Here is a 57,671-nt window from a genome sequence, read left to right on the forward strand (position 1 = left end):
GATTAATATTAGTACTTAGGCTTTCAGAAACTTCCTTCTTCCAGCATCCATCTTCCGGCAATAAAAACCGCCCTTCGAAAATATTCGAAGGGCGGTTTTTATCAATTCATTCTTTCCGACCATTGCAGAACTTCCGGAAGTTCCATATCAGAAAATTCGATGTGGATCACTCTCCTTTTCTTTCCGTTGGTTGTTCGGTTGGAACCATGAAGTGTTAAAGGTTTCATGATCATAATTCCTCCTTTTTCAACGTTGCAGATTTCTTCTGTTTCAATGGTCCAGTCGATGGTTTCCGGTCTGTAAATACCTTTTGCATGAGATTTTGGAACTACTTTCAGCGCTCCGTTATTTTCATCGGTATCATCCAGATGGATTCTGATGGTATAAATATTTTCCAACACAGCCAGTGGAGGCTGTACCGCAAACTGATTTTGTTTGGTTGTCCATGGACCGAAGTTAGCTAACTCTAGCTTTTTATCTACAGAAATAGTCAGATCCTGATGATAGGCTACATACCAGTTGGAGGTTTCAGGTTTATCAAAATAAATACTTTTTACCACAAAATATTTTTCTCCGAAGATCTTCTTCACCACTTTCTGAATATTGTCATTCAAAACAAGGTCTTTGATTTCCGGAACTTCTTTTAAAAACTGTCTTATGGCAAAGAGGTCTTCAGACTTTCTGAAATTTTCCTTGGAAGTGTCTATATTTTTCAGAACAAGATTGATATCCTCTAACTCTTTCTGTGAAAACACGTTATTGATAACAGCAAAGCCATATTCTTCAATATGGCTTTTATGATTTTCTAAGTTATTTAAACTCATTGATATTTAAATTTTGTCTAACGGCTCAGTCAATTGCCCTTCCCATTTAGAAACTGCTGTAGTTGCCAGTGTATTTCCTAATACGTTGGTCATACTTCTACCCATATCACAGAAATGGTCAATTGGTAGAATTAAAGCAATTCCTTCCGGCGGGATACCGAACATTGAACATGTTGCCACAATAATTACAAGAGACGCTCTCGGAACCCCAGCGATTCCTTTTGACGTAAGCATTAATACCAAAAGCATCGTGATCTGCTGTCCAAGAGTCATTTCAATTCCGTAGATCTGTGCAATAAAGATTGAAGCAAATGTCATATACATCATACTTCCATCCAGGTTGAATGAATATCCTAATGGCAAAATAAAAGACACTACTCTGCTGTTACACCCGAATTTTTCAAGTTCTTCAACCAATTTCGGGAATACAGCTTCTGAACTTGTAGTAGAGAAAGCAATCAGCAATGGCTCCTTAATTCTTTTTAAAAGATCAAAAAGACGGTTTCCTAAGATGAAATATCCCACTAACAAAAGTACCAGCCAAAGAACGGCTATGGCAAAGAAGAAGTCTCTTAAATAAATAGCATATACTTTAAAGATTTCAAAACCATTGGTGGCCACTACCGCAGCAATAGCTCCCAGTACTCCAAGCGGAGCAAACCACATGATATATCCCACCATTTTAAGAATAGCATGAGCAATGATATCAAAAAGCTTTACTACAGGTTTAGCATATTCTTCTCCTAAATTAGCAAGGGCAACTCCAAACATCACAGCAAATACAACGATCTGCAGTACTTCATTGGTAGCAAAGGCTTCAAATAAACTTTTAGGAATCATATGCTTTACAAAGTCTTCCATAGAAAAACTTTTGCTGCTTTTAAGAAGTTCATCCGCAGAAGCAACATCCTGAATTGGCAATTTTGTAACATGCCCAGGTTCAAGCCAGTTAACAAGAATCAACCCAATGAAAAGGGAAATCAGAGAAGCGGAAATAAACCAAAGCATTGCTTTTGTTCCTACTCTTCCGATCATTTTGATATCACTCATTTTGGCAATTCCCACTACTAATGTCGTAAAAACCAATGGAGCAATAATCATCTGTACCAATCTGATAAAAACCGTTCCCAACAGTTTTATATTCTTGGAAAAAGGTTCTGCACTATCCGGATAGCTTACGTGTACAATACCTCCAATTCCTACTCCCAGAAGAAGAGCAATGATAATTGCTATAAAAAGTTTATTCTGTCCTTTCATATATATAGTTCAATTTGCGCAAATATAATGGTTTTTCAATTGACAGTAGATTTTCTTCTATCAGGATGAATTTTAGATTAAGTTTTTAATCCCTGAAAATTAAATCCCTGGTTTAGAAAATATTGTAAAAAAATTAAGAAACATTTATTGAATTTTTATTCTTTTGGTACAAATTTTATTATTACATTTGAGTGTATAACAACATTAATAAATATACAATATGAAAAAAACTATTGCAATGGCTGCATTAGCTGTAGCTGTATCTTTCGGTGCTATTTCTTGTAAAAAGAAAGTTTCTGATGCCGACCTTCAGACTCAGGCTACAACTATAGTAACTTCTAATCCCAATGCTTCTGTTGAAGTAAAAGAAGGTGTAGCTCACTTAAGCGGTACTTTCGCAGATCAACAGTCTAAAGACGCAATGATTGCAAAATTAAAAGCGATCAGCGGAGTTAAAGATGTAATGGATATGTCTACTATAGCAGCGGCTCCTACCCCTGCAGCACCTGTTGAAACAGCATCTGCTGTAGATCCTGCTGTTCAGAAAAAAGTTCAGGATGCGGTGAAGGATTTCCCTTCTGTAAAAGTAGAAGTTGTAAACGGGCAGCTTACTCTTACAGGAAATGTTTCCGGCTTACAGGCTAGAAAAATCAAAGAATCTGTAGATGCTTTGAAAATCGGAAAGTATAACAACAACCTAATCGTAAAATAATTTAAAATGGGCGAATTACAAGATAAATATTCAAGCGTAGTTTCAGCGGCACAGTCTGCAGGGATCTCAAATCTTCAGGTTCAGGAGCAGGACGGAATTCTTTATGTTTCCGGAAATGCTTCCAATACTGCGGCTAAAGATGCTGTATGGAATGCTCTGGGAGCTATTGATTCTACTTATTCTGCTTCAGATATCAATATTGATGTACAGGTTGCAGGTCTTTCTTCAGGAGCTTCTTTAACGGTAGCAACGGAAGAATCTAATCTTAACATCAGACAGGAGCCTTCTACTGAAGCTGCCGTTGTAGGTAAAGCTGCAAAAGGTTCTTCTGTGACTCTTATTGAGCAGACTTCTGATGACTGGTGGAAAGTAAAAACTGCTGACGGTCAGGAAGGGTATGCTTATTCAAGATATTTAAGAGCATAATTTTTATTAAAAAGTAATAAATTTTTATAAAAAAAGCATAGAGACATCCCAACTTTGGGATGTTTTTATATTTTTACGGCTCTGAAAAGAACTAATGAAGAAAACTCTGTTGCTATTGACTTTGATGTTCACAGTCATTATCCTGCACGGTCAAAAACTACACATTGACGGAAAAATATTCGATTCTGAAAAGAAGCCGATAGAAAACTCCACCGTCTATCTTTTGAAAGAAAAAGATTCATCCATCATCAATTATACGGCAACCAATAAAGAAGGGAAATTCTCTCTGAAAATTGATGAAATAAAAGAACCTTCCATTCTTAAAATTGATGCCGATAAATTATCTTCTTACTCCAAAAAATTTGAGAAAATAGATCGGGCATTGTCTCTGGGAGAAATTCAGCTTGAAAAACAAGGCATCATTACTGACATTGATGAGGTGAAAATTACAGTATCTCCTGTAAAAATTAAGAAAGACACCATTGAATTCAATGCAGCCGCTATCAAAGTAAGGCCTGACAGTAAAATTGAAGAACTTCTGAAGCAGATTCCCGGTGTGGAGGTCAGCAATGAGGGAAAAATTACAGTCAATGGAAAAGAGGTGGATCAGATCATGATTAATGGAAAACCTTTCTTTGATAAAGATGGTAAAATTGCCCTCCAGAACTTACCTGCAGATATCATTAAGAATATTCAGTTTACCACCACCAAGACAAAAGAGGAAGAACTTAGCGGAAAAACAGCCAAATCACGGAATACCACAATCAACTTTAATATTGACGAAAAGAAAAATAAAGGATTACTGACGAGACTTACCGTAGGATATGGATCAGACAAGCGGTATGAAGCAAGCGGATTGGCCAGTTATTTCAAAGGAGATATGAAAGTGAGTATTCTTGGCTCTTCCAATAATATCAATTCACAGGGATTTTCCAAAGATGATGTCTTTGACAGTATGGGTGACGGGAGGAATTCCTGGACGGGAGGAGGATCTGTTTCTTCATCAGGAAATAATCAGGGAGGTGGTGCAAAAGGAATTCAAAGGTCTACCACCATAGGCTTAAATTACAGTGATAAACTGGGAAAAGATGCTGATCTGGATTCTTTCAGCCTGATGCACACCGATTCTAATACAGAAACAAAATCCAAAGTTTCAAGATCTACTCTTCTGCCCACTTATACTCTTCAGACCAATTCTGAAAGTAATGGAGAAAATGAATCCAAACAATATAGTTTTGATACCTCAGCCAAAATTACACTGGATTCCCTGACAAGTATCTATCTTTCTCCAAGATTTTCCAGGAACAGCAGCTTTAGTTCTAATAATTCACGGTCATCTACTTTAAATAACGGCAGCCTTCTGAATGAAAGTAATGCTTATTCAAACAATAATTCAGAAAATAATTCATTTAATCCTTACCTTTATTTCTCAAGAAAGTTCAAGAAAAAAGGACGTGTGATTTCTGCCAATATAAACAGTTCCATCTCCGAATCTAAAAGAGATAACCTGAACCAGTCTCAGAATACCTTCTATCAACCCAATGGAACAACAGTGGACAACAGGGACCAGTTGGCTAACAACAAAAATCAGAACAGCAGTTTTAATTTCACTGCCGGATATACAGAACCTGTTTCTGATTCAGCAAGGGTAAGTTTTGAAGTAAAATATGAAAACAGATCTGTCAGAGATTTGAGAAATGTAAACGATTTTGATAATACTACAGGAGATTATACTAAATTCAATCAGCTTTTATCCAACAATATGAAACAGAGAATCAATCAGATCTCTCCTGAATTCACTTACCAGCTGAGTAAAAAGAAACTGAATTTCTGGGCTTCCATGAACCTTGACATCTCTGATATGAAAGTAAATTCTATCTACAACGGACAGCAATATGATCTGCAGAAAAATTTTGTTTTACCTGGATATAATGTCAATCTTTACTATCAGTTGAGTGAAGGGAAAACCTTGAACATTTACAACTATTCCAACTTCACCATCCCCACCGCAGAACAGCTGACTCCGTATAAAGATGAATCAAACCCCTTGATTACCTATCAGGGAAACCCTAACTTAAAAAATACCTGGACCAACAATCTTTATCTGTATTTCAATAATTATAATAAAGTGAAAGAGTTAAGCTACTATTTCAATATTGGTTTTACATACAGAAATAATGATATCATCAATTTTTCCAAGTATGATAATGCAGGAAAACAGGTGATCACTTATGACAACATAAGCGGAAATAAAAGCATCAATGCCGGCGGAGGTTTCAGTAAAGTATTGAAATGGAAGAATAATAAACTTATTATCAATCCAAGATTTACCATGAATTATGCTTACAATAACGGTTTTATTGATGGACAATCTTTCACCAGCAATTCTTATAATCTAAACCCAGGCCTTAATCTTACCTATGAAATTAAAGATAAAATGACCATCAAACCTTCTTACAGACTTGGATACAGCTTCTCAAATTATACCAATTATGATATTAATACAGTAAATACAGCCAATCAGTCATTAAAACTGGAACTTACCAATTATATGCTTCAGGGCAGATTTGTATTTGGAAATGATTTTGAATACAATACCAATTCCAATATTGCTCCGGGCTTTAAAAAAGATTTCTATTTCTGGAATACCAGTCTTGGATATTCATTCTATAAGAAGCAGTTTACAGCGAAAGTGAAGATCTATGATGTTTTAAATCAGAATCAAAGTGTGAGAAGAACAATCACAGACTCTTACTTCGAAGACCGTGAAGACCTTATCCTGAAACGATACATCATGTTTTCCATCAGCATGAAACTGAATAAGTTTGCAGGTAAAAAAATGCAATAAAGCAACACCATACTTTTATATATATTTTCGATAATGGCCGGATCTTTCCGGCTATTTTGATGAATAACCTAACATTCAACCCCGAACACCATTACAAATGAAGACGTAATATTCCCATCCTCAGGAGGGGTGGCGAAAATTCAAAGAATTTTTGACGGGGTGGTTTACCATAATACTCATTCCAATAAATACCCATAACCTTTTAAACAAGATATACGGATAAACCTATTTTTATTTTTAAATTAGCAGCAAATTTTTTTTATGAAAATCCATATTTCAGTATTATGTATTCTTTTTTTCATTCTTGGAAAAGCTCAGAAAACGGAACAGAAAGATACTTTCGTTAAAGACAATTTCACCAAGAAAGAATTTTATATTCCAATGCGTGACGGAGTGAAACTTTTCACAGCAGTGTATATCCCGAAAGATATAACAAACAAAAATAAATATCCGTTTCTGATGCAGAGAACCTGCTACAGCATCGCCCCATACGGAGAGAGTGAATATAAAACAAAGGTGGGCCCTAACACTTACCTTATGAAAGACAAGTATATTTTCGTGTATCAGGATGTACGCGGAAGATATATGAGTGAAGGTACTTTTACCAATATGACTCCACAGGTAGAGCGTAAAACCAAAAAAGATGTTGACGAAAGTACAGATACATATGATACCATCGAATGGCTTTTGAAAAATGTTAAAGATAACAATGGTAAAGTAGGCCAGTTTGGAACATCATATCCTGGATTCTATACTGCTGTAGGAACCCTATCACAGCATCCTGCTTTAGTAGCTTCTTCACCACAGGCACCTATTTCAGATTTCTGGAATGATGATTTTCTTCACAACGGAAGATTTATGCTGGGGTACTTCAGAACATTCCCGGTTTTTGGTGTACAGAAAACACAGCCGGAAAAACAGGCATGGTATATGGATTCTTTCATCAAGCAGACTTCTGAAGACGGTCTGAAATTCTACAGAGATATGGGCACACTGAAAGATGCTTATGAAAAATATTACAAAAATAATTTCTTCATGACAGAAATTATGAACCATCCCAACTACGATGAATTCTGGCAGAAAAGAGGTCTTCTTCCTCATCTGAAGAATATCAGCCATGCTGTAATGACCGTTGGCGGATGGTTTGATGCAGAAGATCTTTCCGGTCCTCTGAATATTTATAAGACGATTGAAAAAACAAGTCCTAAAGCCAAAAATACAATTATAATGGGACCTTTCTCACATGGCGGATGGTCTCAGGAACAGGGAAAACATTTCCACAGTGAAACGTATTTTGGTGACAGCATTGCTACTTATTACCAGAAAAATATTGAAACAAAATTCTTCAACCATTATCTGAAAGGCAACACCAAAGAAGATGCGGGACTTCCTGAAGCACTCATGTATGACACCGGTGCTAAAGAATGGAAAGAATTTGCTTCTTATCCCCCTAAAAATGCACAGAAAGTGAATTTCTATCTGGCAGATAAAACCTTGAAAAAAGCTTCAGGGCAAGGCTATTCTGAATATTACAGTGATCCAAACAATCCTGTTTTAAGCTCAGATCATTTAAAAGATTTCAACGGCTTCACTCCTAAAAATTATATGTCGGAAGATCAGAGGTTTGCAGTAGGAAGACCTGATGTATTAACATTCACAACAGATGTTCTTACTGACGACATTACATTTGCCGGAGAGATCATGGCTAAACTGAATATTGCTTCTACGTCCACAGATGCAGATTTTGCTGTAAAACTGATTGACGTTTACCCTGAAGATTTCAAACCTGCAGAGAAGAAAGAAGGTGTTATCTATGGGAACTATCACCAGATGGTAAGAAGTGAGATTATGCCTGCAAGATTCAGAAATACAAAAGAAAAGGGAGAAGCGTTGATTCCTAATCAGAAAACAGCTGTTAATTTCAGGCTTCAGGATGTGGTTCATACTTTCAAAAAAGGACATAAAATCCAGATTCAGATCAGCAGTACATGGTTCCCGCTTTTCGCTATCAATCCGCAGAAATTTATGGATAATCCGAATTTTGCCAACAAAGAAGATTATACAAAATCATTTATTAAAGTATATGACGACAGCTCCATTGAAGCTGAAGTTTTAAAATAAATTGAAAAAGCTGTTCGTTTGAACAGCTTTTTTTTGTTTTTATGGCCAGTCGCAATCTGATTTAATTTTACGGATGATTAAGTTGTTCATCTCCCATCTGATCACACAGATTTTCACAGATGACAGGAGTAAAGGCAGTATGAATGACTATTCCAGATTTTTTTATTCCTCAATCGTTCTGAAAGTCAGATTTACTCTTGGCGTTTTCACTTTTGTGGTTGGAGGAAGCCTGTGCAGCCAGATGTCCTGAGTAGTTCCTTTCATAATTAATAAACTTCCGTTTTCCAGGAATATCTCTGCCTTTTCTTGGGTTGTTTTATGTTTGAATAAAAATTTTCTTTCCGCTCCAAAGGTGAGAGAGGCAATTGCTCCATGTTTTTTCAGATCCGTTTCACCATCGCTGTGATAAGCCATCCCTTCACTTCCGTCATGGTATAAATTGAGCAGACATGAATTGTAGGTTTCCCCTGAAACTTCTTCACACTTCTTTTTTAATTCTAATAATTCAGGAGTCCAGAATTTGGCATATTTTGTTCTTTTCGAATAGGTATATTCAAAAGCTTTTTCTCCAAACCAGGCTACTTTTCTTTTGGTTAAAATCAATTTTCCAAAGATTAATGCCTCATCGTTTTCCCATGGAATCTGATTGAGCAGATAATCATAATAAAAGGCAGATTGTTCTGTTGAAAAAATTTTTCCATAATAATGAACAGTGCCACCATGTGGAAGTATATTAAGTGGATAATCTGATATTTCTTCGAAGAGACTCATCATAGTTTTAGAATTAAATGCTTTATGTTGTAAAATGTACAATGTAAAATGTATTGATGTCTTTTATATTTAAACACAAATGGCACCAATGTTTTTCACAAATGACACGAGTTTTATATCAATAGGAACGGACTTTAGTCCGTTTAATAAAAAATGTTTCAACAAACCACTGGCTTTAGCCAAAACTTAAGGATCAATATTTTTCAACCGTAAAAGTCACAAAAGTTGTAATACAGTAAACCATTTAAGTAACAAGATTCATACATAAAAGTACACTAAAGTCTTCGAAAATCTTTGATTCTCTTTTTGTGAACTTTATAACAGATAATTTTTAATCTTATTACCCATCTCTCAAAATTCTTTTGTGCCTTTTGTCGTAAAAATATGTTACGAGTACATCTGTGAACCTTCCCAACCTACAATCAGCTGCTTCCTTTCACTTCCCCATCGGTAGCCGCCAAGATGCCCGGTAGACTGAATAACACGGTGACATGGAATAAGAAATGCAACAGGGTTACTTCCAATAGCTGTTCCCACCGCCCTGGAAGCTTTAGGGTTTCCAATTTTTTCAGCCAGGCTGCCATAAGTAGACAGTTTTCCCATCGGAATTGTCAACAGGCTTTCCCATACTTTAAGCTGAAAATCGGTGCCTTTTAAGTGTAATTTTATCGTATTGAGTTTTGTCCAGTCTTTATCGAATATGGACAATGCATTCATTTGAAAAGCATCCTGTTTTTCAATAAAAGAAGCATTGGGGAACTTCTGTTTCAGCTCCCCTAATGCTGTTTCTTTATCGTTTTCAAAAGCCATGTAGCAGATTCCTTTTTCTGTAGAAGCTACCAGTATATTTCCGAAAGGACTTTCAGAAAAACTGTAATGAATACTGAGGCTTTTTCCTCCGTTTTTATATTCTGCCGGAGACATTCCTTCTATTTTTACAAACAGGTCATGAAGCCTGCTGGTACTGGAGAATCCCGTCTCGTAAGCGGTATCAAATAAGCTTGCTTTTTCTTCCTTCAATAAGTTTTTAGCATGTTCAAGACTGATGAACTGTAAAAACTTTTTTGGACTTGTTCCTGCCCAATCAGTAAATATCTTCTGAAAATGAGCCGGACTCAGGTGAATATTCTCTGCCACTTCCTCCAAACTTGGCTGAAGCCTGAAATTGCTCTGGATATATTCTATCGCCTTGGCAATTCTGTTATAATCTATCTGACTTTGTGTGGACATTGTATTATTATTTTACCTCACAAATTTCCAAAGAATATACGGCAGAAAAAATCCGATTCTTGCGGAATATTAGTTGTTGTTATAAATATCGTAGTAAGCAAGCATTTTGTAATATAGCTTCGCAGATAAGAAAGCCGTTGGCTTAGCCATTGGAGAATCCATTAATTCTACAATATCAAATGCTACGACGTTACATTTTTCAAATACTTTTCTCAATAATTCCAGCGTTGGATACCATTGTAACCCACCTGGCTCCGGAGTTCCTGTAGAAGGAGCAATAGAAGGATCAAAAGCATCTAAATCAATTGTGATATAAACATTTCCTGATACTTTTTCCAATACATCGTTGATCCAGTTTTCATTGTTCGCAATTTCGTGAGCAAAGAATACTCTTCCTTCCGGTAAATATTCAACTTCTTCAACATCCATAGAACGGATTCCCACCTGTACTAAGTTATGCTTCTGATTCGCTTCAAAAACAGCACAAGCATGGTTTGATGTAGAACCATGGAAATCAGGACGTAAATCTGTGTGAGCATCAAGCTGAAGAACGGTAAGGTTTTCAAACTTCTCTCCTACTGCACGGATAGAACCAATAGAAACAGAGTGTTCGCCCCCAAAAAGAGTGAATAATTTACCCTCATTGTTCAAAAGTTCTTTTGTTTTCTGATAAACCGCTTCTGTCATTGCTTCCGGACTGGATTTCTCAGAAACTTCTCCTGCCAAATAAACTCCCTGTAGGTAAGGTTCTGTTTGAGTTTCAATATCATAAAGCTCCATGTTTTCAGAAGCGTTTAAGAATAATTCCGGACCTTTATCAGCTCCTTTACCCCATGTTGAAGTTCCATCATAAGGAACAGTTACCAACATTACTTTCGAATTCTCTAACGTTGCGTTTTCTTCGGGAATTCCTGCGTATGTTTTCATATATAATTATTAATTAAAAAATTAAATGATTGAAAGATTAAATGATTTCACAAAGATACAAAATAGTCCTTGAGTTATAAGTGATGAACGGTGTGTTATGAATTTTTAACCTTCATGCTATTTTTTAAATTTTTAAATATTTTAATGTTTAAATTTTAAAAGTTATTTTTGTACAAAACTCATAATATGCCTTTAAAAGCTGTTCTTTTCGATATGGATGGTGTGATTGTAGATACAGAGCCATTGCATAGAAAAGCTTATTTCAAAACGTTTGATGAACTGGAAATTGCGGTTTCCGAAGATTTATACACCTCTTTTACCGGAGCTTCCACCAAAAGGGTTTCTGAAACACTGATTAAGGAATTCAATTTAAATCAGACTTATGAATCCATTGCAGGGATTAAAAGATCTCATTTCAAAGATTATTTTTATAATGATGATGAATTTGATTTGATTCCCGGAGTAAGGAAACTGATTGAACATTATCACGAAAATGGCCTCAAGCTTATTCTGGCTTCTTCTGCTACCATGGTAACCATCAATATGGTTTTTGAAAAATTCGGGTTAGAGCAATATTTCAGCGGAAAGATCAGCGGTGCTGATTTAAAAGAATCAAAACCTCATCCTGAAGTTTTCTTACTGGCAGCAGAAATGGCAGGAGAATCTGTTGAAAACTGTATGGTGATTGAAGATTCTACCAACGGAATCCTGGCAGCCCACAGAGCGCAAATTTTCTGTGCCGCATACAGAAGTCCACATTCGAAAAATCAGGATTACACCTTAGCGGATACTGTAGTCTCGGATTATGAAGATCTCGAACTTGATAAAATTTCAAAATATTTTTAAATAAAAAAGCTCTCAGAAAAATCTGAGAGCTTTTGTTTTGTATGTACTTTGCCATCTGAACGAAGTGAAGATCCTTAACTTTCCTTAATTCTTAATAAAAAACTTAATGGTTAAATTTTAAAACATTAAGATGAGATTGCTTCGTCACTTTCGTTCTTCACAATGACAGATTAAAGTCTTATTTATAACCAAGCAGTTTCAATATATCTTCCGGTTCCTGTTTTTCACGGAAAATTTCGTATTGCAGTTCGCCGTTTTCATCTTTCTGAATCAGGACGTGTCTAGGCTGAGGCATCAGACAGTGGTGTACTCCGCCATATCCACCGATGGTTTCCTGATAAGCTCCCGTGTGGAAGAATCCGATATACAAAGGTTTTGTATCACTGAAAACAGGTAAATAAATTGCGTTGGTATGCTGTTCTGAGTTATAATAATCATCCGAATCACAAGTCAGTCCTCCCAGGAATACTCTTTCATAAGTATCTTCCCAACGGTTAAGCGGAAGCATGATAAAGTGTCTTGAAATGGCCCATGTATCAGGAAGAGTGGTCATGAAAGAAGAGTCAATCATATTCCATTTTTCTCTGTCATTCTGACGTTTCTGAGAGATAATTTTGTAAAGGTTCGCTCCACTTTCCCCTACGGTAAAGCTTCCGAATTCCGTGTAGATGTTAGGTTCTTCCACTCCTTCTTCTTCACAGAATTTTTTGATCTGAGAAACAATCTCTTCTACCATATACTGGTAGTCATAATCAAAGTTCAAAGAAGTTTTGATTGGGAAACCACCTCCGATGTTCAGTGAATCTACTTCAGGAGCAATTTTCTTCAAACGGGCATATACACGAAGACATTTGTACAATTCATTCCAGTAGTAAGAAGTATCCTTAATCCCGGTATTGATGAAGAAGTGAAGCATTTTCAATCTTGCATTCGGGTGTTCTGCGATCTTCTGGCTGTAGTAAGGGATGATATCTTTATATCCGATTCCTAATCTTGAGGTATAGAATTCGAACTTCGGTTCTTCCTCTGATGCAATTCTGATTCCGATATTAAAGGTAGAATCAATGCTTTCCGTAAGTTTATCCAATTCTCTGTAATTATCAAGAATCGGAGTAATATTTTCAAAACCGCTGTTGATCATATCTGAAATCTTTGCCAGATAATCATCAGTTTTGAAACCATTACAGATGACTTCAATATTTTTATCTACTTTCTCTTTTTCATAAAGAGACTTTACAATATCCATGTCATAAGCAGAAGAAGTTTCTATTGAAATATCATTTTTCAATGCTTCTTCCAATACAAAATTAAAATGACTGGATTTTGTGCAGTAGCAGTAGGTATAATTCTTTCTATATTCGGTTTTTTCAAAAGCTTCTTTAAACCAGCTTTTTGCTTTCTGAATATTTTGAGAAATTCTCGGCAGATAGCTAATCTTTAGCGGAGTGCCAAATTGTTCAACTACGTCCATCAGTGGAACGTCGTGAAACAACAAATTGTTCTCAGAAACATTAAATTCCTCTGTAGGAAAATATAATGTCTGATCAATAAGTTCCGAGTACTTTATTTTCATTTCTAAACAAGTGAATTAAGAAATGCAAAATTGCTAAAAAAGTTTCATTTTTAGGTGTTAAAATTATTATAATTTTAAATAAACACCCAATATTAAATCTTATAGAAATTTATCTCTGATAATCAATACGTAAACTTTTGAATATATTCCCTCCTTTTAGCATCTGAAATCCCTAATGCCTGCTGAATATAAGCATCCGTAGAACCATACTTTTTATTGATCTCCCCAAAAGCAGCATCAAGATATCTTTTTTCAACCCAGCTCAGTTTTTCCAGTACCTGTAAATCCATTTTCGGATAGAGAAAATGTAAAGTATTGGCAAGACGAAGCCTCTTCTGAACAAGATCTTTCCTATAATTATTAGAGAGAAGATATTCGTTGTAAATAGTCTCTTTATCAAATTTCAGAATCGTAAGAAGTAATGCCGTGATAATTCCCGTTCTGTCTTTTCCCGCTGTACAGTGATAAAGAATCGGGTCTTTAGATTCCAGAATTTCTGTAATAATCCTTTTTATGGTTTCGGGGTTTTCCGTCACATACTCACGGTAAAAATCAATCATTCTTTTATCGGCATCGGAAGCATTCACTTTACCTTTTAGAACCAGTTTTTTCGCCTGAGCCAACTGATCTCCTTCATCTTCGAACGCTGAATATTTTTTGTATGCAGTTTCTGCCGGCAGCTGATCCGGCTTCTGAGTAATTTCTTTTGAATTCCTAAGGTCAATAATTTCTTTGATCCCCAGTTTTTCAACATCATCAAAAGATTTCTTTTTAAGCTGATGAAGATGGGCACTTCGGTATAACTTTCCTTCTCTTAAAGTTCTTCCTTCTGTGTTTTTAATATTTCCTACCGTACGGAAATTCGTTACTTTCTTAATATGAATTACTTTTTCAGTTTCATTTTTTCCATATTCGGGTGTTTCAAAATGCTGGGTCTTACATGAGACTATGCAGCATAATGAAATGGTGAACACTGATATTTTGATTAGTTTATTCAATATTTTTAATAAGTTTTGGCTAAAGCCAATGGATGTATTTATTTTTATTAAACGGGCTAAAGCCCGTTTCTATTGATGTAAAAATTCGTGCCATTTGTGAAAAACATTGGTGTAATTGGTGTTTAATGACAGTCTTTTTTTAAATGGGTTAAACCCGTTTCTATTGATAATTGATTCTTTAGTAGATTGTTGGATATTCTATTTCGCTGACTCCTACGAATAACAAAACATCACCTGATTCATATTCTACAGAAATCTCATCTTCAACAGCAAAATTTCGGGTTCCTATTCTTGATGTGATGCTTAGATTTTCGTTGGTTAAAGGCCAATTAAGTCCTTTTGTTGTTATATTGTTCACCGATGGAAAAGGGTAAAGAGAGATCATTCTTTTTTTCGCTCCTTTCAATGTAAAATGATTGGGAATAAAATAATACTCTGAAAATTCATCATAAAATTTAATGTTCATCTGATCTTTGAATGCATAGGCAACGGTAAGGTTTCCCAAAAAATGATCCTGCTCGCCTCCACTTCCTCCAAAAACATCAGTTTCTGAAAACCCTTTTTCCTGAATAATTTCCAGTGCTTTATGAAAATCTGTTTTTTCCTGATCTAAGGTAAGGATAAATTTTCCTTCATACATATCTTCATCTGATCCGGAGTGTGAATCAAAGTCACCGGATATAAAATCCAGTTTATCCAGAGGAAAACCCATTCTTTTTAAATAATGAAAAGCACCGTCTGTGCAGGCAACTAAACCATAATTATCAGGATTGGGTAATGATTTTGGAGCCTCTCCGTTGATGAAAAGTAATGCTTTATCTCTCATTCGGGTTCCAGTATTCTTCCGGTTCGTTGTTCAGTTTTGAAATGTATCTTGCCAACACAAAAAGATAATCTGAAAGTCTGTTTAAATATTTAATCAATTCAGGGCGTACTTCTTCTGATTCATTCAGAAATACCAATGAGCGCTCTGCTCTTCTGCAGATGGTTCTTGCTGCATGTAAAAAAGTTGCAGATTTTCCACCACCTGGCAAGATAAAGTACTGAAGAGGTTCCAGCTTTTCATCGAAGGCATCCATCCATTGTTCCAGCTCTTCAATTTCAGTTTCTGAAATAATAATCGGAAGGCGTGATTTTCCGTTGGCAAGCATCAGCTTATCTACAGGTGTTGCAGCTTCTGAACCTACCGTGAATAAATCAAACTGGATTTTCTTCAGCTGTCTCAACACTTCTTCATCTTCAATATGACTTTTTGAAATCCCAATGAATGAATTCAATTCGTCTATATTTCCGTAGCTGTCTACTCTTGCGCTGGCTTTGGAAACCCTTGTTCCGCCATACAATGCAGTCTGGCCTTTATCTCCTGTCTTTGTATAAATTTTCATAGTACTAAAATACTTTTTTTTGTACAATGTAAAAAGTAAAATGTAGGAATTAGTTCCTATCCTATCTGAAAAAAAAATTGCCTGACATTAATTAATACCAGGCAATTTTACATAGATGTTTGTATATCTTTTGAAATTGCTTTCTCATTGTTAAGCATGACAAGCAAATTTCAATTCCTTATTGATGAGTTAAAAAGTATAATTGACATTGAGCTGAAAAATAGTTCCGTTAAATCCAAACTGATTGACCTCCCAAGGGTATTTGAACCTTCCTCCAAGATCTGTTACTACATCTCCTTTGCTGTCTATTATATCCGGATAAATATTAAATAAGTTATTGACAACTCCGGAAACTTTAAGATCATTCGTGATTTTATAGGTTAAAACGATGTCTGTAATTACCTTACCGGAAAATGTCTGATCTTTGGCAGGATCAGTAGCGTGCTGCCATGTAACCGAACCAAAATACGTATTATTAAGGTTAAAATTAAACTTTGAAATATCATACGAAAGGCTAAGAATAGTTTTTGTTTTTGGTCTTGCAGAGATAATTCTGGATTGTTCCTTTCTATCAAAAAAGTTTTCTGAATAGCCGTTTTCAGCCAAAATAGGCGGAACGGCAATATTATCTACTATTTTAGTTTCGTTATAATTGAAAGCAGCAATAATTCCCAATTTTCCTTTGCCAATAGCAGAAGTATAATAATTAGCGACAAAATCAACCCCTTCAGTCACTGTATTTACAGCATTGGTAAAAAACTTCAGGGAGGTTATTTTGTTATTGTTTAATATGATTTCCACAGGATTTGTCAGATCCGGACTTCCCGGATCACCGGTTTTGTACCCAATATCTCCTGAGAAAAGAACCCGGTCTTTAATTTTTATTCTGTAATAATCCGCTGTAATAGTAAGGTTTTTAAAAGGCTTTACGGCAAATCCTCCCGTAATATTAAAGGCTTTTTCAGCATTTAATTTAGGTACCCCAAGATCAGATCTTATAATTTGAGAGTCATTATTAAAAGTACCCTGATTAGCTACTGTATTCCCTGTAATTTTGGTTTGAACATTAGAGTAATAAATCTGGTGTAATGAAGGCGCACGGAATCCTGTAGAAACCGACCCACGGAAAACCAATTTATCATCCAGTACTTTATACCTTGCATTTCCTTTCCATGAAACATTATTTCCGAAATCACTGAAATTTTCATACCTCACCGTTCCTCCAATTAACAGGTTTTTCGTAACATCCCATTCAGCATTCATGTAAGCTCCGATATTCTGACGATTTTTGTTAACTTCATTTTGAGGCTGCAGTCCTGGAAATGATTCTGCTCCACTTCCTTTATAAGATGCTTCTTCTCCTGCCCTTGCCTGATAATTTTCATTACGTACTTCAGCTCCGGCTCCTAAAACAAGGGCACCAAAATCCCTGCTGATATCTACGTTTCCAATAATATTACTGAACTGGTGGCCACCTGCTTTAAAATAGGTTGGTGAATTTGCCCCCAAAGATGTATTAATAGTATTTCCTACAGCATAATCTACGGCATTAGAGCCAAAGGTTGCACTGCCATCAAAACTCCATTTTCCAAACATTCCTTTCCATCCGGAGGTTAAATTATAATCGTAAACATCTGTTTTAAATTGTGGTTGAAATCCATTGTAAGGTTGTCCTTGTGGAGTTAATAAACCAAAATCTGAAGTTACCCAATAGGGCGTTCTGTACAAAGCAAAGCTAGTCCCACTTCTGTAAGTGGTACCCCCAAAAGCATAAAATTTACCTGTTTCACCTGTTGGCAATTCAAAATTGACAAACATATTGCCCACTTTTGTTTCCGGCTGCCCTATAATCATTCCCAGACCAGGATTAGCTTGTGTCCAGGCATTATCGACACCAAAAAGTTCGTCTTTTGTAACAGAGCCTGCGCGGTTCGTTTTATTTTGAGAGGAAAATCCAAATGTAAGATTCAGGCTTCCTGTTTTTGCTACTCTGATTCCCGTATTAAAATCTGCTCCGATATTAAAACCGTCTCCTTTTGATGTAATACCTGAAAAAAGATTGACCGTGCTTTTTCCCACACTGTTTTTAAGAATTATATTAATTACTCCTGCAATAGCATCCGAGCCGTATTGTGCAGATGCTCCATCTCTCAATACTTCTACATTTTGTAAGGCTGCTGAAGGAATACTTTTCAAATCTGTACCTACTTCACCTTTTCCCGGTGTATCATTTACATAAATTAAAGCACTTTGATTTTTTCTTTTACCGTTCACTAAAACCAATGTTCTGGAAGGCCCTAATCCTCTTAAATCTGCAGGATCAAAGTGAGCCGTTGCATCAGAAACAGTTTGCTGTGATGAATTAAAAGAGGGTACAGCATACGTCAAAGCTTTATCAAAAGTAACCTGCCCCGTGGATTTTAGCTGTACTGCCGAAATATTGTCAATAGGAATGGCAGAGGTAATGATGGTTCTGGGCTTGGTTCTACCTGTGGTAACCACCACTTCATCTATTTTATTTTGTTTTATGCTGTCCTGAGCATATCCCATAGCACCTGCTCCGCTTAATACTAATGCATAGATTTTTCCATTAAATAAATTATTTTTCATGTCAATTGTTAATTATTCAATAAATCTAATGAAAAAATCAATATTAAACACAAAAACAAAACATATAATAATAATTCTTTTTCATATTTGCGAAAATTATACCATTTCATTAAAATGAGAATTAACCCACAAAACATAAAGTAATTTATTAATAACATGAAAAAAAATAAATCAATAACATCATATTTGTATAAAAAAATTAATTACTCAACATCGGAAATAAACATGATTTCATTCGTTCTGATGAGTAGTTTTCAACGGGTTGATATTGCTTCGCCTATGGCTCGCAATGAGTGGGAATAAAAAATGGCCGGGAGAAACCGGCCATATCCAAATTATTTATTTACCTCTACGTATTGTATGATGGTCTGATTTTTTGGGTTGTAGATGATTGTACTACTGTTGGGAAATCTTTTCAGCTTATAATACTGAATGTTTTTATCGGATTTAATATCTTCAAGAATACTTGCATCAAATGTATTGTCAGGAAGAAATTTCGATAGGAAACTTATTTTATCAATAATATTCTGTCCATCAATCTTTCGGGCAGTTTTATCAGATTTACTTTCGTCAGAAGCAGGCTGTCCTTCCAGAAACGGAAGCAGTACTGCAATATCTGCTTTGTATTTGAAAATATACCCTTCAGATCTTCCCGGAATTTTAATTTTCTTACCCCTTTCTTCAGAAACTATAGAAGCTCCTGTACCAGGAAAAACAGTATTAAACTTAACGTCTTCGGAATTGGTTAAAGAATTTATAGATTCATTGACTGTTTTCTTTACCGTCTCTTCCACCACTTCCTGTGTTTTTTGCTGCACGGTTTCGGTAGTTTTTTGAACAGTCTGGTCAATTTTTTCCTCTATCTTATTGCATGATACTACTAAAAAAGCAGTGACAACAGGCAAAATATACTTCTTCATAATTCTATTAATTGCGATTTTTTTTAGTAATACACTACTCTTCTAACGCAAAATTAGAGCCAATATTTGAAGATTAAAAAAATATTTTTTCAATATCAAAAATCCTACTGACAAACTGTTGTCATAGCCCTCTCTTACCTTTGTATCAACAACAAACAAAACAAATACATTATGACAACTACAGCCACAGCCACAAAACAATTCATGACTTCTGAACAATTATTAAACGATTGGCAGGGACACAGAAATCTGACGAGAAGAGTCATTGAATCTTTTCCTGAGAAAGAACTATTTGAATTTTCAGTAGGCGGAATGAGACCATTTGCAAAGCTTGCAGTAGAACTGATCGGAATTGCCGGACCTGCTTTAAAAGGAATTGTGGAAGGGACTACAGAAGCTTACAACGAAGAAGCTTTCAATCCGAAAACAAAAGAAGAAATCTTAAAGAAGTGGGATGAAGAAACAGAAGTGATTAATCATTATTTCAATCTGATTTCTGAGGATCGTTTCCAGGAAACTTTCAATTTATTTGGAGAGTATGAGTTTCCGGTATATCAAAACATTCTTTATTTTGTAGATAATGAGGTTCACCACCGTGGACAAGGATATGTGTATCTGAGAGCTTTGGGAATTGAACCTCCTTTCTTCTGGGAAAGATTCTAATAAAAACGGAAGGATAAAATCGCAAAAAGGTGGAAATCCTGAAAAAAATCACCTCTGCAATGTCATTTTTTCAACAGTGATTTTTCTTCAATTCACCAACAACTTATATCATTTTTTTGCGACTCAACACCACTGCTTTTTTGTGATTTTGCTCTTCGCTTATTAACCATTTCATTTATTTGCCTCAATTAAGTCTTTAAACCTCAACAGATGTTCTGTTGGGGTTTTATTGATGTCTTTCTGTCATTTTCAGAAGCAGTTCTTTCAATCGTGTGCGAAGACTTTCGGGTTCCAGAACTGTGGCATAGTCTGCAAAAGTGATGAGCCAGCGGGGAAACCCGTCATTGATCCATTCTGTTTCAAAAGTCAGTTCTACTCCATTTTCGGTTTCTACTTCTTCTATAAGTCCATAATATTTTTTAGAATTTACCAGGTGATTCATGATCTTTTTGTCAACCAGAAGTTTAGCTTTAACCTTATTTCCATTTGATTTTTTGCGATAATCATTCACCTGTCCGTATTCCTGCACAAAAGGATTCGGTGTTTTTGAAATTTCCAGAATCCTGTCAATACGAAATTGTCTGAAATCTTTTCTCAACATACAGAATGCCATGATGTACCAAAAATTAAACTCAAAAAACATCCCCACTGTTTCAATTGTTCTGTTATTCACTCTCCCGTCTACCGTCTGATATTTTATATTCAACTGGCTTTTCTCTGCAATACTTTCGAGAATAATAGGAATCACATTTTTCAGCGAGTCCCCGGAATCTGTATGAAAGCTGAAAACATCAATCTGTTTTTCAATATTTTTAATCAGATTTTTATCCGAATATTTCAGCACTGAACGCACTTTTTCCATGGCAGCCTGATAATGGTTCCCTAAGCTTTGATGGGAAAATTTCTGCATCAGTTTTTCCGCGGTAATGAAACTTAACACCTCTTCTTTGGTAAACATGATTGGAGGAAGTTTATAGCCGTCCATTAATGAATATCCGTTACCCGCTTCTCCCACAATGGGAATCCCGGCATTTTCCAGCGTTTTCACATCACGATAAATGGTTCTGATACTGACATCGAATTTTTCAGCCAGATCCTGAGCCCTCACAATAGGTTTAGACTGCAGCTGGGTAAGGATGGCCGTTACCCGGTCTAGTTTTTTAAGATAGTGGTCGTTCATTATATAACAAAGCTAAAAATTCTTTTTCGAAGTATGGCTTATAAATAGGACCGCTTTTTTTATTAATTTTATTTTCACAAAACAGTTTCCTATTTATGCTTCACACTCATTTCGTTCAATCTATTGAAAAAATCTTAAAACCAGAACAGGCAGTAATAGACGGACTTGTTTCCAATCTGGAATCCAAAACTTACAGAAAAGGAGATTTTCTGTTAAAAGCTGATGAAACCTGCAGGTATTTTTATTTCATTGAAAAAGGGCTTGTAAAACTGTTTTTTGACAATGGAGATAAAGATTTTATCATGACATTTTTTGCTGAGAATGCTTTTTTTGCAGAATTGAGTGGTTTTCTTACCGGAAATCCATCAAAATATATGATTGTTGCCCTGGAACCTACAGAAGTTCTTCGGATACACAGAGATGTTGTTGAAGGATTATGCAAAAAATATCATACGGCAGAAACACTTTTCAGTAAGTTGTATTCAAAAGCTCCGGTAAATATGATGGGAAGGATCAGTGAAATGCTGGAAGATGATGGAAAAAAACGGTATCATAATTTTCTGAAACAAAGACCTGATCTTATTCAACGCATCAGTCTTGGGGATCTTGCTGATTATATTGGCATCACTCAGGTTTCCCTGAGCAGAATCAGAGCACAGAAATTATGAGAAGAAGGGGTGATGGAAGCTGGAAGAGGGAAGTTATTGCAGACTGAGTATATATCCTCTACCTAATAGTAACTTCTAGCTTCTAGCTTCTAAAATCTTTCCTTTTAAAATTTATCATTTGTAAAAAAATTCAGGGAAATTCCACTCTACATTTGTCACATAATTAATCACAAAAACAAATATTATGTCACAAAGAATCAACGCATTTGCGATCGGAAATAAGGCTATAAATGCACTTCACAACATGGGATTTCAGATACAGCATTCTTCACTGGACAATTCATTTCTGGAACTGATGTATTTCAGAGTTTCACAAATGAATGGCTGTGCTTTTTGTCTGGATATGCATTCCAAAGAATTAAGAGCGAAAGGGGAATCTGAGCAGAGAATATTTCTGGTAAGTGCCTGGAGAGAATGCTCATTTTACACCGATAAAGAAAAGGCAGGGTTTTTATGGGCGGAGACTTTAACTGCTTTAAACGGTAAAGAAGTGAATGATGAGATTTATTCAAAGGTAAGTCATCATTTTTCTGAAACTGAAATGGTAGATTTAACCATGGCTGTTATTGCCATCAACAGTTATAACAGAATTAATATTGCTTTCGGAGCTGATGTGGGTACTTATCAGGTTCCTGAAAAAGCACTTTAAGCAATGCTGTAGAAATGTAAAAACTCAGCCTGACCGCTGAGTTTTTTGTTTAATTTTCTTTAAAAGTATTCACCAGTTTATCGAGGTTCAGACTCCTTGCCGATGCATCGAAAATTTCACGATAAGTTCCTTCTTTATTGTAAAGTTCATCATGAGTTCCGTTCTCTACCACTTGTCCTTTCTTCATCACATAAATGGTATCTGAATCCAGAATCTGTGACAGGGAATGAGAAATGATAATTACCGTTCTTCCTTCTTTTATAGCATCCAGGGAATTTTTGATCTGTTCAGTAGCGATAGCATCCAGGCTGGCTGTGGGTTCATCCAAAAAGATAATCGGAGGATTTTTAAGAAATAATCTTGCAATAGCAATTCTCTGCTGCTGCCCTCCGGAAAGCTGAGTGGCATCATGCAGGTATTTGTCGGGAAGATCCATAATCTGCTCATGCAGATAAGCTTTTTTTGCGGCTTCCTGAATTTCTTCAAAACTTGCATTCATATCTCCGTAACGGATATTATCTTCTATGCTTCCCTGAAAGATATGATTTTTCTGAAGGACCAGCCCAAGGTCGCTTCTTAGAAAGGTATTGTCGTATTCATTAAGGTTAACTCCATCCAAAAGAATTTCTCCGGAATCCGGAAGATAAAATTTGCATAAAAGATTAATAACTGTAGACTTTCCTGCACCACTTAATCCTACCAAAGCCGTAGTTTTCCCATTTTCAATTTTCATAGAAATACCATGTAAAGCTTTGGTTCCGTTGGGATACGTAAAATCTACATTTTTCAGTTCAAAAGTTCCTTTGATTTGTTTTTCCACAAAGTTTCCATTCGATTCCATCTCGTTATCTGCATTGAGAATATCGAAATAACCTTCGGCATAAATCATGGCGTCGTTCATATCATCATAAATTCTGTGAAGCTGACGAATGGGCGCTGAAACATTGTTAAAAAGCATGATATGAAGCATGATAGCACCAATAGTCATTTGCTGATCGAGAACCAGATAAACGGTTAAAAGAATAATCAGAACCACTCCGAATTGTTCTATAAAAGTTTTTAATCCATCATAGATAAAATTGGTTCTTCTCGTGATCATCTGGCTTTCCATCAACTCCATCTGAAGATCATATTGTTTTTTTCCTTCAAATTTTTCACGGACAAAACTTTTAATGACCATAATAGAATTAATCAGATTTAAAAGTCCGGATGTCTTTCTTTCCCTTTGATTTCTGAGCTGGCGGCGGACTCCTCCCAATTTTTTGGCCTGCAGAGAACTTATGTAAAAATAAATCGGAACAATAATCGTTGAAACAAGCCCCACATACACATTCTGCATGTACATAATGATCAGCGCAATAATTGCATTGGAAAAAAGAGGAAGGATATCAATGAAAAAATTCTGAACCAGCCTTGTCAGACTTTCTATTCCACGGTCTATTCTGATCTGGAGTTTTCCGGACTCATGGTTTTCATCATTAAAATAAGCAACCCTGTAGGTTAAAATCTTATCAATCGCCGATTGTGCCAATACCGAGCTTACGTTAATTCTAATCTTCTCCCCATAAAATTTCTGTCCGAAATTGATAAAGATATTCAGCAATTCCTTTCCCAGTAAAATAATGGAAATGATGATAAGAATATGAATTCCCTCTGACATGGGATGTGGAAGATGGGTAAGCTTAGTCACCTCATCTACTGTATATTTCAAAACAATTGGGTTCACCTGCGCTGCCAAAGCTCCGAGAAAAGTAAGAAACAGGGTTCCGTAAATCATTAATCGGTAAGGTCTGATGAATGGGACAAGCTGTTTATAAATTCCGAATAAAGTAACGGTTCTGTTAAAAGGTTTAGCCATAGAAATCATTTTAAATGAAAAACGTACCGCTTTCAAAAGAAAAAGGTACGTTTTATTATCATATTCAGCAAATAAATGCTTTATATTTTATCCCTCATACATATAAGTCGTAAGGTAGTGCAGCTCTTTTCTGCTTGCTTCTTTAGACTCTGCTTCCGCCTGTTCCAGAGAATATTGAGAATTAATTTCCTTTTTCTGAAAAACAAATGAGTTGTTGGCATTCTTATCCACAATATCATTAAAGATATGCTCAATTTCAGAGTTGGCTAATGAGGCAAAACTGATATCTTCAAAACCATACATCAGTCTCAGGTCATCAAACTGTTTGAAATTATCATTGACAAATCCCTGAAACTGTGCTTTTGAATCAAAATTACCTGCCCAGATATTGTAAGCGTATTTCTTCTTTTTAGGCTTATCCAAAATACTCTGATAAACAAAGTTTTCACCCAGATACGCTTCTCTTACCTGCGGATCATTTGCCAGGTCTTCCGGAAGTCCTTCTTTAAGGATCTTTCCTTCAAACATGATATAGGTTTTGTTGGTAATGGCTAAAGTCTGCTGTACGTTGTGGTCGGTAATTAAAATTCCGATGTTTTTATCCACAAGGCTTCTTACAATTTTCTGGATATCTTCTACGGCAATCGGGTCTACCCCTGCGAAAGGTTCATCCAGAAGGATAAAGTTCGGGCTTGTAGCAAGACAACGAGCAATTTCGGTTCTACGTCTTTCTCCTCCGGAAAGAAGATCTCCTCTGTTTTTACGGACATGCTGTAAAGAAAATTCTTCAATCAGTTCATCACATTTGATCTGCTGCTCACGCTTTGAAAGCTTAGTCAGCTGCAAAACTCCCATAATGTTTTCCTCTACGGAAAGTTTTCTGAAAACAGAAGCCTCCTGAGCCAGATACCCGATTCCTTTTTGAGCTCTTCGGTACATAGCATCAGTAGTAATCTCCTGTTTATCCAGGAAAATTTTTCCTGAAGTGGGCTTAACCAACCCTACGATCATATAAAACGATGTGGTTTTTCCGGCTCCATTCGGACCCAGCAAACCAACAATTTCTCCCTGTTGAACCTGTACAGAAACGCCTTTTACAACTTTTTTAGGACCGTATTCCTTGATTAAGTTTTCTCCTCGTAAAATCATAGGGCAAATATATCAAAAATATAAACTTCACTTATAGGTTAAATGCAAACTTGTTTAGGTTAAATGCAAACTTGTTCATTTACAAACCATTGTAACTTTTTATCATTTTAATCTACTCATCATAAAACATATCAATCAATTACAAATAATAAGAAATGGAAAATTACGGGTACACAAAAACAGAGAATGTACAAAACCAGCAAAGCAATGTTCCTTACCGTTCGGAAAAGAAAATCCCAGCTGCCATATTGGGAATTCTTGTGGGATGGCTGGCTTTAAATAAGTTTTATTTGGGTTATACCAAAGAGGGAATCATTCAGTTGGTTCTGAATGTCGTTACTTTTGGTGCAGCTTCAATTATTCCTTTTATTGAGGGTATTTTATATCTCTTTATGAGTGACAAACAGTTTGATGACACTTATGTTTATGGAAAAAAAGGGTGGTTATAAGAAATTATCATCAACCTATTATAAATAAAAAAGAGACTGCCTGTTTGGGTAATCTCTTTTTTTATTGGGATGAATTTAATTATTATTTATTTAATAAGATAGCCGCTTCTTTTGCAAAGTAGGTAAAGATCATATCTGCTCCTGCTCTTTTGAAACACGTCAAACTTTCAATGATTGTTTTGTCATTATCCAGCCAGCCGTTTTGGGCAGCAGCTTTTACCATGGCATATTCTCCACTTACATTGTATACTGCAATCGGAAGATCGATAGCTTCACGTACTTTGGAAACGATATCCAGATAAGGAAGTCCCGGTTTGATCATGATCACATCTGCTCCTTCGTGGATATCTTTAAATACCTCGTTCAATGCTTCACGGGTATTGTGAAAATCCATCTGATAAGTTTTTTTATCTTTCGGAATTTCCATATCATCTTTCGGTGCACTGTCTAAGGCACTTCTGAAAGGTCCATAGAAAGAGCTTGCATATTTGGCTGCATAACTTACAATTCCTACATCTGTAAATCCGCTTTCTTCCAATGCTTCACGAATGATCTTTACTCTTCCGTCCATCATATCACTTGGTGCCACAAGATCAGCTCCTGCTTCTGCATGAGAAACTGACATTCTTGCCAGTGCATCATTGGTAGCATCATTTAAAACTTTGCCGTTTTCAATGATTCCGTCGTGTCCATAGATTGAATAAGGATCCAGGGCTACATCAGGCATCACAACCATTCCCGGAACGGCGTCTTTAATAGCTTTGATGGTGTTCTGCATTAATCCGTCTTTGTTCCAGGCTTCTTTTCCTGTATTGTCTTTCAGGTGTTCTGACACTTTCATGTACAAATTGACAGCTTTTACCCCCAAAGAAAATAATTCCTTACATTCCTTCACTGTTAAATCTATACTCCGCCTAAAAATTCCCGGCATAGACGGGATTGCCTCCTGCTTGTTTTCGCCCTCCATTACGAAGATCGGCATTACAAAATCATCAGTTGTAAGCACATTTTCTCTTACCAAACTTCTGATAGATTCATTAACTCTAAGTCTTCTATTTCTTGAATGTATCATTTTGGAATACTTTTTGAATAAGTTTCTACAAATTTAATATAAGTTCTGCAAAAAACTATTGTACGAAATTGTAGAATTTATTACATTTGTTATATATATTCGAGAAATTATAAATTTGATGAAAAAACTTTTACTTTTATTTCTATTTGTAGGCACTTTTGTTGGATTTTCCAACAATTTAAAAGCTCAGCTTAGAGAGCCGGGTTCCATCACTCAAAAGGCGGATGATGGTGTATTGCTTGCCTATCCAAATCCTGCAAAGGATTTCCTTATTATTAAGGCAAAAGATTCTTCTTTAAGAATCAAAAGTGTGACTTTTTATTCAATTTTGGGTATGCAGGTTGCTAGTTATACGGTGAATATGAATTCCGGAGAGATTAATATTGAAAAATTAAAGCCCGGAAAATATATGATCCGATATATTTTAAGTGACAACACGCAGAAAGTTACTCAAATCGTGAAACAATAAATTAAAATCCTGATAATCATCAGGATTTTTTCTTTTACATTAATTCTGTTTTAATATTTCCGTAACTTTCGGGACTTTTTCATACTAATAGTAAAAAGAACAATTTAATGCTAAAAGCTGAACATATTAAAAAGACCTATAATGCCGGAAAAAAGGTCGCCCTGGATGATTTTAGCATCCATGTTCCAAAAGGCAGTATTTATGGCCTTTTAGGCCCCAACGGAGCCGGAAAAACTTCTTTTATCCGTATCATTAACCAAATTACACAGGCCGACTCTGGAGAAATCCTTATCAATGGACAAAAACTGAACCCTGCCCATATCAAAGACATTGGCTATATGCCTGAAGAAAGAGGACTGTACAAAAACATGACTGTTGGTGATCAAATTCTATATTTCGGGGAACTGAAAGGAATGACCAAAAGTGATGCTTTGAATGAAGCCAAAAAATGGTTTGAAAAACTGAACATTGATCAATGGTGGAAGAAAAAGCTTTCTGAACTTTCTAAAGGGATGGCACAAAAAATTCAGTTTGTAGTTACCGTTCTTCACAGGCCGCATCTTTTGATTCTTGATGAACCTTTTTCGGGTTTTGATCCTGTGAATGCCAACTTAATCAAAGATCAGATCATTGATCTTAAAAATAACGGAACAACCATTATTCTTTCTACCCACAGAATGGAAAGTGTAGAGGAAATGTGTGATTATGTTGCTTTGATTAATAATTCCAAGAAAATTATTGACGGAAGGGTTTTTGACGTAAGAGAAAAATTCAAGAAAAATATTTTTGGGATTACGCTTTCTGAAGTAAGCAGTGATCATTTTGAAAATTTCAAAAATAAATATGAGATCTTCAATTTATCTAATGAAAACAATCTTGTTTCTTTTGATCTGAAAAATGAGGAGAGCCAAAACAATGTGCTTCTTGATCTGGTACAGGTAGGTAAAGTAAGATCTTTCGACGAAAGAATTCCTAGTATGAATGAAGTGTTTATTAACGCTGTCAGTAACCATTCTTAATTTATGAATAATATTTTTTTAATTACCAAGAGAGAATTTCTTACCCAGGTTAAGAAAAAATCTTTCATTATATTGACTTTGCTTGCTCCTGTAATGATTATTGCTTTCGGAGCAGTGGTGGGTTTAATGTTTAAAGCAAATGAGTCACATAGCATTATTGAGGTGGTGGATAAGAGCGGTCTGTTTACCAACCATCTTAAATCTAATGATAAATTAAACTACGTTTTTGTTTCCGCAGCCGATGAAAAGTCTAAGATTAACAATTTAAAAGGAAATGAATCTCTGGACGGCATTCTGATCCTTCCTGAATTGAAAAATCAGAATTTCGATGCGCTTGAAAAAGAGGCAAGACTGGTCATCAACAGTAAAATAGGATTTGACACCAAGCAGCAAATTGTATCTGACATCAGCAATGTGGTCAGAAAAGAAAAAATCAAGCAATTGGGTATTCAGGAAACTCAATTGAATGATCTTGACAAAAACTTTACTTTAAAAACCATTAATGTAACGGATAATAATAAAGAGGATTCTGATCTTGCTTTTGGCGTTAAATCCGGATTGAGCATGGTTCTGATGTATGTTACCTTTATGTTCATCATTATTTATGGGGTGAGGGTAATGAGAAGTGTTCTTGAAGAGAAAAATAACCGTGTTGTAGAGATTATTATTTCTTCTGTAAAACCGTTTGAACTGATGATGGGTAAGATTCTGGGAGTAACAATGGTTGCACTGACCCAGTTTTTGATCTGGATTACCATGTCTGTCATCGGAGCATTGGTATTAAATACAGGCTTTTCTCCGCTTCAGAAAAATATTCCAGGGGCCAATGAAGAGATTGCAAGTAAACTGGACATTGGGCAGCTTGCTACCCAGATTTCTCACAGCTTACTGGAACTGAACTTCCCGCTAATCATTTTTGTATTTATCGTTTTCTTCCTTTTAGGCTATGTCTTCTATAGCTCTATTTATGCAGCCATTGGTTCTGCTGTAGATAATGAAACAGAAACACAGCAATTTACTTTATTTGCAATTCTACCCTTAACATTAGGCATGTATGGCAGCTTCACACTGATGAATAATCCGGAAGGACCTTTAGGCTTCTGGCTGTCTATCATTCCGTTTACTTCACCAGTTGCTATGATTGCCAGAATTCCATTTGGAGTTCCTGCTTGGCAGATTGCATTGTCTATAACATTACTGCTGGTAACGACTATTTTCATGATCTTCCTTGCCGGAAAAATCTATCGTGTAGGTATTCTGATGTACGGAAATAAAGCTACTTTAAAAGAGCTTTGGAAGTGGATTAAGGGCTAATTAATCGAAATAGCAAAACGCTAATTTTATCTTTTGATTTTCCCAAAGGTATATCAATAAAAAATCCCGGAAATGAGTTCCGGGATTTTTTTATTTTGAAATATTCTATTTGAATATGTAGCTTAAAGTAAGTGCGATTACCTGTTCTGATTTTTTCTTATCAGTACCCTTGGTTTCTTTAGCGAGACCAGGATAAGTATCTCCTAGACCTAGGTCGTATTTTAAAGCTACTTCAAGTTGTCTTTTGTAGCTATATCCTACTCCCAGTCCAAGTCCCCAGTTAAAGCTCTTTGCCTTTCCATTTACGCCTGACGGCTGGTTAGGATCGGTAACATCCGGGTCATAATAAGGTCTGCTTACAGGAACGTCTTTTACGTTCTGGCTCAGTAAGAAGTTAAATCTAGGTCCTATTAATCCAAAGAATTCTGATTCTGCTTCAGAGAAATATCCTTTGAAATAAAGAGGAACACTCAGGTAGTTATTAGCATATACTGCATCATAACCGCTTACCCCTTTAGCATCTTTATCTTTACCTGTTTCTCCTGCACCATAGTACAGAACTTCAGGCTGAATAAAGAATTGGTTTGCCTTTCCTACGGGAATCAATGCCAATGCTCCAGCTTGGAAAGTGTATCTTGGGCCTGAAGGATTGTGGGCGTTAGATACTCTGGAGTAGTTTAAACCTCCTGTAACTCCAAATCTTGTACTTTTCCATTGCACCTGTGCAAAAGATAAGGCAGAAAGAGTTAAAGCTGAGGCTAATAAAAGTTTTTTCATATGGTGTGGTTTTATATTATCCAAGAATTTTTGCTACAGTAGCACCGATATCAGCTGGAGAATCTACAACGTTGATACCGTTTTCTCTCATGATTTCCATTTTTGCCTGAGCTGTATCTTCAGCACCACCTACGATAGCACCTGCGTGTCCCATTGTTCTTCCTTTTGGAGCTGTTTGTCCAGCGATGAAACCTACAACCGGCTTATTAGATCCGCTTGCTTTGTACCATCTTGCAGCTTCAGCTTCAAGACCTCCACCGATTTCACCAATCATTACAACTGCTTCAGTTTCAGGATCGTTGATGAATAGCTCTAATGCTTCTCTTGTTGTTGTTCCGATGATTGGGTCACCACCGATACCAATTGCTGTAGAGATACCGTAACCAGCTCTTACTACCTGGTCAGCAGCTTCGTAAGTAAGGGTTCCTGATTTTGAAACGATCCCTACTTTTCCTTTTTTGAAAACGAAACCTGGCATAATACCAATTTTAGCTTCTTCAGAAGTAATGATTCCAGGGCAGTTTGGTCCGATTAATCTGCAGTCTCTGTCAGCGATGTAAGATTTTACTTTTACCATATCAGCTACAGGAATTCCTTCAGTAATACATACAATCACTTTAATTCCTGCTTCAGCAGCTTCCATGATAGCGTCTGCTGCGAATGCCGGCGGTACGAAAATGATACTTACGTTTGCTCCTGCTTTTTCAACAGCGTCAGCTACAGTATTAAATACCGGTTTTCCTAAGTGCTCGCTACCTCCTTTTCCTGGAGTAACACCACCTACTACGTTTGTTCCGTATTCAATCATCTGACCAGCGTGGAAAGTTCCTTCATTTCCTGTAAATCCTTGTACAATTACTTTAGAATCTTTGTTTACTAAAATTGACATTTTATTGTTGTTTTAATTTATTTATTTTCAGTTTATACGTCTTATACGTTCAGACAAAAATAATGATTATTTGTCGTTAAAAAAATTTTTAAATCTGATTTTATTCATCATATCTTTTCAACAGATCGATTAAATCTTGTTCCTTAAGTCTGTTGTAATTAATATTTTCAATCAGTGGTTCCAGCTCGGGTTTATCAGCCGTTAATTCCTTCAATTTCTTCCTGTTATTGACAAAAAGACTTAACGGTTGTCTTATATCTCCTTTGTATAAAACATCTGATGTAAGAGTGGATCCGTCATAACCATGACGTCTGTATGCTTTCAGCCATTTTATTTTTCTACCATCATATACCAGTTCTACCAAAGTTTTGGTTGATTCTAAAGGAAAATAAATAAAAACTCTTGGCTTTCCTTTAAGATCTACGAACTCAATTTTTTGAATTTCAGATGGTTGATATTTAACAGTTTGTCCATTTTCCAGAATCTTAACTTTTCTGTCGCTAATCGTTATCTCATCAATCTGATTACTATCAAAAAGATTAGTTATAAAAGGTATTTTAGCATCTACAGTTCTGTTATCACTAAATGTAACCTTTGATTCAATCTGTGATTTCTGGGCGAAACTTATTGAATATATAAAAAGAAATAGAGCTAATAAATTCTTCATCATAGTTTTCTCAGTTTTACTTCTTTTTTGAGATAGGTTTTGAAATCTTCTGCAAACATCCCGATATAGGTTCCTTTTTCAAGATCTCTGTTCACACCTGTTTTTCCCAAAAGTATTGATCCTGCCTCAATTTTATTTCCGGAAGCAATTCCCACCTGCCCCCAAAGCGTCACCTCATCTCCAATGACACAACATCCTGCTATTCCTACCTGAGAAGCAATCAGACATTTTTTTCCGATAACAGTATCATGCCCGATTTGAATCTGGTTATCCAAAACAGAACCTTCACCAATGATGGTAGAGTCTGTAACTCCTCTGTCAATGGTACAGCCATTACCGATCTCTACGTTGTTTTCAATGATAACATTTCCTACAGAAATCAGACGGTCAAAGTTTCCATTCAGTTTTCTGTAATAAAATGCGTCACCTCCTAAAACGGTGTTAGACTGAATAACAACATTATCTCCGATTTCGGTACGGTCTCCAATCACAACATTTGGAAAGATAAGTGTGTTTTTTCCAATTTTCACATTGTTTCCGATCACTGCAGAATGGTGAACTTTTGTACCCTCTCCTATTTCAACATCATGAAGCTCTTCTGTGAAATTATATATTCGGGTAAAATGAGTATTGATTTTATTAAAGTCTCTGAAAGGATCATCAGAAACCAAAAGTGCTTTGCCTTCCGGGCAATCTACTTCTTTATCAATTAAAATAATAGTGGCTGCAGAGTTTAATGCTTTGTCATAGTATTTAGGATGGTTTACAAAGACAATATCACCAGGTTTTACCATGTGAATTTCATTGGTTCCCAATACTTCAAAATCTTCCGGCCCTACAAATGCTGAGCCTATTAAATCTGCAATCGTTTTAAGCTTTTGCGGAGAATGGAATCTCATAACAATAGATTTTCTTATAAAACAAAATTCGGACTGCTGATGCAAACCGAATTTATGTAATTTTTATTTATTATTTTACTCTTTCTAAGTAGCTACCGTCTTCAGTGCTTACTTTAATTCTGTCTCCCGGTTCAATGAACAAAGGAACCATTACTCTTGCTCCTGTTTCAACGATTGCGTTTTTAAGAGCATTGGTTGCAGTGTTTCCTTTAACCCCTGGATCAGCTTCGATAACATCAAGATATACCGACTGTGGAAGTTCAGCAGAAAGTGGTGTTTCATCAGCTTCTTTCAAAATGATTGTTACTTCTTCACCAGCTTTCATAAACTGAGAGTTTTCAATCATTTCTTTATTGATGTATAACTGAGAGAAGTCATCATTGTTCATGAAGTGGAATCCGTTCTCATCATCATACAAATACTGGAACTTTCTGGTGATTACTTTTACTTCATCAATTTTGTGTCCCGCAGAGAAAGTGTTATCAATTACTTTACCGTTGGTTACAGACTTTAGTTTTGTTCTTACGAAAGCAGGTCCTTTTCCTGGTTTTACGTGAAGAAACTCAATTACTTTATAAATATCATTGCTATACTCGATACATAGCCCTTTTTTGATATCGTTACTTGTTGCCATTAATATATTTTATATTCTTTTTATTTATTATTCTCTTTATTCACCAAATCAATTATATCTTCCAGGTAATACTGATTGGCTTTTAGTTTTGAAATCACCTCCGGATCATTATCTGTAAGTTTAACAATGAGTTTTGTATCCACTACCAATCCAAAGCTGACATCTCTTTTATCAGAGGTATTATTTGATTTTTCAATATCAACCAAAAGAACCTTGTAAGAATTTCCTTTTTTATCCTTCCACGCAAACTTAGGTGTTAAACCTGCATTCAAAGCGCCTCCTAACAAGCCTCCTCCGTAAGGATTATTGTATGAAATTGCTTTTTTATCTTTTACTTCATCCAGATAGATCAAAAAATATTTCTTCCCGATTACATTCACTCTTGCAAATGTATCAAAAGAATAGATATACGCTGCATAGGTCATACTAAAATACAGGTTATCCTGATATTTCATCAGCCATGCTCTATTCTCCATCTTTGCCTTTTTATCAGTATCTGCAAATCTGAATGGCGACATTTTGATGTAATCTTCATTCTGACTTTTTACTTCTGCATAAACATTGGGTTTAGCAAGGCTGTCTTTTTTATAATCTGAGAAGCCGTAATAGAACTCCATCCCTGTTATCCTTTGGTTTTGGGAAAGGCAAAAATGTGAAATTACCAATGCAAAAAGAAAAGATAATTTTTTCATTAGTTACTCTCTTTACCGGTTCCGTAACCTTTTACGATACCTCTTGGTGAATTTTGAATAAACTGTAAGATTTCATCTCTTTCAGCCGTTGGAAGCATTTCTTTTTCAATATGGGAAATAGCCTGAGAAACGTTCATCTTCATCTGAAAGATCGCTCTGTAAATTTTCTGGATTTCAAAGATCTTTTCATTCGTAAAACCTCTTCTTCTTAAACCAACAGAATTGATCCCTGCATAAGACATAGGCTCTCTTGCTACTTTTACATAAGGCGGAATATCTTTTCTTACCAGAGTACCCCCGGAAATCATGACGTGTTTTCCGATTTTACCAAACTGGTGAACTGCAGATAAACCTCCCATTACCGTATAATCTCCAATCTCCACGTGCCCTGCAATACCACAACCGTTGACAATGATAACGTGATCTCCGATAACACAGTCATGTGCAATATGCGAAGTTGCCATAATAAGACAGTGAGCTCCAATTTTGGTAAACCCTAAGGCTTTTGTCCCTCTGTTTACGGTAACACATTCTCTAATTGTCGTTTCGTCACCGATAATCACCTGGGTATCTTCACCATCAAATTTCAGATCCTGAGGAATCGCAGAGATTACCGTTCCCGGGAAAATCCTACAGTTTTTTCCTATTCTTGCACCATCCATAATGGTTACATTAGGACCAATCCATGTTCCTTCTCCAATTTCTACGTCCCCTGCAATGGTAGTGAAAGGTTCTACGATTACATTTTTGCTGATTTTCGCACGTTTATCTACGGCTGCTAATTGATGAATCATTTAATCAACTTTATTTTTTGCAACTTGAGCCATAAGCTCTGCTTCTACTGCTACAGTGTCTCCTACATATCCATATCCCTGCATATGAACAATTCCTCTTCTGATAGGCTCTATCAATTCAATTTTGAATATAAGCGTATCTCCCGGAATTACTTTTCTCTTGAATTTCACCTTATCAATTTTGATGAAATAAGTAGAATAGTTTTCAGGATCCGGAACGCTGGCCAGTACAAGAATTCCTCCTGTCTGTGCCAATGCCTCTACCTGAAGTACTCCAGGCATTACAGGTTCTTTAGGGAAGTGTCCAACGAAGAATGGCTCATTCATCGTAACATTTTTCAGACCTACAACGTGAGAATCTGAAAGTTCAAGAACCTTATCAATCAATAAGAATGGAGGTCTGTGAGGCATAAGCTTCATAATTCCGTTGATATCGAATACGGGTTCTTTTGTCAGGTCAAAATCCGGAACGTTTTTCTTTTTCTGCAATTTCCACTGGCGGTTTAGTTTTTTCGCAAACTGAGTATTCACAAAGTGTCCCGGTTTGTTAGCGATAACTTTACCTTTTATTTTTACACCTGCCAAAGCAAGGTCACCGATTACATCCAGTAATTTGTGTCTCGCAGCTTCGTTAGGATAATTTAAATTAAGATTGTCCAGAATACCGTTGGGTCTGATCGATACATTGTCTTTTCCAAAGGCTTTCTTTAATTTTTCTGTAGTTTCAGGAGTAAGATCTTTATCTACATATACAATAGCGTTGGAAATATCTCCACCTTTGATCAAACCATGATCTAAAAGCATTTCCAACTCATGCAGGAAGCTGAATGTTCTTGCTGATGAGATTTCGTCTTTAAATTCTGAAATATTTTTAAGGGTAGCATTCTGAGTCCCTAATACTTTAGTCCCAAAATCTACCATGGTAGTTACTTCGTAAGTATCTGAAGGAATAATTGTGATTTCCGAACCTGTAGCCGGATCACTGTAAGTAAGAACTTCTTTTACTACAAGATATTCTCTTGCTACCGTTTGTTCTGCTACTCCAACACTTTCGATTGCTTCTACAAAGTATTTTGAAGATCCATCCAAAATAGGAGGTTCAGAGGCATCCATTTCTAAAACTGCGTTGTCTATATCACAACCAACCAGGGCTGCTAAAAGGTGTTCACATGTGGTAATTTTTACCCCTAATTTTTCTAATGTAGTTCCTCTTTCTGTTGCTACAACATAATTTACATCTGCTTCTACCTGAGGATGTCCCTCCAAGTCTGTTCTTACAAATACAAAACCTGTATTTTCTTTTGCAGGTTTAATGGTAAGTTTTACTTCTTTACCCGTATGAAGGCCAATTCCAGAAAGAGTTACCTCTTGCTGAAGTGTTTTTTGCATATCACTCATTAGTATTATCTTTTGAGTTATTCTCAAGATTATTTATTCTATTTACTATTCCAGGTAAGTTCCTGAAATGAACATAACTCCTCAAATAGTCATTGTAACTGATAGCCGGTGAGCCGTACAATGTTTCTCTGTCATTAACGCTGGAATTCACGCCACTCTGAGCCTGGATTTTCACCTGATTTCCTATTTTGATATGTCCTACAATTCCTACCTGACCACCGATCTGGTTCCAGTCACCGATTGTAGTAGAACCGGCAATTCCCGCTTGTGCAGCAATCACATTATTCTGACCAATTTTCACGTTATGAGCAATCTGAATCAGATTATCAATTTTGGTACCTTTACCAATAGTAGTAGAGCCTATTGTAGCTCTGTCAATACTACAGTTTGAACCGATTTCAACATCGTCTTCAATAATTACATTTCCAAGCTGTGGTATTTTTTTGAAGCCTTCAGCGGTTGGCTGGAAACCAAAACCGTCACCTCCAATTACCGTATTGGAATGAATGACACAGTTATCCCCAATAATACAGTAGTCGTAAATTCTGGCTCCACTGTCTATTTTACAGTTTTTACCAATTTTCACTCCTTTTCCTATATATACATGTGGATAGATCTGTGAACCTTCCCCGATTTTAGCTTTCTCAGAAACATAAGTAAATGCCCCGATATAGGCTTTATCTCCTATAATGGCAGTATCATGAATGGAAGATCCATTCTCAATACCTTCTTTTCTCCCCTGCATTTCCTGATATAAATTCATCAGAATCTGAAAAGAAAGATAGGCATCCTTTACAACAATTAAGGTAGGGTTATAATGATTTTTCTCCAGAAGTTGTTCCGAAACGATAATAACAGAGCATTTTGAGCTATCCAAAAAATGAGAAAATCTATCTTGTGCTATAAAAGAAAGATGTCCTGATTCCCCATTCTCAATTGGTGAAACTCCCGTAATAAGTGCATTCTCGTCACCTATTATTTTTCCGTCAATAAAACTTGCAATTTGCGAAGCTGTAAATTCCATATTCTGCAAAGATAAGAAATTCTATAATTTGCAAACATGTTTTAGTTTCAGATCGTAAATTTTAATATTCTTTAAGAGTCCAATTTGGAGATATCTCTTGGAAACATAAGGATATAACGAGTGGTTTTATTCACGATCAACCCGGATAAAAGCTGATCTTCCGACTCGTGCAGCCTCGTTCTCCTGCCATTTTTATGCAGTAAATAAATCGGCTGTTTCTCTGCATGATAGGGCAATAATTTTCTTTTAATTTCATGAACCAATTCATTACCATTATCGATTCCAAAAAATTCATTACTCTTTTTTATTTTTTCATCAATTATTTTCTGGTCAAATGGATGAGATGATATGATTGTTTTAGGTAAATTTCTCTGAATTACACATTTACACCAGTATGACAAGACAAAATCATCCGAATTCTGCCATTCTTTCATTGCCTGAATTACGTCATTATCATCAAGATTGGTAAATCGTTCTATATCTTCATCCGTTGCAGCACTTTTTTCACGGTATAAAAAATATTTCAGATTATCCGTTGCAGGAAGCTCTGTACCCTGAGAAATCAGATATTTTGCTCTTTCAAGAATTTTAACCAAAAGAAATTCTGCTAAAGCTGAAGTTTTATGATAGTACACCTGCCAGTACATAAACATTCTGGCGGTCAGGAAATTTTCAATGGAATAAATTCCTTTTGCATCAATCACCAGCTCCCCTTCTTCACACACATTCATCATGGAAATAATTCTTTGGGTATTAATATTTCCTTCTGATACTCCGGTAAAAAAACTGTCTCTTTTCAGGTAATCCAAACGGTCCACATCCAGTTGGGAAGAGATCAGCTGATTAAAAAATTTTCTGTGATATTTCCCCTGAAACATTTCAATCGCCATTGAAAGTTCTCCTTTGAATTCCTCGTTCAGCTTGTTCATTAACAGTAAAGAAAGATTTTCATGGTGCCAGTCATCCATCAGCATACTTTCAAGCGCATGAGAAAACGGACCATGACCAATATCATGCATCAGAATAGCCAGCATCGCTCCTTTTTCTTCTTCTTCAGAAATTTTTACTCCTTTCTGTTTCAATGTTTCCAAAGCCGTAAACATCAGATGCATTGCTCCCAGCGCATGATGAAATCTTGTATGGGTAGCACCGGGAAATATCAGGTTCAAAAGTCCGGTCTGCCCGATTCTTCTTAATCTCTGAAAGTAAGGATGCTCAATGATATCAAATAAAATTTCGTGTGGAATTTTGATAAATCCGTGAACAGGATCGTTGATGATTTTTAGCTTATTCTGCATTGAAACGTCAATATTAGTAAACAAAGTTAGGCATTTTAAATTTGAGTTATGATTAATTTCATGTTAAAAGAAGATCTGTTCCCCTTAAGGATTAATTGCTTAAAAACGTTTGCCATTATTGTATTTTAAGCCTATCTTTGATTGAGAAAACACGATAACTTTTAATGAGAAAATACTCTCTTTTCCTTTTATTATTTTTAAGCTTACATTTTTCCGCACAAGTTATCACTGAGACCCAAAAACTGGAGTCTCTCTGCAGAATTTGGGGATTTTTAAAATATTACCATCCTCATGTTGCCAAAGGAAATATAAACTGGGACAAACAGCTTTTTCAGAAGATTAATGAACTGGAACATATTCATGACAAGCAGTCTCTTAATACCCTTTATTCTGATTGGATCACCAACCTTGGAGAAGTTCCTTTGTGCAAAGAATGTTCAGTAAAGGATCATAAAGTTTATTTTCTCAAAAACTTTGATCTGCGCTGGATTGATAATTCGCAGATTTTCTCTGATGATGTATCTCAAAAACTTCGTTATATTGAAAAAAACAGGAATCTTGGAGACAATCACTATGTTGGAAAAGGCGGGAGAAAAATATATTTCAGAAATGAAAAATCATATGGCTCTGAATTTACTTCCCAAGCAATTAGCCTGCTGGAATTATTCAGGTACTGGAATTATGTAGAATATTTTTTTCCTTATAAATATGAAACCGATCAAAACTGGAATGATGTTCTTTCCGAAATGATCCCAAAATTTCTCATGATTGATAATGACGAAAATTTTCACCTGACATTAGCAGAACTGGTCACTAAAACGGATGACTCACATGCCTTTATTTCTTCAAAAGAGATTCAGTTCCATCAGTATGGTAAACGAAAAGTTCCTGTAGAATATTCTTATGCTGAAGGAAAACTGGTTGTTATAAAAATCAACAACACCCGATCCAGAAACAGCAGTCCTTTGCATACCGGTGACATTATCTATGATATTGATGGTAAAACAATTCCTCAAATGATCAATAACCTGGGAAAATATGTTCCTGCTTCGAACTCATGGGGCAAAGTCAGCAAAATAAAGGACAAAATTCTCTTCAGTAACAATGATTCTATTTCTGTAAAGATTGAAAGAGAAGGGCAAAATCTGGAAATAAAAGCCAAAACCTATCTTGTCAAAGATATCTTTCATGAAAAAACTGCGACACCCAAAAAGTGGAAATTCATTGATGATGAAAAGAAAACCGGGTATGTTAATATGGGAATGATAGAAAAAGAAGATCTGGATGAAATGTACAGAGAGTTGAAATCTACAAAATCCATTATCTTTGATATAAGGAACTACCCTAAACAAACCATTATTCCTTTAAGCTATCTTCTGCTTCCAGAGCCAACCGTGTATTATCAGTTTACTTTTCCTGATACCAGCTATCCCGGAAAATTCTACAGCAGAAAAAATGTGACCGGCAGAAAGAATCCTGAATACTATAAAGGAAATGTAATCGTTTTAGTAGATGAGAATACACAGAGCCAGGCAGAGACCACAACAATGATGTTCAAACAGCATCCGAAAGCTAAAATTATCGGCAGTAATACTTCCGGAGCTAACGGAGATGTTGTTATGTTTAAAATTGCTGACCTGGACACACGGTTCACTGGCCTTGGGGCTTATTATCCTGACGGCAGGGAAACTCAAAGGATAGGAATAATCCCGGACATTCTTGTAAAACCCAGTGTAGAAGGACTTAAAAACGGTAAAGATGAAGTCCTGGAAAAGGCTTTAGAATATATAGAAACCATTCCTTAAATGAAGCAAAAATGTGAATTATTTCACGGTATTTTCATTTAACTAATATTTAACTTTTAATCTTTCGATTTTGTGAGATTTTAAAAGGAATTGGTCAACATTTTGATACAATAACCATGTAAAAAATAAATTATGTCAGAAAAGATATTATGGATCGATGATGAAATAGATTTACTTAAACCTCATATCGTATTTTTAGAAAAGAAGGGTTACCAGGTAACTCCTGTTAATAATGTGAATGAGGCTTTGGAACTTATGGATTCAGAGAAATTTGCTTTAACGCTAATTGATGAAAATATGCCCGGCATTTCCGGATTGGAAGCCATTCCTATGATTAAGGAAAAAGATAATGCCTTAAAAATCGTCATGGTGACCAAAAGTGAAGAGGAACACATTATGGAAGAGGCTATCGGTTCCCAGATTGCCGATTATATATTAAAACCTGTAAATCCTAACCAGATATTACTTTCCTTAAAGAAAAATCTTCAGGAGGATAATCTTGTTGAACAAAAAACTATTTTGCAGTATCAGCAGGAATTCAGGAATCTTTCTATGGAACTTTCTTATTTGAGAACCTATCAGGAATGGGCTGAATATTATAAAAAGATCCTCAGCTGGGAAATCAAGTTTGATAAAGTAGCAGATAATGAATTTGCCGACCTTCTGCAATCTCAGAAAGAAGAAGCCAATATTCAGTTTGCTAAGTTTATTGAGAAAAACTATGCAGATTGGCTTATTGATTCAGACAAGCCTCTGATGAGCCATACCCTGTTCAAGGAAAAGGTAAAGCCTGAAGTGGAAAAAGAAAAAGTTCTTTTACTGATGGTTGATAACCTTCGTTATGACCAATGGAAAGTAATTGAGCCTTTATTTACAAAATATTACAATAAAATATCAGAAGATTACTACTACAGTATTCTTCCTACCGCAACACAATATGCGAGAAACTCTTTCTTTGCCGGATTAATGCCATCCGAGATTGAGAAACGTTTCCCGGATAAATGGTTTAATGATAATGAGGAAGGAAACAAAAATGAATTTGAGCGCGATTTCCTTGAAGATCAAATGAAGAGAATTGGTCTCGGATCAAAGTCTATGAAGTATCTTAAAGTACTGAACGCTGATTTTGAAAGAAAGATCTATGATGATTTCAATCAGCATAAAAATAATGATCTGTTGGTCATTGTATACAACTTCATTGATATCCTTTCCCACGCAAAAACAGACAACCATATTGTAGATCAGCTGATCCGTGATGATAAAACGTTCCGTTCTCTTACTTTCAACTGGTTTGAAAACTCTTCTTTACTGAAGATCATTAAAACCGCTGCAGAAAATGGATATAAACTGGTTATCACCACAGACCACGGAACGGTATACGTGAAAAAACCAAGTAAAGTTGTAGGAGACAGAGAAACGTCTACGAATATCAGATACAAAACAGGTAAAAGCTTAACGTATGATGACAGTGATGTATGGGCAATTACCAATCCTGAAAAGCTTTTCCTTCCCAAAGGAAATTTAAGTTCGAAATATATTTTTGCTAAAAACAATATATTCCTGGCGTATCCTAAAAATTACAATCATTTTGTAAATTACTATAAAGAAACTTACCAGCATGGGGGGATTTCACTGGAAGAGTGTATCATTCCCATCAGCGTTCTAGAACCCAAGTAGTTTTTTTCATAGTTTATTTAATTTTGGGTTTAAGGCGGAAAAAATCATTCGATTTTTTCCGCCTCTTTTTTATAGTTCATATCTTCGTAAAAAATAAATCATGTTTATTATTTCGCTCACTTATAAGAGTTCTCTTGAAGATATAGAAAGACATATTCCCCAACATAATATTTTCCTCGACAAACATTATGAATCCGGAGTGTTTATCGCATCAGGAAGAAAAGAACCCAGAACAGGAGGGATCATTATTGCCAAAACGGAATCTAAAAAAGATATTGAGCAGATTATTACTGAAGATCCTTTTTATATTCATGAAATAGCAGATTATACCATCACCGAATTCATTCCGTCCAAATACAATGACAATTTTAAAATATTTATAGAAGAATAATGAGATTAATCACCTACAATGTCAATGGAATCAGAGCAGCTTTCACGAAGGATTTTCTAGGCTGGCTGAAGACTGCCGATCCGGATATCATCTGTATTCAGGAGAGCAAGGCAGGAAACGATCAGATAGATATCGAAAGTCTTGAAAAATTAGGATATCACAGTTATTGGCACTCAGCGGTAAAAAAAGGCTACAGCGGGGTCGGAATTGCCTCAAAAATAAAACCCAATCATGTAGAGTATGGTTGTGGTATTGAAAGCTACGATAATGAAGGAAGAATCATCCGTGCAGATTTCGATGGATTTTCTGCCATTTCCGTCTATGTGCCTTCCGCTTCTAATATTGAGAGACTGGATTTTAAAATGCAGTTTTGCCATGACTTCCTGGAGTATATCAAAAACTTAAAGAAAGAAATTCCTAACCTGGTTATATCCGGTGACTTTAATATCTGCCATGAGGCTATCGACATTCACAATCCTGTAGGTCTAAAGAATGTTTCAGGATTTCTTCCTATGGAAAGGGAATGGATGACCAATTTCATCAATGAATGTGAATTGATTGACAGTTTCAGGTTTTTCAATAATGAACCTGATCATTATACATGGTGGAGTTACAGGCAAAATTCAAGGGAAAGAAATAAAGGATGGAGGCTGGATTATAACTTCACCTCTTATAGTTTAAAAGATAAGCTCAGCAGGGCTGTTATTTTAAAGGAAGCAGTACATTCTGACCATTGTCCTGCTTTATTAGAATTGGATGTTTAATCAACGGGATGTTACCGCATACAAAAAGCCAGCTGAATCAGCTGGCTTTTTTTTAATTTAAATCATAAAATTAATCGACAATTTCATATTCGACCGGAATTGTACCATGACTGATATCTCCGATCTCATCGAACGCAGCTTTAGACATATCTAAAGATCTTGATGAATGGAAAGGCCCTCTGTCATTAATTCTCACTATTACCTCTTTACCATTCTTAAGGTTTGTTACCTTAACGTTTGTTCCAAATGGAAGCGTTCTGTTTGCTGCAGTAAACTTTGAGTTATCAAAGATTTCTCCGCTAGCAGTTTTTCTACCGTTAAATTTATCGTGGTAGTACGATGCATAACTTGTTTTTTTCGCATCTAAGGCATTACTCGTAAAAGAATAAACACCTAAGGTTGAAATCATCATTATGATTACGAGAATGAATCTTTTCATCATTTTGAACTTTTATTGGTTTTGACGGGACAAAAGTATCAGGAATCTTTATAAAACCCTATCCAATATGTTAAAAAGAGTTAATGAAACAGTAAAGAAATGTTAACAAACCCTGCAATACCCTATTAACAGGGCTTTTAGACCACACTGTTAAAAAATGTTAAAAAAAGACCCAAAAAGTTAATATAATTAACTAAATCACATAAAATTTGAAAAAGCAAAAATAAAAACAAATTGAAAATCAATTAGTTATAAAATTAACAACGTTAAAAAATTGAATCAAAAAAATTATTATTAAAATCAGAAATCATAAAATCTGATTCTGGAGAAAAGTCCTGATAGAAGATATCCGGCTTTATAAAATCAGATTTCTGAATCAGATTTTAACAGCATTATATTTTGTTAAAACTTCCTGATTGATTCTTTATTTCCATAATCTCATGATTCTACACTAAAAAATTACATCAATATGATTACTTACTGTCAAAAAAATAAATGAACGCTACGCCTCTTAAAAGTAAAAAACCAATGATATTCTCATTGGTTTTTATTATGTAACTAAATAAATTTCTTTATTTTAAGTATTCTAAAACGTAGTCATACGTTCCGTTAGGATATACTACAGACATACTTGGAGACCCTGTAACAGCAGCTCCTGTACCTGTATCATATGAATACAATCCTCTAGAATATACTGTATTAGTACCCGCTTTATAAATAGTAATTCCGTACATAGCAGTAATTCCAGCAGGAGCAGGAATTGTTACTGCAGTAGTAGTACCGTTTGCAGCGAAAGTTCCTTTTATACCATAAATTTGTGCGTTGTTTACCTGTCTGTTTGTAACAGTTTCAGTAGTAAGAATATTTTCTTTACCTCCTCCACCTAATGGCAACCATTGTCCTGAAGCAGAAGAAAATGCCGGCGTTGGAGTAGGATTGCTAAAATAGTAAAAACCTACACCTACAGTTTGACCTCCGATACCTGATCCTGTAGCAGGAGTAGTACCGGCAACCGAGTTATATACGATCATACCATCATATGCTGTAGGAAACTTCAATGCATTAGTTACTGGTGTAACAAATGTAAAAGTAGTTAAGTTTGTTCTTGGAACAGATAAACCTTTTCCTAAGTTATTTGATGAAGGGAAACTTGAAGCATCTAAGTAAACTGATTCTCCACCTATGGTTGCATTAATTGTATTATTTGTTTTGATCTGTGCATTAGAAAAGATACCCACAGCTAATAATACAAGAGCAGAAATTTTTTTATTTGTGTTCATTTCACTATTATTTTAAATTATAAACTTGTGCAATACCATGCACCACTGATGAAAGTATACTCTAATGCCGAACCTGATACTGCTGGCGAAGTAGTTGTACTAGAGTGAACACCAGTAACACTAAATCCAGCACCACCTGTAGCATCAACAATTCTGAATTTATCTCCGGCAACTGAAGTTGCTATTGCAGGAGCTGCAATAGTTACATTCGTAGTTACCAACATTGATTCATTCTTGTTAATAGCAGTCGATTGTGAAACGTTAGTATATCCGATAGCTGTAGCTGAGCCACCTATAGGCTTCCATTCAGGAACTGAATTATCGAAATAATAGAATCCAGGGCCTGTAATTTTAACTTTTCTTGCACCTGTACCTGTTCCGGAAGTAATGTAAACAATTGCTCCATTCTGAGGTGCACCGTATGTACCACTGGTGTCATCCTTAGAAGATAATTCTGCTGCCGTCATACGAGGGACTAGTAAGGCATCAGGTCTTGCATTGTCTGTAGTATTTGCTACTACGTCTAATGTTGCGGCAGGTGTGGTTGTGTTAATCCCCACTCGCCCCTGTTGAGCCTTAGAAACGGCCGAAAGGCCAACAAGCATAATTGCTGTTAATAAAAATTTTTTCATAAGTTTTTAAAGATTTTTAATTACATTTTTTCATCAATATTTCCAAAAAGCTTAATAAATCTCAACTTGTGAACACTGAACTAAAAATAAAATATTCAAATAAGTATTTCAATTGATTTTAACTTCATTTCAATGATTAACTTGCTGAAATCATACGCTTTAAAAATATTGCTTCTTGCGCAAATTTAAGACATAATTTTCGATTTTAAATACATTATAAAAGAAAATTAAAAATTCTTAATTACACAAAATATTAACAAATTGATTATCAATACAATAAAAATAAATTACCGAGAAAATTCTATGTTAATTTTCGTTAATAATTTAATTTTAAAAATGATATTTTTACTTGATTAATAAGCGTTTAGCTAGACTAACTCTCCATATAAGTCAAATTCTTCGGCAGAGGTAATTTTCACGTCTGCAAATTCACCTATTGAAATATAAGTATCTTCGGCAGAAACCAAAACTGTATTGTCCACATCTGGTGAGTCATACTCTGTTCTTCCGATAAAATAATTCCCTTCTTTACGGTCAAAAATACATCTGAATACTTTACCGATTTTTTCCTGGTTTTTCTCCCACGAAATCTGAGACTGAAGCTCCATGATTTCTTCTACTCTTGCCTCTTTTACTTCCTGTGGAATATCATCTTCCAAAACATGAGCAGTGGTATTCTCTTCATGAGAATAAGTAAAGCAACCTAATCTGTCAAACTTTTGCTCTCTTACCCAATCTTTAAGCTCCTGAAATCTTTCTTGTGTTTCTCCTGGATATCCAACAATAAGCGTTGTTCTGATTGCCATATCAGGAACTTTCTCTCTGAATTTTCCTAAAAGGGCATCCGTTTTTTCATGGGTAGTTCCTCTCTTCATAGATTTCAGCAAATCTGAATTGATATGCTGAAGAGGAATATCAATATAGTTACATACTTTAGGTTCTTCACGGATAATATCAAGAACATCTTCCGGGAACCCGCTTGGGAAAGCATAGTGAAGACGAATCCATTCTACTCCTTCTACTTTTACCAGTTCTTTCAAAAGATCACCCAATGCTCTTTTTTTATAAAGATCCAGCCCATAGTAAGTAAGATCCTGAGCGATAAGAATTAATTCTTTTGTTCCTTTTTTGGCCAGTTTCTGAGCTTCTGAAACCAGCTTTTCGATAGGCGTTGAAATATGTCCTCCTCTCATCAATGGGATGGCACAGAAAGAACACGGTCTGTCGCAGCCTTCAGAAATTTTAAGGTATGCGTAATGTTTAGGAGTTGTTGTTAATCTTTCTCCTACCAGCTCATGTTTATAATCTGCTCCAAGGTGCTTTAAAAGTATTGGAAGGTCTCTGGTTCCGAAATACTGATCTACATCCGGAATTTCTTTAATCAAATCCGGTTTATATCTTTCGGATAAACATCCTGTAACGAATACTTTTTCAACCTCGCCTCTGTTTTTAGCGTCCACATAATCAAGGATGGTATTGATAGACTCTTCTTTAGCATTATCAATAAATCCGCAGGTATTGATGACCACAATGTCCCCACGGTCTTCGTGAACCACTTCTTTGCCATTGGCTTTCAGCTGGCTCATTAATACTTCAGAATCATATACATTCTTGGAACATCCAAGAGTGACTACATTGATTTTCTTCTTCCCTACAGATTTTGTACGCATCGTTTTGATTTTGAGTCTGCAAAGATACAAAATATTGGAGAGTTAAGATTAAAAAAGTAAAACCACTTTATAAAAGTGGTTTTCAGGGATATGCTTTAAAAGTTTTTTTCTTTAAATCCAGGAGCGTTCTCGTCTTTTTCAGAAAGGATGGCGTCTTTTTCATCTACCTTCCAGTCGATATCAAGATCGGGATCATTGAATTTTACACTGCCTTCTGATTCTTTGTTGTAAAAATTATCACATTTATAAGAAAATACAGCGTGGGTACTCAGCACAGAAAACCCGTGCCCGAAACCTCGCGGTACATAAAGCTGTAATTTATTTTCAGCAGTAAGTTCTATTCCGAACCATTTTCCAAATGTAGGCGAGTCTTCTCTAAGGTCTACAGCCACGTCCCAAACGCTTCCTTCAAGACAAGAAACTAATTTTGCCTGAGCATGTTCTCCTTTCTGAAGATGTAATCCTCTTAATACTCCATAGGAAGATTTGGAAATATTATCCTGTACAAAGTGCCCGTTCATTCCGGTAAGTTCCTCGAATTTTTTTTCGTTGAACTTTTCAAAGAAGTATCCTCTTTCATCCTCAAATATGGTAGGCTTTATGATGTAGCAGTCTTTAAGCGGGGTTTCTTTAATTTTCATAATAGTTAAAAAACTCTATTTCAATGTGGTTATTAATGTTTTAAACAAAATTTTTGCATCGTTTTTAAAAGACATATTTTCAAAATAGTCCAGATTCATTTTTACTTTGTTCGGAAATAATACTTCATCATTATATGCTAAAGGATCTTTCTGGTTTTTCAGAAGATTTTCTTCATCTCTGTATTTGATGCTTGCTTCACAGGTAAGCCCGGGTTTGAGTTCCAAGACTTTTCTATCTGCTCCGGCAAGTTTATCATAATACCCTTCGATATCCGGTCTGGGACCCACAAAACTCATTTCGCCTTTTAAAATATTAAACAATTGCGGAAATTCATCCAGCTTAAATTTTCTGAGCGTCTGCCCGATTTTTGAGCATGTTCTCGTCTCTTCATGAATTGTTTTAAATTTAAAAATGGTAAAAGGTTTTCCATACTGCCCTATCCGGGTCTGAAAAAAAATTCCATTGGAAGAGGTATCCCAACTTGCAATCACAAATAAAATGATCAGTACCGGCATAAGAAAGAGGATCAATATTGCCGCTAAGGTAAAATCAAAAACCGCTTTCCAATATGTATACTGATTCATTAAATTCGATGATATTAAATTCCAAAGTAAGTATGCACTACTTTTGTGATTCTTTCTCTGTCATCATCTGACAGATTAGAGCCTGAAGGAAGACATAATCCGTTATCAAAAAGCTTTTCTGAAATATTCCCTCCATAATAAGGTGAGGTTTCAAAAACCGGCTGTAAATGCATTGGTTTCCACAGTGGTCTTGATTCAATATTATCTTCTAAAAAGGCAAATCTCAAACCTTCTCTGTTTTTCCCTGTAGTTTCAGGGTCAACAATGATTGCAGAGAGCCAATGGTTTGAATAAAAATCATCTCCCGGCTCTGAAAATACTGTTACTCCTTCAATATTTTTAAAAAGATCAACATAGAAATTGTGCATTGCTCTACGGGCATCCACTCTGTCCTTAAGCACTTCCATCTGCCCTCTTCCTATTCCTGCAACAATATTGCTCATTCTATAATTGAAACCAATCTGCGAATGCTGATAGTGAGGTGCATTGTCTCTTGCCTGTGTAGAAAGGAAAACGGTTTTATCTTTATCTTCCTGAGTGTGACAAACCAAAGCTCCACCTCCTGAAGTGGTAATAATTTTATTTCCGTTAAAACTTAAAATACCAAAACGTCCGAATGTTCCGCATGCCTGTCCTTTATACGTTGAGCCAAGAGCTTCAGCCGCATCTTCTATCACAGGAATCTGGAATTCCTGAGCGATGGCTGTAATTTCGTCCATTTTTGCCGGCATACCGTAAAGGTGAACGACAATGATTGCTTTAGGTTTTGTTCCTTTTTGGATTCTGTCTTCAATGGCTTCTCTTAGTGCTTTTGGACACATATTCCATGTAACAGGCTCACTATCGATAAAAACAGGAATTGCCCCACAATACGCAATTGGATTGGCTGAAGCAGAAAAAGTCATTGATTGGCAGATTACCTCATCACCATGTACAACTCCACATTCGATAAGAGCAAGGTGTAATGCTGCAGTACCTGCAGAAAGTGCTGCTACTTTTGCGCTTCCACCTAAAAACTGCTCCAGATCACTTTCAAATCCATTAACATTAGGTCCCAACGGAGCTACCCAGTTTTCTTCAAATGCTTCGTTGATGTATTTTTGTTCATTCCCTCCCATATGTGGCGAGGACAGCCAGATTTTAGTATTCATATTTTTGATTCGTAACTTTTTTATATAATATTTTTCTTGATAATTCTCCCAGGATTTCCCACTACCACTGAATAATCAGGAATATCGTTTATAATAACTGCTCCGGCACCTATTACACACCATTTTCCTATTTTGATTCCCTGAATGACCGAAGCGCCGATCCCAATCTGAGAGCCTTCACCGACTTCTACTCCTCCGGCAAGTGCCGAATTGGGTGAGATATGGACAAAGTCTTCAATCACACAATCATGATCTACGGATGCATTGGTATTGATGATACAGTGCTTTCCAATGGTAGTATCTGCATTGATGACAACGCCACCCATGATTACAGTTCCCTCTTCTATTTTCACAGAGCCTGAAATAATTGATTTTGGATGTATTAAGACATCAATCTTATTCTTAATTTGTTCTGCGATTTTCTTACGGGTAAGGTTATTTCCAATTGAAATAATAAGCTTTTCCTTATCATCCGGTACATGATTCAATACAGGAAATCCATAGCATTCCTTTTTAGAGGCATCCTGATCTATGAATGCCTTAATTTTTATGTCATTAGCAGCAGCAATATCTGCAATTACCTTTCCATGTCCACTTGCTCCAAATAAATACATTATTTTTTCTTTCCTTTAAAAGGTTCTATGGTAACGTGGCCATCTGCTGAAATACCTTCTCTTATAAAAACTTTCTTTATAGTAAGAAATATTATTTTCAGATCCAGCATAAGCGATACATGGTCCACATACCAGACATCTAAATTAAACTTTTCTTCCCAAGAAATAGCATTTCTTCCGTTAATCTGTGCCCAGCCGGTAATTCCCGGTCTTACTTCATGTCTTCTTGCCTGATAATCATCATATAATGGCAGATACTGTACCAACAATGGTCTTGGACCAATTAATGCCATATCTCCTATCAAAACATTAATCAGTTGGGGAATTTCATCTATAGAGGTTTTACGGACAAACGACCCAACTGCTGTAAGTCTCTCTGCATCTGACAACAGATTACCTTCAGAGTCTGTTTTGTCATTCATTGTTTTGAATTTTATAATGGTAAAAATTTTACCGTTTTTCCCTGGTCTTCTCTGCAAGAAAAAGGGTTTCCCTTCATTTGCGATAGCCAAAGCAATAAAAAAAACAATAAAGACAGGGCTTATTATAAGCAAACCGGTTAAGGCTAATATAAAATCAAAAACTCTTTTTACAAAAACACGATACATCTTTTTCTTTTCTCTTTTTTTTAAGCGTTAATAATTTTATCATACGATTGTTGTACCTGAAATTCTCTTTCCAGGAATTTCCTGCTGTTCTCCCTCATTTCTTCAAAATCGTTCGTATTCATTTCTACAAATTTATCTATTGCATTTATCATATCCTGAAGATTTGCTGAATCCACAGCTATGCCACAATTATTCTTAACCACATCTGTTCCGATGTCTGTACAAGGGTCTGTAGCAGTAAGAACCGGTAATTTAAACTCAAGATACGAGAGTAAACGGGATGGATAATTTGGGATGGTAAAATCTTTATGCAGGAAGATCAGCCCAACATCACAGGACTGTACCAGCAGGTCATAATCAGTTTTTGGAATGGCAGATAAAAGTAATGCGTTTTTAGGGCGGAAAGTATCAAACCATTTCCTCATTCTGCCAAATTCTGTTCCTGACCCCACTATCACAAAAAATAATCTGTCATCTTCAGCTTTCGCTTTTAAGGTTTCTATCACAAAATCAATGCCCTGAGGTTTTCCCAAATTTCCGCCATAGATAAAGATTTTCCTATTTTCCGGAATTCCATATCTGGCATGAATTTCTTTATATTGGCAAATGATTTCTCTGTTTAAAGGTAAGAGTTCAATAGCATTTGGATTTACCTCCAGTTTTTCTTTAGGAATAAAAGAATTGTGCTCCATCACAAATTTTAGATTCGCATCAGACATACACCCAATTTTATCGGAAATCAGATATAATTCCTTTTCTTTATTTCTAAAGTAGTTATACAATAATCCTTTCTTAGACATCAGCTGCATATCTACAGCATTTTGAGGGAAGATATCCTTTAGAAGAAGATATGTTTTAGCCTGATCTCTTTTTTTTATATATTTAATAAGGTTCGTAAAAGTAATAGGAGGTGTTGCATAAATAACCAGATCAAATTTCACTCCTGACAAGTGTTTTTTGATGGCTCTCAGAAAGAGTTTATCTATTGTTAGGGTAGAAATTCCCTTTTCAATAAAGTTCGTTTTCTGGATATTAAGTGTTTTTACATTCAGGAAAACAGTATTCCCTTCTTTTTTCACTTTTGTTTCTTGATTTTCGCATCTTTCAACAGGAGAAACTATGTATAGATGATGCCCATGCTGGGAAAATTCCCGCATTAAATCTTGATAAATACCACGTTCTTTTAAGGTATTTATCTTCACTAAGGTAAGAAACATTATATTCATAATTTACTCCAGACTACTCTGTTAACGTAATCGGTATAGCTTAAAATAATTCTAACCATTTTTTCTGACACATTGGGCATAGAATAATCAGCCACAAGCCTGTAGTTTCTATTTTCTGCTGTTTGCTGCTGCCTAAGCTGTACTAATCCCTGTAAAATTCTCTCAGGAGATAATCCTACCATCATTACAGAAGCTTCTTCCATAGCTTCAGGTCTTTCGTGCGCTTCTCTGATGTTAAGCGCTCTGAAATTAAGGATTGAAGATTCTTCTGAAATGGTACCGGAATCTGACAGTACTGCATAACTTCTCATTTGAAGAGCATTATAATCATGGAAACCAAGTGGTTTCAGAAACTGAATTTCAGATCTCACCTGAACCTGCATTTTATCAATCATATTTCTTGTTCTCGGATGGGTAGAAAAAATGATCGGATATTGATATTCTTCTGCAATTGCATTAAGGCTGTTGATGAGTCCTTTGAAATTTTTATCTGAATTAATATTTTCCTCTCTATGTGATGATACAACAAAGTATTTTCCTTCTTCAAGATTTAATCTTGTAAGAACATCGGAATTTTTAATGCTGGGAAGATAATGATTCAGAACCTCATACATCGGGGATCCGGTTTTAATAATTCTGTCAGCCGGAAGGCCTTCTCTTAAAAGGTATTCTCTGGCAATATCAGAGTATGTCAAATTAATATCAGAAATGTGGTCTACAATTTTCCGGTTGGTTTCTTCGGGAACTCTTTGATCAAAACACCTGTTTCCCGCTTCCATGTGGAAAATCGGAATTTGTCTTTTTTTGGCAGGAATAGCACATAAACATGAGTTTGTATCTCCGAGTACTAAAAACGCATCCGGTTTCACTTCTTCAAGAAGCGGATCTATTTTAACCAAAATGTTTCCAATTGTTTCCGCAGCTGTTTTTCCTGCTGCTTCCAGAAAATGGTCAGGTTTTCTTAAGCCTAAATCGTCGAAAAAGATCTGGTTAAGTTCATAATCGTAATTTTGTCCTGTATGGACTACAATGTGTTCTACAGCGTCAGAAGTATCTAAAGCTGATAACACTCTTGATAATCTAATGATTTCCGGCCGTGTGCCCACGACTGTCATTACTTTTAATTTCATCATATGGTTATAAAAAAGTTATTCTTATAAAGTGGAGAACTACAAAGGTAAAAAACGCGAGTAAAGTTTGCGAAAACAACCTGTATTTGTTTTTCAATTTTTCATCCTTATTAAGGAAAAAAGGATAAAAAATGATTAATGAAGCTAAAAACCAGGATAAATAGGCAAACCTATGAGCGTGATTTACTCTTACCAAAAATAAAAATATAGTATTTGTAAAAATAAAGACGTTCACTATCCGATGATAAGTGACATCTTTTATCTTTTCAATGAATATAAAATAATAAGAGATTACCATGATAACCAAACTGTAGGCAATCAAATCCCAACGGAATACCTGCTCATCAATATTTTCTATAAAATATTGGGCTCTTTCATCGGGAATTATGTTGGAAACGGTATGTTCAATTTCAGTTCCAAAAAAATAGGAAACAGGAATTGCCAATCCCCAAATCCAATAGAATTTTCTATCAACTTTCCTTATCAGTCCTGAGAAGATATATACCAATACCGGAAGCCCCAAAGAAAAATGAGATCCAAATGCCAGTAACATGAGTAAAGATTTCCACCATTTGTTTTTAATAAAAACTGCATATAAAAACATTGCAGATGCCATCCCCTGTCTGATACCGTAAACATTATAATTCCAGTAATAAAGGGAAGCTGTATGACAGATAAAAAATAATATCCAATGCTTTTTAGAAATATGTTTTGATACCAACACCAACAGTGCTACTGATACTAAACCACATAGAACAAAAAAACCTCTCTCATTGGTAATATATGAGGTAAATAAAATAAAATACCCAAAAAACAAATCCTTATTCGGCATTGGTGAAATTCCTTCTACACGTGCTATATCAAAGAATTCCCTATACATTTCTGAATCTGTGAAACCAGTTATCCCTACTGGTCTGAAACCAATAAGGATAACCAACAATAAAGGAATAAGATAGAAATAGCCTGTATTTCCATCTATATTGAGTAACCGTTTTTTTGAATAACTATCTATCACAACTCCTGTAACCAGCAATGATGTAAACAGATAGAATACAATTGAAAAAGCAGCCGGTGTATACATTTATTTATACTTTTACGAAATATGTATCAGGGTCTTCCGGGTTGAATGCTTCGTTAATCCAAAAAATGGTATAAAGATCTTCATTTCCTATATTCTTAATATTATGGGTATACCAGATAGGCATATCTACGTAAGCGGGCTCATCACCTTTCAAATAAAAATCGAAGATTTCATCAGTATCAATTTTTCTCAACTGGATAAGTGCATCTCCTTTTATTACTGCAAATCGTTCAATTTTTCTGGTATGGAAATGATCTCCCCTCGTAATCCCCGGAACTGTTGTAGAGAATGAACACTGGCCACCTATTCCAAGTCTGATCACCTCTACAAAAGCGCCTCTTGGATCTGTATGTTGTGTGAATTTTACAGGATAATGGTTTTTAATATCGAAATAACAACGGAAAGTATTGAACAAGTTCAGATCAAAAACTGATACAAGCTGTGGAATCTCACCATTATCAAAATATAATTGTTTATAGTTTTCAAGTTTTGCCAATACTTCAGAAACTTTATTTACTGAAGTATGCTCTGCTTCGTACAGCTCTTTGGTATCTGCCGCCTCTATCTGTCCGATAATTTCCTGTACAAGTTCTCCTACGTAGATTAGTTGCACTTCACTGTCATTATCAATAACAGGAGTTTCGCCATGTGTAAGTTTGTAGCAGAAGGTAGCAACGAAAGAGTTGTAGTTTGGCTTTCCAAAAGGTCCAAAAACATTAGGAATAATCATTCCTGTAAATTTTCCGCCAGCTCTTTTTGCCCAGTCTGCCAAAAGTATTCTTCCTTCTTTTTTCGATTTCCCATACAGGTTATCTCTTTCTTCCTGAGAAGATGATGAAAATATAACATGAGCTTTTGATCCTGTTCGTTCCAAAGAATCTATTAATTTCTTTACGAGTTCAATATTGTTATTGAAAATCACTTCAGGATCGGGATGGCGGTTCATTGCCGCAAGATGTACAATAACATCACACTGTTTTACAAATGCATCCAGCTGATCCGGTTGATCAAAAAAAGATCTGTCAAACTCAATTCTCTGATACTGCTCAGGTTTTAATCCGAGTGTATTGTACAAATGTGATCCTACAAAACCGTTTTGTCCGGTTATTCCTATTTTTTTCATCACTAAATATTTTCAAAATAATCCATAGGGAAACGATGGTCATCATCAATTTCACCTAAAGAATAGTTTACCATTACTAAAAGTTTCGATCCGTTTTCTTTTACCTGAATTGCGGATGCATACCCTGCCGGCATATAAAGTACATCCAATTTTCCGGCATTCAATTCAAAAGTAAGAATCTGAAGATCTTTTGAGGGTTCTCCCCAGTGATCAATTTTAACCAATTTAATAATAAAAGCTCCCTGGATGGCTGTAAACCAGCGTTGTTCTGTTTTATGTCCAGTCCATCCTCTTATATAGTCAATGCTGTTATTCTCAATGCAATATATTCTTTTTATTGCAGAAGCATCATAATTATTATTGACAAACAAATTTCCTCTTTCATCAGCATATTTTCCGCCTTCAATAATTTTTGGACTATTCATCTTCTAGTCCGGATATTGCATGATATCCTCTCCCAATACTTCTTTTCTGATCAAAGGAAGCTTCAAAAGAAGTTTTTTCATTCCTTCTACATCTTGCTGCTTCGTATTATGAGAATGATAATCTTCTATTTTTGAAATGTCTTTCATGCCTTCTGAGAAATATTTATCGTAATTAAGATCTCTGTTATCTGCAGGAATTCTGTAGAAATCTCCCATATCTTCCGCTTTCAGCATTTCCTCCCGTGTACAAAGCGTTTCATAAAGTTTTTCCCCATGTCTTGTTCCAATTACTTTTACCGGAATGTCTGCTTTAAACAATTCTTTCAGAGCCTGGGCCAGATCACCGATAGTTCCAGCCGGTGCTTTATTGACAAACAGGTCTCCTGTATTTCCATTTTCAAAAGCAAATAAAACAAGTTCCACAGCTTCCTCCAATGACATTAAAAATCTTGTCATCTTTGGATCTGTAATCGTAATAGGTTCACCATTTTTGATTTGTTTAACAAATAATGGAATCACAGAACCTCTGGATGCCATAACATTTCCGTACCTCGTAAGACAAACTGTTGTATTTTTCAGATTTCTGGAGGCTGCTACTACTACTTTTTCCATCATTGCTTTGGAAATACCCATGGCATTGATAGGATAGGCTGCTTTATCTGTACTCAAACAAATTACTTTCTGAACATGATTTGCTTCAGCGGCATCAATTACATTCTGTGTTCCTTCTACGTTAGTTTTTAATGCCTGCATAGGGAAAAATTCACAAGAAGGAACCTGCTTCAGGGCTGCAGCATGAAAAACATAGTCTACTCCTCTCATCGCCTGTTCAATACTTCTGTAATCTCTTACATCTCCAATATAAAACTTCAATTTATCATTTTTAAAATGATTTCTCATATCATCCTGTTTCTTCTCATCACGGGAAAAAATACGAATCTCTTTAAAATGCTCGGTATTGATAAATTTAGTAAGAACCGCTGTTCCGAAAGACCCTGTTCCTCCAGTAATTAGTAATACTTTATTTTGAATATTCATGGAAAATTTTTAATATATTATTATAATGACTGATAAAAGAATAGCTGTTTTTAAAGTGTTGCTGAGCATTCAGGCTCATTCTTTTAAAGTCTTGTTCATTCACGTTACTGATCGTTTCTGCAATAGCTTCGGGATCGTTATAATTTACAAAAAAACCTGTTTCTTTATCCAGATTCATATACTGAATGTCTCTGTATTGGGTTGTAATCAACACACAGCCATTCTTTAACCCTTCAATCAGGGATATAGGCTGGCCTTCTGCATTGTAATTGGTAGGTAAAATCAAAAAGTCTGCGCTCTTTAAAAGCTGATCTTTGACTTCTCCCTGAACCAACCCTTTATAGACCACATTGCCTTCCATGTTATTTTCTTTCACAAAAG

Annotated in this window: 56 protein-coding genes and 1 pseudogene (1 of these 57 only partly in view); 16 read left to right on the forward strand and 41 right to left on the reverse strand. The window is 35.7% G+C overall.

Features of this window, described 5'->3' with window-relative positions:
• Positions 1-101: 101 nt before the first annotated feature.
• Complete coding sequence (locus tag ODR02_RS14975) at positions 102-824, reverse strand: phytanoyl-CoA dioxygenase family protein (RefSeq protein ID WP_309512674.1); 723 nt, start codon at positions 822-824, stop codon at positions 102-104.
• A 6-nt stretch (positions 825-830) separates the two neighbouring features.
• Entirely contained in the window at positions 831-2,081 is a 1,251-nt protein-coding gene (locus ODR02_RS14980; RefSeq protein WP_110367164.1) for a dicarboxylate/amino acid:cation symporter, read from the reverse strand.
• Between the two features lie 220 nt (positions 2,082-2,301).
• Between ODR02_RS14980 and ODR02_RS14985 the strand changes: the two genes are divergently transcribed.
• From ODR02_RS14985 to ODR02_RS15000, 4 genes are all read left to right on the forward strand, one after another.
• Positions 2,302-2,793 (forward strand): BON domain-containing protein, encoded by a 492-nt coding sequence (locus ODR02_RS14985; protein WP_079242881.1) that lies wholly within the window; start codon positions 2,302-2,304, stop codon positions 2,791-2,793.
• A gap of 6 nt (positions 2,794-2,799) precedes the next feature.
• Positions 2,800-3,219 carry an SH3 domain-containing protein gene (locus ODR02_RS14990; RefSeq protein WP_209787834.1) on the forward strand — a complete coding sequence of 140 codons (420 nt, stop codon included), beginning with the start codon at positions 2,800-2,802 and terminating at the stop codon, positions 3,217-3,219.
• Between the two features lie 94 nt (positions 3,220-3,313).
• The gene (locus ODR02_RS14995; protein WP_209787832.1) at positions 3,314-6,067 is read left to right on the forward strand and encodes a TonB-dependent receptor; all 2,754 of its coding nucleotides are present in this window, start codon (positions 3,314-3,316) and stop codon (positions 6,065-6,067) included.
• 261 nt (positions 6,068-6,328) lie between these two features.
• Positions 6,329-8,188 carry a CocE/NonD family hydrolase gene (locus ODR02_RS15000; RefSeq protein WP_309512675.1) on the forward strand — a complete coding sequence of 620 codons (1,860 nt, stop codon included), beginning with the start codon at positions 6,329-6,331 and terminating at the stop codon, positions 8,186-8,188.
• A gap of 162 nt (positions 8,189-8,350) precedes the next feature.
• Here ODR02_RS15000 and ODR02_RS15005 read toward each other — a convergent pair whose 3' ends face one another.
• The 3 genes from ODR02_RS15005 to speB all read right to left on the reverse strand — a co-directional run bounded on the left by ODR02_RS15005 (position 8,351) and on the right by speB (position 11,116).
• Complete coding sequence (locus ODR02_RS15005; protein ID WP_309512795.1) at positions 8,351-8,959, reverse strand: alpha-ketoglutarate-dependent dioxygenase AlkB family protein; 609 nt, start codon at positions 8,957-8,959, stop codon at positions 8,351-8,353.
• Positions 8,960-9,346: 387 nt separating this feature from the next.
• The gene (locus tag ODR02_RS15010; RefSeq protein WP_209787827.1) at positions 9,347-10,189 is read right to left on the reverse strand and encodes a bifunctional helix-turn-helix domain-containing protein/methylated-DNA--[protein]-cysteine S-methyltransferase; all 843 of its coding nucleotides are present in this window, start codon (positions 10,187-10,189) and stop codon (positions 9,347-9,349) included.
• A 69-nt stretch (positions 10,190-10,258) separates the two neighbouring features.
• On the reverse strand, positions 10,259-11,116 hold the full coding sequence (gene speB / locus ODR02_RS15015) for an agmatinase (protein ID WP_209787824.1): 858 nt from the start codon (positions 11,114-11,116) through the stop codon (positions 10,259-10,261).
• A gap of 186 nt (positions 11,117-11,302) precedes the next feature.
• Between speB and ODR02_RS15020 the strand changes: the two genes are divergently transcribed.
• Complete coding sequence (locus ODR02_RS15020) at positions 11,303-11,962, forward strand: HAD family hydrolase (protein WP_209787822.1); 660 nt, start codon at positions 11,303-11,305, stop codon at positions 11,960-11,962.
• Between the two features lie 178 nt (positions 11,963-12,140).
• On the opposite strand, the gene ODR02_RS15025 is transcribed toward ODR02_RS15020, so the two are convergent.
• The 6 genes from ODR02_RS15025 to ODR02_RS15050 all read right to left on the reverse strand — a co-directional run bounded on the left by ODR02_RS15025 (position 12,141) and on the right by ODR02_RS15050 (position 19,448).
• Positions 12,141-13,535, reverse strand: a complete 1,395-nt coding sequence (locus ODR02_RS15025; RefSeq protein WP_209787819.1) for an arginine decarboxylase — start codon at positions 13,533-13,535, stop codon at positions 12,141-12,143.
• A 122-nt stretch (positions 13,536-13,657) separates the two neighbouring features.
• Positions 13,658-14,533, reverse strand: coding sequence for a tyrosine-protein phosphatase (locus ODR02_RS15030; RefSeq protein WP_309512676.1), 876 nt, complete (start codon positions 14,531-14,533; stop codon positions 13,658-13,660).
• 178 nt (positions 14,534-14,711) lie between these two features.
• The gene (locus ODR02_RS15035; protein ID WP_309512677.1) at positions 14,712-15,359 is read right to left on the reverse strand and encodes a thiamine diphosphokinase; all 648 of its coding nucleotides are present in this window, start codon (positions 15,357-15,359) and stop codon (positions 14,712-14,714) included.
• Positions 15,349-15,918 carry a cob(I)yrinic acid a,c-diamide adenosyltransferase gene (locus tag ODR02_RS15040; protein WP_079242890.1) on the reverse strand — a complete coding sequence of 190 codons (570 nt, stop codon included), beginning with the start codon at positions 15,916-15,918 and terminating at the stop codon, positions 15,349-15,351. Before ODR02_RS15040 ends, ODR02_RS15035 begins: the two co-directional genes overlap by 11 nt.
• A 189-nt stretch (positions 15,919-16,107) precedes the next feature.
• On the reverse strand, positions 16,108-18,528 hold the full coding sequence (locus tag ODR02_RS15045) for a TonB-dependent receptor plug domain-containing protein (RefSeq protein ID WP_309512678.1): 2,421 nt from the start codon (positions 18,526-18,528) through the stop codon (positions 16,108-16,110).
• 335 nt (positions 18,529-18,863) lie between these two features.
• Complete coding sequence (locus tag ODR02_RS15050; RefSeq protein WP_309512679.1) at positions 18,864-19,448, reverse strand: hypothetical protein; 585 nt, start codon at positions 19,446-19,448, stop codon at positions 18,864-18,866.
• 171 nt (positions 19,449-19,619) lie between these two features.
• Here ODR02_RS15050 and ODR02_RS15055 point away from each other — a divergent pair, with 171 nt between their 5' ends.
• Entirely contained in the window at positions 19,620-20,111 is a 492-nt protein-coding gene (locus ODR02_RS15055) for a DinB family protein (protein ID WP_209787804.1), read from the forward strand.
• A 226-nt stretch (positions 20,112-20,337) separates the two neighbouring features.
• Here ODR02_RS15055 and ODR02_RS15060 read toward each other — a convergent pair whose 3' ends face one another.
• Complete coding sequence (locus ODR02_RS15060; protein WP_105681205.1) at positions 20,338-21,291, reverse strand: helix-turn-helix transcriptional regulator; 954 nt, start codon at positions 21,289-21,291, stop codon at positions 20,338-20,340.
• A 95-nt stretch (positions 21,292-21,386) separates the two neighbouring features.
• Between ODR02_RS15060 and ODR02_RS15065 the strand changes: the two genes are divergently transcribed.
• Both ODR02_RS15065 and ODR02_RS15070 read left to right on the forward strand, forming a co-directional pair.
• On the forward strand, positions 21,387-21,959 hold the full coding sequence (locus tag ODR02_RS15065) for a Crp/Fnr family transcriptional regulator (protein WP_309512680.1): 573 nt from the start codon (positions 21,387-21,389) through the stop codon (positions 21,957-21,959).
• Between the two features lie 184 nt (positions 21,960-22,143).
• Positions 22,144-22,608, forward strand: a complete 465-nt coding sequence (locus tag ODR02_RS15070) for a carboxymuconolactone decarboxylase family protein (RefSeq protein ID WP_209787798.1) — start codon at positions 22,144-22,146, stop codon at positions 22,606-22,608.
• 49 nt (positions 22,609-22,657) lie between these two features.
• On the opposite strand, the gene ODR02_RS15075 is transcribed toward ODR02_RS15070, so the two are convergent.
• Both ODR02_RS15075 and lptB read right to left on the reverse strand, forming a co-directional pair.
• Complete coding sequence (locus ODR02_RS15075) at positions 22,658-24,385, reverse strand: ABC transporter ATP-binding protein (RefSeq protein ID WP_309512796.1); 1,728 nt, start codon at positions 24,383-24,385, stop codon at positions 22,658-22,660.
• A gap of 504 nt (positions 24,386-24,889) precedes the next feature.
• Positions 24,890-25,615: pseudogene (lptB, locus tag ODR02_RS15080) on the reverse strand (LPS export ABC transporter ATP-binding protein); the annotation flags it as partial.
• Positions 25,616-25,770: 155 nt separating this feature from the next.
• Here lptB and ODR02_RS15085 point away from each other — a divergent pair.
• Positions 25,771-26,064, forward strand: coding sequence for a TM2 domain-containing protein (locus ODR02_RS15085; protein WP_105681209.1), 294 nt, complete (start codon positions 25,771-25,773; stop codon positions 26,062-26,064).
• Between the two features lie 82 nt (positions 26,065-26,146).
• Here ODR02_RS15085 and hemB read toward each other — a convergent pair whose 3' ends face one another.
• Positions 26,147-27,136: a porphobilinogen synthase gene (hemB, locus tag ODR02_RS15090; RefSeq protein ID WP_309512681.1), complete on the reverse strand. Its 990-nt coding sequence runs from the start codon at positions 27,134-27,136 to the stop codon at positions 26,147-26,149.
• A gap of 118 nt (positions 27,137-27,254) precedes the next feature.
• On the opposite strand from hemB, the gene ODR02_RS15095 reads away from it, so the two are divergent.
• The 3 genes from ODR02_RS15095 (at position 27,255) to ODR02_RS15105 (ending at position 29,938) form a co-directional block, all read left to right on the forward strand.
• Positions 27,255-27,605 (forward strand): T9SS type A sorting domain-containing protein, encoded by a 351-nt coding sequence (locus ODR02_RS15095; RefSeq protein WP_089690001.1) that lies wholly within the window; start codon positions 27,255-27,257, stop codon positions 27,603-27,605.
• A 107-nt stretch (positions 27,606-27,712) separates the two neighbouring features.
• Positions 27,713-28,624, forward strand: coding sequence for an ABC transporter ATP-binding protein (locus ODR02_RS15100; RefSeq protein WP_209787789.1), 912 nt, complete (start codon positions 27,713-27,715; stop codon positions 28,622-28,624).
• A gap of 3 nt (positions 28,625-28,627) precedes the next feature.
• Complete coding sequence (locus ODR02_RS15105) at positions 28,628-29,938, forward strand: ABC transporter permease (RefSeq protein ID WP_105681211.1); 1,311 nt, start codon at positions 28,628-28,630, stop codon at positions 29,936-29,938.
• Positions 29,939-30,043: 105 nt separating this feature from the next.
• Here ODR02_RS15105 and ODR02_RS15110 read toward each other — a convergent pair whose 3' ends face one another.
• The 10 genes from ODR02_RS15110 to ODR02_RS15155 form a co-directional block, all read right to left on the reverse strand.
• Positions 30,044-30,715, reverse strand: coding sequence for a porin family protein (locus tag ODR02_RS15110; RefSeq protein ID WP_105681212.1), 672 nt, complete (start codon positions 30,713-30,715; stop codon positions 30,044-30,046).
• A gap of 16 nt (positions 30,716-30,731) precedes the next feature.
• On the reverse strand, positions 30,732-31,604 hold the full coding sequence (gene sucD / locus ODR02_RS15115; protein WP_047378735.1) for a succinate--CoA ligase subunit alpha: 873 nt from the start codon (positions 31,602-31,604) through the stop codon (positions 30,732-30,734).
• A gap of 100 nt (positions 31,605-31,704) precedes the next feature.
• A complete protein-coding gene (locus ODR02_RS15120; protein WP_309512682.1) occupies positions 31,705-32,274 on the reverse strand; it encodes a hypothetical protein in 570 nt (189 codons plus the stop codon).
• Entirely contained in the window at positions 32,271-33,170 is a 900-nt protein-coding gene (locus tag ODR02_RS15125) for a UDP-3-O-(3-hydroxymyristoyl)glucosamine N-acyltransferase (RefSeq protein ID WP_309512683.1), read from the reverse strand. Before ODR02_RS15125 ends, ODR02_RS15120 begins: the two co-directional genes overlap by 4 nt.
• A gap of 70 nt (positions 33,171-33,240) precedes the next feature.
• Complete coding sequence (efp, locus tag ODR02_RS15130; RefSeq protein ID WP_209787779.1) at positions 33,241-33,804, reverse strand: elongation factor P; 564 nt, start codon at positions 33,802-33,804, stop codon at positions 33,241-33,243.
• Positions 33,805-33,824: 20 nt separating this feature from the next.
• Positions 33,825-34,496, reverse strand: a complete 672-nt coding sequence (locus ODR02_RS15135) for a hypothetical protein (protein ID WP_209787776.1) — start codon at positions 34,494-34,496, stop codon at positions 33,825-33,827.
• On the reverse strand, positions 34,496-35,290 hold the full coding sequence (gene lpxA / locus ODR02_RS15140; RefSeq protein ID WP_209787773.1) for an acyl-ACP--UDP-N-acetylglucosamine O-acyltransferase: 795 nt from the start codon (positions 35,288-35,290) through the stop codon (positions 34,496-34,498). Before lpxA ends, ODR02_RS15135 begins: the two co-directional genes overlap by 1 nt.
• Positions 35,291-36,688 (reverse strand): bifunctional UDP-3-O-[3-hydroxymyristoyl] N-acetylglucosamine deacetylase/3-hydroxyacyl-ACP dehydratase, encoded by a 1,398-nt coding sequence (locus tag ODR02_RS15145; RefSeq protein WP_105681218.1) that lies wholly within the window; start codon positions 36,686-36,688, stop codon positions 35,291-35,293.
• Positions 36,681-37,712 (reverse strand): UDP-3-O-(3-hydroxymyristoyl)glucosamine N-acyltransferase, encoded by a 1,032-nt coding sequence (gene lpxD / locus ODR02_RS15150; RefSeq protein ID WP_209787771.1) that lies wholly within the window; start codon positions 37,710-37,712, stop codon positions 36,681-36,683. The genes ODR02_RS15145 and lpxD overlap by 8 nt, the downstream gene beginning before the upstream one ends.
• 71 nt (positions 37,713-37,783) lie before the next feature.
• Positions 37,784-39,010, reverse strand: coding sequence for an HD domain-containing protein (locus ODR02_RS15155; RefSeq protein WP_309512684.1), 1,227 nt, complete (start codon positions 39,008-39,010; stop codon positions 37,784-37,786).
• 164 nt (positions 39,011-39,174) lie between these two features.
• On the opposite strand from ODR02_RS15155, the gene ODR02_RS15160 reads away from it, so the two are divergent.
• The 4 genes from ODR02_RS15160 (at position 39,175) to ODR02_RS15175 (ending at position 43,647) form a co-directional block, all read left to right on the forward strand.
• The gene (locus tag ODR02_RS15160; RefSeq protein WP_309512685.1) at positions 39,175-40,815 is read left to right on the forward strand and encodes a S41 family peptidase; all 1,641 of its coding nucleotides are present in this window, start codon (positions 39,175-39,177) and stop codon (positions 40,813-40,815) included.
• 132 nt (positions 40,816-40,947) lie between these two features.
• On the forward strand, positions 40,948-42,492 hold the full coding sequence (porX, locus tag ODR02_RS15165) for a T9SS response regulator signal transducer PorX (RefSeq protein ID WP_105681222.1): 1,545 nt from the start codon (positions 40,948-40,950) through the stop codon (positions 42,490-42,492).
• 100 nt (positions 42,493-42,592) lie between these two features.
• Positions 42,593-42,883, forward strand: coding sequence for a YciI family protein (locus ODR02_RS15170; protein WP_209787762.1), 291 nt, complete (start codon positions 42,593-42,595; stop codon positions 42,881-42,883).
• Positions 42,883-43,647 (forward strand): exodeoxyribonuclease III, encoded by a 765-nt coding sequence (locus ODR02_RS15175; RefSeq protein ID WP_209787759.1) that lies wholly within the window; start codon positions 42,883-42,885, stop codon positions 43,645-43,647. Before ODR02_RS15170 ends, ODR02_RS15175 begins: the two co-directional genes overlap by 1 nt.
• 70 nt (positions 43,648-43,717) lie before the next feature.
• Here ODR02_RS15175 and ODR02_RS15180 read toward each other — a convergent pair whose 3' ends face one another.
• The 16 genes from ODR02_RS15180 to ODR02_RS15255 all read right to left on the reverse strand — a co-directional run.
• Entirely contained in the window at positions 43,718-44,089 is a 372-nt protein-coding gene (locus tag ODR02_RS15180) for a septal ring lytic transglycosylase RlpA family protein (RefSeq protein WP_105681225.1), read from the reverse strand.
• Between the two features lie 569 nt (positions 44,090-44,658).
• Positions 44,659-45,366: a hypothetical protein gene (locus ODR02_RS15185; RefSeq protein ID WP_209787756.1), complete on the reverse strand. Its 708-nt coding sequence runs from the start codon at positions 45,364-45,366 to the stop codon at positions 44,659-44,661.
• Positions 45,367-45,383: 17 nt separating this feature from the next.
• Entirely contained in the window at positions 45,384-45,971 is a 588-nt protein-coding gene (locus ODR02_RS15190; protein ID WP_209787754.1) for a hypothetical protein, read from the reverse strand.
• Positions 45,972-46,366: 395 nt separating this feature from the next.
• On the reverse strand, positions 46,367-47,668 hold the full coding sequence (gene rimO / locus ODR02_RS15195; RefSeq protein ID WP_209787751.1) for a 30S ribosomal protein S12 methylthiotransferase RimO: 1,302 nt from the start codon (positions 47,666-47,668) through the stop codon (positions 46,367-46,369).
• 95 nt (positions 47,669-47,763) lie between these two features.
• Positions 47,764-48,309: a dTDP-4-dehydrorhamnose 3,5-epimerase gene (rfbC, locus tag ODR02_RS15200; protein ID WP_209787748.1), complete on the reverse strand. Its 546-nt coding sequence runs from the start codon at positions 48,307-48,309 to the stop codon at positions 47,764-47,766.
• Positions 48,310-48,324: 15 nt separating this feature from the next.
• Positions 48,325-48,894, reverse strand: coding sequence for a sugar transferase (locus tag ODR02_RS15205; RefSeq protein ID WP_209787745.1), 570 nt, complete (start codon positions 48,892-48,894; stop codon positions 48,325-48,327).
• A 14-nt stretch (positions 48,895-48,908) separates the two neighbouring features.
• Positions 48,909-50,045 (reverse strand): DegT/DnrJ/EryC1/StrS family aminotransferase, encoded by a 1,137-nt coding sequence (locus tag ODR02_RS15210; protein ID WP_309512686.1) that lies wholly within the window; start codon positions 50,043-50,045, stop codon positions 48,909-48,911.
• 20 nt (positions 50,046-50,065) lie between these two features.
• Positions 50,066-50,659 carry an acetyltransferase gene (locus tag ODR02_RS15215; RefSeq protein WP_209787738.1) on the reverse strand — a complete coding sequence of 198 codons (594 nt, stop codon included), beginning with the start codon at positions 50,657-50,659 and terminating at the stop codon, positions 50,066-50,068.
• The gene (locus tag ODR02_RS15220; protein WP_209787735.1) at positions 50,659-51,267 is read right to left on the reverse strand and encodes a sugar transferase; all 609 of its coding nucleotides are present in this window, start codon (positions 51,265-51,267) and stop codon (positions 50,659-50,661) included. Before ODR02_RS15220 ends, ODR02_RS15215 begins: the two co-directional genes overlap by 1 nt.
• Before the next feature lie 20 nt (positions 51,268-51,287).
• Positions 51,288-52,493 (reverse strand): glycosyltransferase family 4 protein, encoded by a 1,206-nt coding sequence (locus ODR02_RS15225; protein ID WP_309512687.1) that lies wholly within the window; start codon positions 52,491-52,493, stop codon positions 51,288-51,290.
• On the reverse strand, positions 52,490-53,626 hold the full coding sequence (gene wecB, locus ODR02_RS15230) for a non-hydrolyzing UDP-N-acetylglucosamine 2-epimerase (protein WP_209787730.1): 1,137 nt from the start codon (positions 53,624-53,626) through the stop codon (positions 52,490-52,492). Before wecB ends, ODR02_RS15225 begins: the two co-directional genes overlap by 4 nt.
• 4 nt (positions 53,627-53,630) lie before the next feature.
• The gene (locus tag ODR02_RS15235; RefSeq protein ID WP_309512688.1) at positions 53,631-54,704 is read right to left on the reverse strand and encodes an EpsG family protein; all 1,074 of its coding nucleotides are present in this window, start codon (positions 54,702-54,704) and stop codon (positions 53,631-53,633) included.
• A gap of 4 nt (positions 54,705-54,708) precedes the next feature.
• On the reverse strand, positions 54,709-55,827 hold the full coding sequence (locus ODR02_RS15240; RefSeq protein ID WP_309512689.1) for a polysaccharide biosynthesis C-terminal domain-containing protein: 1,119 nt from the start codon (positions 55,825-55,827) through the stop codon (positions 54,709-54,711).
• Positions 55,828-55,829: 2 nt separating this feature from the next.
• The gene (locus ODR02_RS15245) at positions 55,830-56,252 is read right to left on the reverse strand and encodes a WxcM-like domain-containing protein (protein ID WP_309512690.1); all 423 of its coding nucleotides are present in this window, start codon (positions 56,250-56,252) and stop codon (positions 55,830-55,832) included.
• A 3-nt stretch (positions 56,253-56,255) separates the two neighbouring features.
• Complete coding sequence (locus ODR02_RS15250) at positions 56,256-57,290, reverse strand: polysaccharide biosynthesis protein (protein WP_309512691.1); 1,035 nt, start codon at positions 57,288-57,290, stop codon at positions 56,256-56,258.
• A protein-coding gene (locus ODR02_RS15255) for a glycosyltransferase family 4 protein (protein ID WP_309512692.1) crosses the window boundary here: on the reverse strand, positions 57,274-57,671 show its 3' end. 733 nt of this gene lie beyond the right edge of the window; the window shows 398 of its 1,131 coding nt (coding positions 734-1,131); its start codon lies off the right edge, out of view; its stop codon occupies positions 57,274-57,276. The genes ODR02_RS15250 and ODR02_RS15255 overlap by 17 nt, the downstream gene beginning before the upstream one ends.

The sequence above is a fragment of the Chryseobacterium sp. CFS2 genome, assembly GCF_036543225.1.
Classification (GTDB): Bacteria; Bacteroidota; Bacteroidia; order Flavobacteriales; family Weeksellaceae; genus Chryseobacterium; species Chryseobacterium culicis_A.

Excerpts from the sequence above, each read along its gene's own strand:
- ODR02_RS14975 (WP_309512674.1), bottom strand. The coding sequence starts at position 824 with ATGAGTTTAAATAACTTAGAAAATCATAAAAGCCATATTGAAGAATAT.
- ODR02_RS14980 (WP_110367164.1), bottom strand. The coding sequence starts at position 2,081 with ATGAAAGGACAGAATAAACTTTTTATAGCAATTATCATTGCTCTTCTT.
- ODR02_RS14985 (WP_079242881.1), top strand. The coding sequence starts at position 2,302 with ATGAAAAAAACTATTGCAATGGCTGCATTAGCTGTAGCTGTATCTTTC.
- ODR02_RS14990 (WP_209787834.1), top strand. The coding sequence starts at position 2,800 with ATGGGCGAATTACAAGATAAATATTCAAGCGTAGTTTCAGCGGCACAG.
- ODR02_RS14995 (WP_209787832.1), top strand. The coding sequence starts at position 3,314 with ATGAAGAAAACTCTGTTGCTATTGACTTTGATGTTCACAGTCATTATC.
- ODR02_RS15000 (WP_309512675.1), top strand. The coding sequence starts at position 6,329 with ATGAAAATCCATATTTCAGTATTATGTATTCTTTTTTTCATTCTTGGA.
- ODR02_RS15005 (WP_309512795.1), bottom strand. The coding sequence starts at position 8,959 with ATGAGTCTCTTCGAAGAAATATCAGATTATCCACTTAATATACTTCCA.
- ODR02_RS15010 (WP_209787827.1), bottom strand. The coding sequence starts at position 10,189 with ATGTCCACACAAAGTCAGATAGATTATAACAGAATTGCCAAGGCGATA.
- speB (WP_209787824.1), bottom strand. The coding sequence starts at position 11,116 with ATGAAAACATACGCAGGAATTCCCGAAGAAAACGCAACGTTAGAGAAT.
- ODR02_RS15020 (WP_209787822.1), top strand. The coding sequence starts at position 11,303 with ATGCCTTTAAAAGCTGTTCTTTTCGATATGGATGGTGTGATTGTAGAT.
- ODR02_RS15025 (WP_209787819.1), bottom strand. The coding sequence starts at position 13,535 with ATGAAAATAAAGTACTCGGAACTTATTGATCAGACATTATATTTTCCT.
- ODR02_RS15035 (WP_309512677.1), bottom strand. The coding sequence starts at position 15,359 with ATGAGAGATAAAGCATTACTTTTCATCAACGGAGAGGCTCCAAAATCA.
- ODR02_RS15040 (WP_079242890.1), bottom strand. The coding sequence starts at position 15,918 with ATGAAAATTTATACAAAGACAGGAGATAAAGGCCAGACTGCATTGTAT.
- ODR02_RS15045 (WP_309512678.1), bottom strand. The coding sequence starts at position 18,528 with ATGAAAAATAATTTATTTAATGGAAAAATCTATGCATTAGTATTAAGC.
- ODR02_RS15050 (WP_309512679.1), bottom strand. The coding sequence starts at position 19,448 with ATGAAGAAGTATATTTTGCCTGTTGTCACTGCTTTTTTAGTAGTATCA.
- ODR02_RS15055 (WP_209787804.1), top strand. The coding sequence starts at position 19,620 with ATGACAACTACAGCCACAGCCACAAAACAATTCATGACTTCTGAACAA.
- ODR02_RS15060 (WP_105681205.1), bottom strand. The coding sequence starts at position 21,291 with ATGAACGACCACTATCTTAAAAAACTAGACCGGGTAACGGCCATCCTT.
- ODR02_RS15065 (WP_309512680.1), top strand. The coding sequence starts at position 21,387 with ATGCTTCACACTCATTTCGTTCAATCTATTGAAAAAATCTTAAAACCA.
- ODR02_RS15070 (WP_209787798.1), top strand. The coding sequence starts at position 22,144 with ATGTCACAAAGAATCAACGCATTTGCGATCGGAAATAAGGCTATAAAT.
- ODR02_RS15075 (WP_309512796.1), bottom strand. The coding sequence starts at position 24,385 with ATGATTTACGGAACCCTGTTTCTTACTTTTCTCGGAGCTTTGGCAGCG.
- ODR02_RS15085 (WP_105681209.1), top strand. The coding sequence starts at position 25,771 with ATGGAAAATTACGGGTACACAAAAACAGAGAATGTACAAAACCAGCAA.
- hemB (WP_309512681.1), bottom strand. The coding sequence starts at position 27,136 with ATGATACATTCAAGAAATAGAAGACTTAGAGTTAATGAATCTATCAGA.
- ODR02_RS15095 (WP_089690001.1), top strand. The coding sequence starts at position 27,255 with ATGAAAAAACTTTTACTTTTATTTCTATTTGTAGGCACTTTTGTTGGA.
- ODR02_RS15100 (WP_209787789.1), top strand. The coding sequence starts at position 27,713 with ATGCTAAAAGCTGAACATATTAAAAAGACCTATAATGCCGGAAAAAAG.
- ODR02_RS15105 (WP_105681211.1), top strand. The coding sequence starts at position 28,628 with ATGAATAATATTTTTTTAATTACCAAGAGAGAATTTCTTACCCAGGTT.
- ODR02_RS15110 (WP_105681212.1), bottom strand. The coding sequence starts at position 30,715 with ATGAAAAAACTTTTATTAGCCTCAGCTTTAACTCTTTCTGCCTTATCT.
- sucD (WP_047378735.1), bottom strand. The coding sequence starts at position 31,604 with ATGTCAATTTTAGTAAACAAAGATTCTAAAGTAATTGTACAAGGATTT.
- ODR02_RS15120 (WP_309512682.1), bottom strand. The coding sequence starts at position 32,274 with ATGATGAAGAATTTATTAGCTCTATTTCTTTTTATATATTCAATAAGT.
- ODR02_RS15125 (WP_309512683.1), bottom strand. The coding sequence starts at position 33,170 with ATGAGATTCCATTCTCCGCAAAAGCTTAAAACGATTGCAGATTTAATA.
- efp (WP_209787779.1), bottom strand. The coding sequence starts at position 33,804 with ATGGCAACAAGTAACGATATCAAAAAAGGGCTATGTATCGAGTATAGC.
- ODR02_RS15135 (WP_209787776.1), bottom strand. The coding sequence starts at position 34,496 with ATGAAAAAATTATCTTTTCTTTTTGCATTGGTAATTTCACATTTTTGC.
- lpxA (WP_209787773.1), bottom strand. The coding sequence starts at position 35,290 with ATGATTCATCAATTAGCAGCCGTAGATAAACGTGCGAAAATCAGCAAA.
- ODR02_RS15145 (WP_105681218.1), bottom strand. The coding sequence starts at position 36,688 with ATGAGTGATATGCAAAAAACACTTCAGCAAGAGGTAACTCTTTCTGGA.
- lpxD (WP_209787771.1), bottom strand. The coding sequence starts at position 37,712 with ATGGAATTTACAGCTTCGCAAATTGCAAGTTTTATTGACGGAAAAATA.
- ODR02_RS15155 (WP_309512684.1), bottom strand. The coding sequence starts at position 39,010 with ATGCAGAATAAGCTAAAAATCATCAACGATCCTGTTCACGGATTTATC.
- ODR02_RS15160 (WP_309512685.1), top strand. The coding sequence starts at position 39,175 with ATGAGAAAATACTCTCTTTTCCTTTTATTATTTTTAAGCTTACATTTT.
- porX (WP_105681222.1), top strand. The coding sequence starts at position 40,948 with ATGTCAGAAAAGATATTATGGATCGATGATGAAATAGATTTACTTAAA.
- ODR02_RS15170 (WP_209787762.1), top strand. The coding sequence starts at position 42,593 with ATGTTTATTATTTCGCTCACTTATAAGAGTTCTCTTGAAGATATAGAA.
- ODR02_RS15175 (WP_209787759.1), top strand. The coding sequence starts at position 42,883 with ATGAGATTAATCACCTACAATGTCAATGGAATCAGAGCAGCTTTCACG.
- ODR02_RS15180 (WP_105681225.1), bottom strand. The coding sequence starts at position 44,089 with ATGATGAAAAGATTCATTCTCGTAATCATAATGATGATTTCAACCTTA.
- ODR02_RS15185 (WP_209787756.1), bottom strand. The coding sequence starts at position 45,366 with ATGAACACAAATAAAAAAATTTCTGCTCTTGTATTATTAGCTGTGGGT.
- ODR02_RS15190 (WP_209787754.1), bottom strand. The coding sequence starts at position 45,971 with ATGCTTGTTGGCCTTTCGGCCGTTTCTAAGGCTCAACAGGGGCGAGTG.
- rimO (WP_209787751.1), bottom strand. The coding sequence starts at position 47,668 with ATGCGTACAAAATCTGTAGGGAAGAAGAAAATCAATGTAGTCACTCTT.
- rfbC (WP_209787748.1), bottom strand. The coding sequence starts at position 48,309 with ATGAAAATTAAAGAAACCCCGCTTAAAGACTGCTACATCATAAAGCCT.
- ODR02_RS15205 (WP_209787745.1), bottom strand. The coding sequence starts at position 48,894 with ATGAATCAGTATACATATTGGAAAGCGGTTTTTGATTTTACCTTAGCG.
- ODR02_RS15210 (WP_309512686.1), bottom strand. The coding sequence starts at position 50,045 with ATGAATACTAAAATCTGGCTGTCCTCGCCACATATGGGAGGGAATGAA.
- ODR02_RS15215 (WP_209787738.1), bottom strand. The coding sequence starts at position 50,659 with ATGTATTTATTTGGAGCAAGTGGACATGGAAAGGTAATTGCAGATATT.
- ODR02_RS15220 (WP_209787735.1), bottom strand. The coding sequence starts at position 51,267 with ATGTATCGTGTTTTTGTAAAAAGAGTTTTTGATTTTATATTAGCCTTA.
- ODR02_RS15225 (WP_309512687.1), bottom strand. The coding sequence starts at position 52,493 with ATGAATATAATGTTTCTTACCTTAGTGAAGATAAATACCTTAAAAGAA.
- wecB (WP_209787730.1), bottom strand. The coding sequence starts at position 53,626 with ATGATGAAATTAAAAGTAATGACAGTCGTGGGCACACGGCCGGAAATC.
- ODR02_RS15235 (WP_309512688.1), bottom strand. The coding sequence starts at position 54,704 with ATGTATACACCGGCTGCTTTTTCAATTGTATTCTATCTGTTTACATCA.
- ODR02_RS15240 (WP_309512689.1), bottom strand. The coding sequence starts at position 55,827 with ATGAAAAAAATAGGAATAACCGGACAAAACGGTTTTGTAGGATCACAT.
- ODR02_RS15245 (WP_309512690.1), bottom strand. The coding sequence starts at position 56,252 with ATGAATAGTCCAAAAATTATTGAAGGCGGAAAATATGCTGATGAAAGA.
- ODR02_RS15250 (WP_309512691.1), bottom strand. The coding sequence starts at position 57,290 with ATGAATATTCAAAATAAAGTATTACTAATTACTGGAGGAACAGGGTCT.